Source organism: Pseudomonas sp. TWI923 (assembly GCF_039673365.1).
Classification (GTDB): domain Bacteria; phylum Pseudomonadota; class Gammaproteobacteria; order Pseudomonadales; family Pseudomonadaceae; genus Aquipseudomonas; species Aquipseudomonas sichuanensis.
On sequence record NZ_JBDJLM010000008.1, the window covers coordinates 56,190 to 112,397 of the forward strand.

Sequence of the window (56,208 nt, forward strand, 5' to 3'; positions counted from 1 at the left end):
ATGACCCTGTGGCTGTTCGTGGTCAGCATGGTGCTGGGCCTGCTGCTCTCGCTGCCGCTGGCCCTGGCGCGTACCTCGCGGCATGTCTGGCTGCGCCTGCCGGTGCAGCTGTACACCTTCGTGTTCCGCGGCACGCCGCTCTATATCCAGCTGTTGATCTGCTACACAGGCCTCTACAGCCTGCAGGTGGTGCGCGAGCACATGCTGCTCGACCAGTTTTTCCGTAACGCGCTCAACTGCACGCTGCTGGCCTTCGTGCTCAACACCTGCGCCTACACCGTGGAGATCTTCGCCGGGGCCATCCGCAACCTGCCCGCCGGCGAGCTGGAAGCGGCCCAGGCCTATGGTTTGCGTGGTTGGAAACTCAACCTGTTCCTGGTGCTGCCGGCGGCCCTGCGCCGTTCACTGCCGGCCTACAGCAACGAACTGATCCTGATGCTGCACGCCACCTCCCTGGCCTTCACCGCCACCGTCGCCGACATCCTCAAGGTGGCCCGCGACGCCAACGCCGCGACCTTCCTGACCTTCCAGGCCTTCGGCGTGGCCGCCCTGCTGTACATGCTGCTGTCCTTCGCCCTGGTCGGCCTGTTCCGACTGGCCGAGCGCCGCTGGATGCGCTTCCTTGACCCTGCCCGAGGCTGACCTGATGACCGCTACCGCACTGCCACTCACCCACTTCGCCCAGGCCCCGAGCACCCATGCCCAGGCCGGCGCCATCAAGCTCAGCGTCGACGGCCTGCACAAGCACTACGGCGAGCACCAGGTGCTCAAGGGCGTATCGCTGCAAGCCCGCAAGGGCGACGTGATCAGCCTGATCGGCGCCAGCGGCTCGGGCAAGAGCACCTTCCTGCGCTGCATCAATTTCCTCGAACAGCCCAACGCCGGCAGCATCACCCTCGACGGCCAGACCCTCGACCTGAGCAAGGGCACCCCGCCAGCGGCCCAGCTGCAGAACCTGCGCACACGTCTGGCCATGGTGTTCCAGCACTTCAACCTGTGGAGCCACCTGACGGTGCTGGAGAACATCTGCCTGGCGCCGCGCAAAGTGCTGGGCATCAGCGCCAGCGAAGCCGAGGCACGGGCGCGCAAGTACCTGGACAAGGTCGGCCTGCCGGCACGCGCCGCAGAGCAGTACCCGGCGTTTCTGTCCGGTGGCCAGCAGCAGCGCGTGGCCATCGCCCGCGCCTTGGCCATGGAGCCGGAAATCATCCTGTTCGACGAGCCCACCTCGGCGCTCGATCCCGAGCTGGTCGGCGAAGTGCTCAAGGTGATACAGACGCTCGCCGAGGAAGGACGTACCATGCTCATGGTCACCCACGAAATGGGCTTCGCCCGCCAGGTCTCGAGCCAGGTGCTGTTCCTGCACCAGGGCCTGGTCGAAGAGCACGGCAGCGCCGAAATCCTCGACCAGCCACAGAGCGAGCGCCTGCGGCAGTTCCTCTCCAATCGCCTGAAGTGAAGTCACGCCGTATATGGATACCAAGGCCACCACACCTGCCGCCGCACCGCTGGACCGCATCGATGAAGCCATCATCGACGTGCTGCGCCACCACGGACGGATCACCTACGAGAAACTCTCCACCCTCGTGCACCTGACCCCCAGGCCCTGCCTGGAACGGGTGCGCAAGCTGGAGCGGCGTGGGGTGATCCGCGGCTACGGGGCGATCATCGACCTGCAGCAGGTCTCCCCGGGCCTGTCGCTGCTGGTGCTGGTGGCCTTGTCCAACCAGAGCGGGCGCTCGGCCCAGCGCGCTTTCGAAGCCACCGTGCGGGCCTGCCCGCAGGTGTACGAATGCCAGCTGATCAGCGGCCACTTCGACTACAGCCTGCGCATGCGCTGCCGCGACATGGAGCATTACCGGGTGCTGACCGAGACCTGGATGAACAACGACGAGCTGCACATCGACAAGCTGGTCGCCCACCCGGAACTGGCGGCGGTCAAGAGCACCGCACCGCAGCTGTAACCCGTAGCCGACGGCCAGGTAGCAACTATGTAACCCGGCCGATCGGCTTGCACTCACTACCCTCGCTGCTCCCTCAAGACTGGAGCAGCACCGATGACCCACTCCCCCCTCTCGCCTCACCTCGCCTTCATCCATCACCGCCTGCCGCAGTGGATGGCAGGCGCCACCGCGGCCGAGCGCAAACAGCTCGAACGGCGGGTTCGCGCCAGCCACGCGGCGATGCGCCGTGTGCACCAAGCCCTGTCACCCGTGCAAGGCATCGAGGCATTCTGCCGTCCTTTGCTCGAAGAGGCGCTGTCACGCTGGTTCCCCGGGCGCGACTTGCCGACCGTAGAGCACGGCTGGGTCGGCCTGGGCAACCGTACATCGTCCTGGATGGAAGCGGCCCTGCAGAACTTCGAGGCGAACACCCCCATCGAGCTGTACGCGTCCACCTCTAGCCTCAAGCGCTTCGGCAGGGACAACAACACCGTAACCAGCGACGCCCACACTTTCGTCAGCGGCGTGCGAAATCTCGACCTGGGCCAACGCTACCGCTATCACCTGCAAGACCACATCGACACCGCTGACTTTCGCGAGATACTGCGCCAGCACGACCGTGCTGCCTTCGCCGCCGAGCTGACTCAGGCGTCGCTGCAAGGGCATCTGCAGCCACACGCCGCGCTCATGGGCGAGACTGTCTACGCCGGCCTGGCAGACTCAGCCCGTCTTCAACTTCAGTGTGGGTACCTGAGCGTGTTCGGCATTCCCTTGAACGGGCCGATGCTGATCCGTGACCAACCCAAGGACAAGATCGAAGCCTGCCTGCTGTACCTGCCGGGCCACCCCCACCAGCCCCTGCGCCAATACCCTTCGCTGCAGGCTGCAGGCACCGCGCTCACGCAGTTGCTGCGCCAGCAGGACGAACGCGCCTTCTTCAGCCGCTACGTCAGCCATGTCGAACAGCCCCGTTTCGCTGCCCGCCTGCGCGCCACCCTCTATCCGCGCTACCCGTACGCCGAACTGCATCCGACACCCCCAGTGCTGGAGAAGGGTAAGCATTTCAGCTGGATCAAGCGCGCCTTCCCCGCCCCCACCGATCTATGGCAGGAAACCCTGGACCTCAACGCGCGCCTGGAACTGAACTTCACCCCCTGGACCAAGGATGCGTTCGTCGAACGTGCCCGCACACAGGTCGAACAGCGCCTGGCCGACGCCGCGGCCATTGCCGTACCCGTGGCGCAGCGCGATGCCGCGGCCCAGCTGGCCCGCGTCGAGCAGTGGCTGGGCGTCGGGCTGAACGTGCTCAATGTCGCTGGCTTTTTCGTGCCTGCACTGGGCGAGCTGCTGCTGGTCATCGGCGGCGCCCAGATCGTCGACGAGTTTCTCGAAGGCGTGCACGCCGCCAACGAGGGCGATGCGGACGCCGCCATCGGTCATCTGTTCAGTGTGCTGGAAAACCTCGCGTTGTTCGCCGCCCTGGGCGCCGCCGGCCATTTCGCCGAACCTCACGGCGCACTGCACGACTGGTCCCGGATCGGCACGGGCGAGGCACAGAAGTTATGGCCTGGGGAGCTGACCCCCTTCGCTCGCCCACGCCCCTGGCCGCAGGAGCAGGTAGCGGACAGCCGTGGCCTGTATCACTGGCAAGAGCACCTCTGGCTGGCGCGCGACGACATGGCAATCCCGCTTGAGCAGGCGAAAGACGGCAGCCTGAGGCTGGCGCCAGTCAAGGGGCTGCGTCACCCCCCCGAACTGCTGGGCAACGGCCAGGGCACATGGCTACTTGAACATGATCGGCCGCTGGCGTGGCCAGACGAAACCTTGCTGGGCCGCCTGGGCCCCGCAACGGAAAAACTGGATGCCACCCGGCTCGAACAGGCTTTGCGCTGCAGCGGCTATGACAGCGCGACATTGCGTCGGACGTTGGTGGATCACCGGCCGATACCGGCGCTGCTGCTCGACAGCCTCGAAGCACTGGGCGGGCGCCCAGCCCTCGCCCCGGCCAAGCCATCACCAATGGCCCGCGTGGTGGCACGCGACTTCCCAGGGCTGAGCCACAACGCCCGCACAGAGATCGTCGCCCAGGCCAGCCCCACCGACCTGAAGCTGTTCCAACACACCGAACGGCTGCCGCTGACAGTGGCCGAGACTGCCCGTTTGTATCTGCGCGAAAGCCGAATCGGCAGAGCCCTGGCCCGCTTCCATCAAGACAGCGGCCCAGTCAATGATCGCGATACCCTGGTGTTCGCCATGCTCCCGCGCCTGCCTGGCTGGACCGGCAACCTGCGCATCGAGCTGCGCGCCAGCGTGCCCAAAGGTGAGCTGCTCGCAGCTACGGGCAAGCCTGGCCGCCCCACCAAAGTGCTGGTGCGAACCGAGCGCGGCTACAAACCCTACGACGAGCAGGGCAACGAGCTGGCGGGATACGAAGACCTGCACAGCGCCCTGCTGCACGCGATGCCCGACAGTGAGCGCAATGCGCTCGGCCTGCACACCCACGAAGGGCCTTCACTGCGTGACAGGCTGTTCGAGCTGGCCGCCAGCGACAGACGCCGTGCTGCCCTCGACCTGGGCATGATGCCGGTACGCCCCCAATACCGCCTGCCGAGCCGCCTGCCGGGCGAACCGCGCATCGGCTATCGGCTCAGCGGACGGGGCCAGGGCTGGATGAACGATGATGAGCTGTTCGATCAGCTCTACCCCGCTACGCCGGAGGGTGACCGGGAAATGCTGCGCCAACGCCTGCGTTACCAAGCGGGGCCACTACCAGGCGCATTCGGGCGCCTGCTGGAGCGTCTGCAGGTGGAGTACCGCCGGCTCGATGCCGCACTACAGCGCTGGGTGCACGTTTCCGAAGGCCTGACAGTCGGTGCGTTCGAACAACAGCGGGCGCTGCGCGAAGCTGCTGCCCAGCGCATTCGCAGCGCATGGCGCCGAGAGAGTGCGCAAGGCCCGCATGACAACCTCGACGACATCAACCTGGTGATCGAAGGGGCCGGGCTCACCAGCCTCCCCACCCTCCCGGTGCGCCTGCACCACATCCGCCTGCTGAACCTCAATGGGCTCAACGCCATCGACATGAGCGGCCTGGATACCTTCCTCGGCGCGTTTCCTCGTCTGCAACTACTGGACCTGGCAGAGAACAACCTCGAGCACCTGCCCCAAGCCTTGGCCCAGATGGGCGAACTGCAAGGGCTGGATGTGTCGGAAAACAACATCGACCTGGATGATGAAGCCAACCTGTCGCTGCTCGCCGGCATGGGAAACCTGCAACGCCTCAACCTCACCGACGGCATTCGCGGCCTGTCGGTGGCCACGCTTGAGCGCCTATCGGCGTTGCCATCATTGTCCTGGTTCCAGGCCGACCTCAACGAACTGGTGATGACCGCCGAACACTTTCAGGCCCTGCAGCGTTGGCCAGCCTTGCGCGGGCTGAGCCTGGGGCAGAACGCGATCGTGCTCGACGAGGCCGGACGCACCGCGCTTGCTGGCCTCGATCACCTGCAGATGCTGGTGCTCAATGAAAATCCCCTGGGCCTGGCCCCCGATCTCACTGGCTGGACGCAGCTGCAACAGTTGGACCTGGAATTGACCAATATCAGCCAATGGCCAGTGGGGCTCGAGGCTCTGATGAACCAGGAGCCGCTGGAGCTGCGCCACCTGGACCTGAGCGCCAACGAACTGATCGATGCACCTGACCTGCTGCACACAGCCTACGCTCGCGCGGTACGCGAAAGCCATCCGGGCATCGCCTACGCCTTAAATGGCAACCCCTTCAGCGACGTGGCCCTTGGCAACCTCGTCGACGCAGGCTTCAACGTTACCGCGCCAATCGGCCAGGGCCACCTATGGGCGGCCGACTGGCCCGAAGAACTTCAGTCGCATATCAACAGCACCGCCCAGGACCCGCAGTGGCAGCCACTCTACGAGCTGCTGCAACGGCTGCCCGACACCCTGGACTTCCAGAACGCGCCCGTCACCATGACCCAGCGCATGCAGCGTGTGTTGCAACTGCTGGCGACGGACGAAGCCGGCGCCGTGGAGGGCGGCTGGGGACGGGCGCAGGTCCAGCAGCAGATCATCGACCTGCTCAATGACGCCACCGAGGAGTGCGTGGACCAGGCCATCGTGCTGTTCCAGCAGGTCGAGACCGAGGTGACGGTGTGGCAGACCGTCAGCCATGCCACGGCGACCGATGCCGATGAACAGGTAGCGGTACGCAGCACCCAGGCACTGTTGCGCCAACGCCTGCTGGACGAGCGTATCGGTGCACTCTATCAGGCTCGGCTGGCTCGGCGCCGCGCCATCAGGGCGGACGACTACCAACCAACGCAAAACCCCGCCCCGGCCTTGCACGGCGACGATGACATCGACGATGCCGAACTGACCAGCGACCATCCCGACGAACTGGAAATGGCCCTGATGGCGCGCATCCAGTTACGGCAAAGGCTGCACCTGCCGCCGCAACCGCAGACCATGCGTTTCCCGCAGATGGCCCACCTCAGCGAGGCGACCCTGCAGCGGCTGGCTGATGCCGTGCGGGCCGGCAGCGACTCGACGACGCTGGTCGAGTGGTCGGTCAGCCAGCCGTTCTGGCAGCGATGGGTACGGCGCCTGCGTCCGCAAGCCTTCGAAGCGCTCGCCGAACGCTGGGCGGGGGCTGGCGAATACTTCGACAGCCTCAGCGAGCCCGCCCCCGACGCCGGCGCCTACACCGGGCCAGCGGTGCCCTCGCGCTACATCGATGCACTGGAAAACCAACCGGGCCATGTCCAGGGGCCCACCTGGCGCCGCGATGGCGTGGTGCAGCGCGTCGACCTGGTATCGGGCCATTACCAAAACGAAAGCGCGCTGTACCATCGCGCGGCCGAACTGCTGCTCGACACCCGCAAGGCCGACGAGGCGGCATTGCTGCGCGAGCTGACCGAAGTCATGGTCAACACCTACTCCGACTGACCCTTACCGGCACGGCGGATCGCATTGCGCCTGCTGGCCGTCGTCGGCCGCCCACTGGGGCGGCTGACGATAGCCCGACACCCATCCCGTTACGGCGTCCCCCGGCATGGGCCGGGCGATGCCGTAGCCCTGGGCCAGCTCGCAACCCAGCGCCATCAGCGCACATCCGTGCTCCACACTTTCCACACCCTCGGCCACCACCTCGCGGCCAAAGGCCCGGGCCAGGCCGATCACCGCAGTGGTCAGCGCCAGGTCGTCATGATCATGGAGGATGTCGCGTACGAAGGACCTGTCGATCTTGATGGTCTGCGCCGGCAGGCGCTTGAGGTAGCTCAGCGAGGAGAAGCCGGTACCGAAGTCATCCAGTGAAAAGCTCACCCCGAGCGCGCGGCAGGCGTCAAGGCAGCGGCCCACGCGGGCCAGGTTGTCGATCGCCACCGACTCGACGATTTCCAGGTCCAGCCGCGCAGGCGGTACCCCCGGATGACGCGCCAGCAACTGGGCCAGGCGTTCGGTAAAGTCACCGCGCTGCAACTGCCGGGCGGCGATATTGACGCTGACGGACCAGTCACATCCGCTCAAGCGCCACTGCTGCAATTGACTCAAGGCCTGGTCGATGACCCATTCGCCCAACTCGACGATCAGGTCGGTCTGCTCCACCAGCGGCAGGAAATCCCCGGGGGGCACCGGCCCTTTGGAGGGATGCAGCCAGCGCAGCAGCGCCTCGAAACCCATCACCTGGCCACTGCGCATGTTCACCTTGGGCTGGTAGTACAAGCACAACTCACCTTCACGCAGGGCCCGACGCACCCGCGCCACGGTCTGGTGGGTGGCCTTGAGCTCTTGCTCCTGGGACACGTCGAACAGGTGATAGCGGTTGCGCCCGCGCTGCTTGGCCACATACATGGCCTGGTCGGCATGACGCACCAGGGTGTCGGTGTCTTCATCGTCCTGGGGGTACAGGGTCACGCCGATGCTGGCGCTGAGGCTCAGCGAGTGCTCACGGACCGCATAGGGCGCGGCCAGCGCCTTCAGCACCCGCTGCAAGGCCGCCTGCAACTGCTGAGGCCCCTCGACATAACGCAGGATCAGCACGAATTCGTCACCGGACAGCCGCGCCACCGCATCGCCGCCCCGCAGGATGCCCTGCAGGCGCTTGGCGACCTGCACCAGCAGCAGGTCGCCGACGGCATGGCCGTAACCATCGTTGACCGCCTTGAAACCGTCCAGATCGAGCATGCATACCGCCAGCGGCACATCCTCGCGCCGGGAGAACGCCAACGCCTGGTTGAGCAGGTCGGACAGGTAGGCGCGGTTCGGCAGGCCGGTCAGTACGTCATGCCCGACACGCCACTGCAGGGTGTGCAGCAGCTGGCGCTTCTCGGTGACATCGAAGCGGATCGACACGTACTTGCGGACCTTGCCAGTGTGCGGGTCGATTAGCGGCACCATGGTGCTGTCGACCCAGTACAGCGATCCGTCCTTGGCCCGGTTGCAGATTTCGCCCTTCCACACCCGGCCGGCCGCCAAGGCCCGCCACATGTCGAGGAAGAAGCTCGGCTCATGCAGGCCGGAATTGAGGATGCGGTGGTTGGCCCCCAGCAGTTCCTCGCGGCTGTAGCCGGAAATGCTGCAGAACTGCTGGTTGACGTAAGTGATCCGACCCTGCAGGTCGGTCTCGGAAAAGATCGCAGCCGCATCCACGGCTGCGCGATAGTTGTCGTCCATAACCTTGGCAACCTAGCGGTTGAAGCGCTCCACCAGGGCGCGCAATCCGGCGCACACCTGTTCCAGTTCGGCACCGCGCGAAGCGGCGGCGTTGGCGTGACGAGCACTCTGCTGAACTGTGCCGGCCACCCCGTTGATCTGCCGCGAGACATCCTCGGCCACTGCTGACTGCTCCTGTGAAGCCGCCGCCATCTGCTGGCTCATGTCGCTGATGCGCGACACAGCCTGGCGGATGCCCTGCAAGGCCTGCTGGGCCTGGGCGACCTGAGTCACGCCCTGGCCTGCGCCGTCGATGCCCAGGCTGGCGATGTTCACCGCCTGCTCGGCACCGCTGCGCAGGGTGTCGATGATCGTCTGGATATGCAGGGTGGACTGGCGGGTCTTGTCGGCCAGCGCGCGCACCTCGTCGGCCACCACCGCAAAGCCACGCCCCTGTTCGCCGGCGCGGGCCGCCTCGATGGCGGCATTGAGCGCCAGCAGGTTGGTCTGCTCGGCGATGGCGCGGATCATCCCGGCGGCCTCGGCGATGGCACCGGTCTGACCGGCCAGGTCGTTGACCGCCTGGTTGATCTGCCCGACCGTGTCGGCCAACCCGCGAATGGCCGCGCCCGTGGCATCGGCGACCTGGCTGCCCTGCTCGGCCAACAGGTGCGCGGTGTGCGCCTCTTGCGCCGTCAGTTGCACATGGCCGGCCACTTCGCCAATGGAGGCGGCCATCTCGGTCATGGCCGTGGCAGTGAGGTCGGTTTCGGCGCGCTGTTCGAGCAGCGCCGACTCGGTACCGCGCGACAACCGCCCGGCATCCTGCGCGGCGTCGGCCATCTGCGTGGCAAGGTCGCTGAGGCGGGTAAGCGCGGTTTTCAGGCGCGCCTCTTCGCTGATCAGGATCAGCTCCAGCTGCCCGGCGGCACCGGCCTGGTCGCTGTAGGTCAGCGCCACCAACGGGTCGCTGAAGGTGTTGCCGGCGCCCTCGGCGATCCCCCGCAAATAGCGGCGCATGCGGCTTTGGGCCCAGACGCCGACACCGGCGAACAACGCCAGGGTCAGTGCCTGGGCCGGCAGGCCCGGCCACAGCTGGTTGGCGCCGATGGCCAGCGCGCCGGCAAGCAATGGCACGGCCATGGCACGCTGCAGCAACACCAGGCGCCGTGCGGGCGACAAGGCAGCCTTGCCCGCCCGCAACCGGGCATACAGCGCCTCGGCCCGGGCTACCTGCTCACGGCTGGGGCGCACGCGCACCGATTCGTAGCCGACCACCTGGCCGTTCTCCAGAATCGGCGTGACATAGGCACTGACCCAGTAGAAATTGCCGTTCTTGCAGCGGTTCTTGACGATACCCATCCAGCTCTGGCCGGCCTTGAGGTATTGCCACATCAGCTCGAACACCGCCTCGGGCATGTCGGGGTGGCGCACCAGGTTGTGCGGGCTGCCGATCAGCTCGGCCTGGCTATAGCCGCTGATGGCGGCGAACTCGGCGTTGCAGTAAGTGATCAGGCTGGCCGTGTCGGTGGCCGAAATGAGCCGCTGGTGTTCGGGGAAGCTTTGCTCGACCGGGTTGACCGGGAGGTTCAGACGCACGATGCAACTCCATTCGCGAACGGCCCGACGAGCGACCAGACGGGATGTCGGGGCATCGGAACGGTTCATCCTGGATCAGCTCAAAGTACCCAACAGCAGCGTGTCGCGGTCCGAAAGGGCCCGTTTCCCCCTGGAGGGATACTTGAATGACTGATCAGTCAAAGGTGGCGATTCTACGAATTCCATCACATTTTGCAAATAAAGGTGATGAATCGTGGCGTTGCGCTAAGCGAATAGATATCGTTAAGTGCTTGATTCTAAATGGGAATTGAGCGATGACGAGTTCTGGCCTCGGTCCTGCCCTGCGCCGCTACCGCAAACTGGCGGGCTTCACGCAAGCGCAACTGGGCGAACTGACCGGTTTCGACCCCAAGACCATAAGCCGCTTCGAAACCGGCACTTACACCCCCAGCATCGAGGCCTTGAGCGGCTTTGCGGATGTTCTGGGGGTGAGACTCAAAACCTTCTTCGTCGAGCCGGACGACGAAGAAGAGCAGCGTGCCTACCTCTTCCGTGCCATCCACAGAGCGCCCCCCAAGGACCTGGGCAAGCTGATCGTCGCCATCGATCAGGTCCTCGCAAAGCCCTGAAATTCCCCCGCGCACCACAGCAGAGCAGAGTCGACAGCACTGCACCACAACTGGTCAGACCGGTATGGCCAAAAAATCTTGCAATCAGGCAAATTTAGGCGTTACATGACCCTCGCAGTGAACAAACCGGTAAGACCACAATAATTAAGTCCTGCACTCTTTCGCTCCGTGTGGCTGGGGGGCAAGGACACCGACCCGAGATCCCTCCCATGCTCAAATGGTGTTCGCGTTCGATCTTCCTCCAGGTTGTGCTCGGCCTCGCCCTAGGCGTTGCCTGTGGCCTGAGCTTCCCCGACCTGTCCCTGCAACTCAAACCCCTGGGTGACGGCTTCATCAAGCTGATCAAGATGCTCATCGGCCTGATCGTGTTCTGCGTGGTGGTCAGCGGTATTTCCGGCGCCGGCGACCTGAAGAAGGTCGGGCGCATCGGCCTCAAATCAGTCATCTACTTCGAAGTGCTGACCACCCTGGCCCTGGTGATCGGCCTGGTATTCGCCTTCACCAGCGGTATCGGCAGCGGCGCCAACATCCACCTCGACCAGCTCTCCAGTGCCGATGCCGGCGCCCTGGCCGACCGTGGCGCGCATATCCACAGCACCACCACCTTCCTGATGGACCTGATCCCCACCTCGGTGGTGGGCGCCTTCGCCGACAACAACATCCTTCAGGTGCTGTTGTTCTCGGTGCTGTTCGGCAGCGCGTTGAACCTGGTGGGTGAATCGGCCTCGGGCATCTCGCGGCTGATCAACGAGCTGAGCCATGTGATCTTCCGCATCATGGGCATGATCGTGCGCCTGGCGCCGATCGGTGTGTTCGGTGCCATCGCCTTCACCACCAGCAAATATGGCCTGAGCTCGCTGCAGCACCTGGGCGGCCTGGTGGCGCTGTTCTACCTGACCTGCGCCGGGTTCGTGCTGATTGTCCTGGGTACCGTGATGCGCCTGTCGGGCCTGCGCCTGCTGCCCTTCATCAAATACCTGCGCGAGGAATTGAGCATCGTACTGGGCACTGCCTCCTCCGATGCCGTGCTGCCGCAGGTGATGCGCAAGCTCGAGCACTTAGGGATAGGCAGCTCCACCGTCGGCCTGGTGATCCCCACTGGCTACTCGTTCAACCTCGACGGCTTCTCCATCTACCTGACCCTGGCCATCGTGTTCATCGCCAACGCCACCGGCACGCCGCTGGCCATGAGCGACCTGCTGACCATCCTGTTGGTGTCGCTGGTGACTTCCAAGGGTGCCCACGGCATCCCAGGCTCGGCCTTGGTGATTCTCGCCGCCACCCTGACCGCGGTACCGGCGATCCCGGTGGTGGGCCTGGTGCTGGTGCTGGCGGTGGACTGGTTCATGGGCATCGGCCGGGCGCTGACCAACCTCATCGGCAACTGCGTCGCCACCGTGGCCATCGCCCGCTGGGAGAAGGACATCGATCTGGACCGCGCCCACAACGTGCTGGCCAACAAGCCAGGCTTCGCTCATGCCCCCCGCAAGCAGGGCCAACCCCATCAACAGGAATTCTAAGCCTGAACCGGCCGGCGCTCAGCGCCGGTCGGCCAAACGCAAAAATGCAGCGCCTCTCAAGGAGCGAACCGTGATCAGCTCTTCAACCGTAGTCACATCAGTGGTGGAGAAACTCCGCCAGGCCCTGGCCCGAGGCCAGTGGCGCAGCGGCGACATGCTGCCCGGCCAGCGTGAGCTGGCCGAGCAGCTGGGGATCAGCCGCCCCAGCCTGCGCGAAGCCGTCATCGTCCTGGAAACCCTGGGCCTGGTGCGCTCGATGCCCGGCAAGGGCGTGCTGGTGCTGGACGCCGACGCCGCCCAGGCGCAAAGCCCGGAAGCCGTTGCCGCAGCCAGCCTGGCCGACGTACTGGAACTGCGCTACACCCTCGAACCCTTCATTGCCGGGCTGGTGGCGCAATCGGCCGGCAGCCAGGACATTGGCCAGCTGCGCCTGAACCTCATGGACATGCGCGAAGCACTCGACGCCGGCGACAGCGAAGCGGGCGTCAACGCCTACATCGCCTTCCACGAGGCGCTGTTCGCCCTGACCACCAATCCGATCTTCCAGAGCGTGGTGCAGCAGACCGGCAATGCCCTCAAAGAGAGCGCCGAGATGCTGCGCAAATCGCCCGAACACCTGGCCGCGCGCCTGAGCGAAAACGAAGCGGTGGTGCGTGCCATCCGCGAACGCAACAGCGCCCTGGCCAGCCTGCAGATGCGCCGGCACATCCTCGCCGAGGGCGAGCGCATGGGCATCGCCCTGAACATCCCGGACGACCACCCAGGCACCTGAAACAGGAGAGCGACCATGACCACCTGCGCCCACGCCGCCCCGCACCTGCCTGCCCTGCTGGGTGCCGGCGAAACCCGCCTGTCGGCGGAGCAGATCTACCCCCGGCTGTTCGACGCCATTCTCGAACAGCGCCTGCCACCGGGCAGCGCCTTGCCCGAGCAGGCCCTGGGCAACGCCTTCGGGGTCAGCCGTACGGTGATCCGTCGGGTGCTCGGGCGCCTGTCCGATCAGCAGGTGATTGTGCAACGCCCCAGCCACACCGCGCACCTGGCCGCCCCCGACCCCGAGCAGGCGCGCCAGGTGCTCAGCGCCCGGCGCCTGGCCGAGACCACGCTGATCGGCCTGGCCACCCAGCGCGCGCGCCCGGCGCAAATCCGCCAGCTGCGCCAGCTGGTTGAGCGCGAACGCCAGCACCATGAGCAGGGCGAACGCTGCACGGCGATCCGCCTGGGTGGCGAATTCCACATGAAGCTGGCGCAGATGGCCGCCAATGCACCGCTAGCGCGATTTCTCAACGGGCTGGTGCCGATGACCTCGCTGATCATCGCCCGCTATGAGTCGCCTTGCTGCGAGCACTGCGCCTGGCAGGAGCACGCGGCGATCATCGATGCGGTGGAGAGCGGTGACAGTGGCGCGGCGCTGGCGTTGATGCATGAGCATCTGGACCACCTGGAAGCCAAGCTTGATCTGGGCCGGGGGGATTTGGGGTAAGGGCCGTTAGGTGCTCGCCGGTATTTTTGCAGCGCTCTTGAGATCGAGCGCCGCCCGCGCGGCGCATCGCTGGCAAGCCAGCTCCCACATCTGTTTCGGGCCAGTCACTCCTGTGACTACATCGCTGTACGCCTTGTTGGCCCGACTCGATTTTGAAGTGGGCGCTGAAGGCCCTGCGCTTGACTCGAGACATGCACCAAGGCGGGCAGCGGTACCTCCACAGGCATAACTGGCCCGAAACAAATGTGGGAGCTGGCTTGCCAGCGATGCGCCGCGCGGGCGGCGCTCGATCTCATAGGCGCTGCAAGACTGTCGCCATGCACCTGGCCGCCCCCCCTGCAATCCCAAGACAGCATGTCGCCCCCCACCAAACAGACCGCTTAAGCGCCCTATACTCGAAAAACCACCCCAGCCTCTACCCAAGGAGGCAGCCCGCGTGAAGCCGCTCGCCCTACTTTTGCCTGCCTGCTTCATCCTGGCCCTGGCCGGCTGCGCCGGCAAACGCCCCCCTGCCCCGCCGCCACCGCAAAACCTGCCCCCCGCCGTCTGGCAACGCATCGACCAGGAAATCATCGAAGCCTCTGCCGCCGCCGCAGGCTCGGCCAACGACTACGCCCGACGCTCGATGCGGGTGTGGAAGGAACAGGTGCAGCAACGCACCGAAAACGACTTCATCCCCTGGTTCACCGGCTACTGGACCCAGCAATGGCTCACGCTCAAGGTGGCCTGGTACAAGATCAACAACGGCAATGGCAACGAGCCGCCCGAAAAGCGCCTTGGCCTGTACTTGCAGGAGCAGTACCACCAGCGGGTGATCGACCCGGTGGCCGAACAGATCAACCCCGAAGGCATCCGCGACCGTGCCAGCGAACTGTATCTACAGCTGCTGGGCCAGCAGCTGCCGGCGATCATCCAGCGCTACAACGCTCCGCCCGAGCAGTTCAGCCAGCGCCTGAACCGTATCCCGGCCATCGCCCTCGGCCCGCCCGATGCGCGCAACGCCACGCTCTATCAGTTGCTCAGGGCCAAGTCGCTGGAACAGCAGCCGGCCTGGCAGTCGCTGCGCCAGCAGCTGCATCAACAGGCCTCCAAGGCGCCGGGGCAAACCGATGCGAGGCTGTCATCAGTGGCCACCCAGGCCAGCGAAAAACTCGGCGCCAGCCTCGCCCCGCGCGGGGCGGCCAGCGCCATCGCCGCCGCAGTGGGCAAGGCGGCGGGGGCCATGATTTCGGTGGTGGTGACCGGCTACGGCATGCTCTCCCATGACCGCGAGCAGCCGCAGATGATCGAGCAGTTGCGGGTGATCCTCAACGTGGCGCTGAACGAGGAATGGCAGGAACTGATGGAGAACCGCCAGAGCGGGGCCATGGCGGGTGTTTACTATCTGTCCGGGCAGGTGGAAGACAGCCTGCTCGCCAACCGGGTGCCAGTGCAGGAGCAGCAGCAGGCGCCGCTGCTGATTCGCTTGCCGCCTTGAGTAGGACGGTTGCTACTGCTTTGGTCTGCGCATCCCTCTGTAGGAGCGGCCTTGTGTCGCGAAAGGGTCGCGAAGCGGCCCCAGCTTTCAGCTACGCAACTAAAATCGCCGGGGCTGCTTTGCAGCCCTTTCGCGACACAAGGCCGCTCCTACAGGGGAAGTGCAGACCATGTGGGGCAACGCGGATTTTCAGGCCGGCGCTGGCGCCATGGCCGAAGTCGGCAAGCCGAAGATCCGATCGAACGCCCAGTTGTAGGCGAAGGTGTAGCACGGCACCAGGATGATGAATGCCAGGTCCACCACCAGCGCTTCCAGCAAGCTCATGTCCAGCCACCAGGCGATCAGCGGAATCAGGTACACCACCAGGGTCAGCTGGAAACCGATGGCATGCGCCACCCGCCGCGCCAGGCTGCGCCCGCGTGTCGCCTGGCGGCTCTCCCACCACTCGAACAGGCTGTTATAGATCAGGTTCCAGGCCATGGCGATGGTGGTGATCATCACCGCCAACGGGCCGGTATGCGAGGCCTGGGTGTCGGACAGATAGGCCAGGCCCAGGGTCGACATGCACAGGCCGATCAATTCATAGAAGGTCACGTAGACCAGTTTGCGTTTGAGTCCTTGCACGGGGTTACCTTTACCGCTGGTTTGTCGAAGGTGGGCAAGAATGCTTCAACGGCCTTGACAGAAAAAGTCAGCACCTTTCAGATTTACTGAAAGGAGACTGCCATGAATTTTTCCAGCGATACCATCCTGCTGTTCCTCGCCGTGCTCGATCACGGTTCGTTTTCCGCCGCTGCCCGTGCGCTAGGCCGCGTTCCATCGGCTGTGAGCATGGCCATCGGCAACCTTGAAGCCGAGCTGGGCTACAGCCTGTTCGAGCGTGGCTCGCGCGAGGCGCGCCCCACCGCCCAGGCCCAGGCCCTGGAGCCCCACGCGCGGCTGATCGCCGAGCAACTAGGGCTGCTGAGCGTGCACGCCCTGGAGTTGTCGCGCGGGCTGGAAAGCAGCCTGGCCATCGCAGTGGTCCCGGACATCGACCAGCGCCCGCTGCTCGCGGCCATCGCCCGCCTGGGCGAGCTCTATCCACTGCTCGATATCGAGCTGCTGGCCGCGCCGCAGGAAGACGCCCTGCAACTGCTCGACAGCGCCAGGGTCAGCCTGTGCCTGGCCTTTGCCGGGCTGCAGGTCGACCCACGGCGCAGCTTCCAGCACATCGCCATGGAATCGCTGGTGGCCACCCTGTCACCGCAACACCCTGCCTATGTCGAGGGCCGCATTCGTGACCTCGAAGACCTGGTGCACCTGCGCCAGATCCTGGTGCGCAGCCGCGACCTGCCGCTGGCCGACCCACGCTCGTTGATTGGCACCTCGCACTGGCGCACCGACAGCCTCGACCTGGCCGTGCAGATGGTCGAGGCCGGCCTGGGCTGGGGCGACCTGCCGTTGTCGCGGGTCGCGCCGCTGGTCAGGGCCGGGCGCCTGGTACGCCTGGACTTTCGCAACACCCGCAACGCCCTGGAACTGCCGGTGCACGCGTTCTGGCTCAAGCAGCAGCCCATGGGCCAGGCGGCCAGGGCACTGGTGGCGCTGTTGGCCTCGAAATGATTTGTAAGCACTTGAGGGCATAGCAGCCAACCTCTGCGACATTTAGTCTTTCAACATTTTGCGCAAACGGCCGATACCTCGGAAACAGGCCCCGCCCCTCGTGCCACAAGCATGCGGCGCCCTTCCTTCCCAGAATCAAGGTCTCGAAACATGAACCTGAAATTCCGCCACAAGATCCTGCTCAGTGCCTGCGGCGTCGTCGTCCTGGCATTTGCGTTGTTCACCCTCTACAACGACTACCTGCAGCGCAATACCATCCGCCAGAACATCGAATCATCGGTGCGCCAGGCCGGTCTGCAGACCGCCAGCAGCGTGCAGAACTGGATGAGCGGGCGCATCCTGGTGCTGGAAAACCTGGCCCAGGACATCGCCCAGCAAGGCGCCGGCAGCAACGTACCTGGGCTGGTCGACCAGCCGTCGTACACCAGCAACTTCCAGTTCACCTACTTCGGCCAGAACACCGGGCTGTTCACCCAGCGCCCTGACGCGAAAATGCCCGACGGCTACGACCCGCGCCAGCGCCCGTGGTACACCCAAGCGGTCAGCGCCAACCAGACCCTGCTGACGCCGCCCTACCAGGCGTCGGTCGGCGGCCTGGTGGTGACCATCGCCATCCCGGTCAAGGCAAAATCCAACGGCGAACTGCTGGGCGTGGTCGGCGGCGACTTGAGCCTGAACACCCTGGTCGAGATCATCAACGCCGTGGACTTCGGCGGCATCGGCCATGCGTTCCTGGTCGACCGTGATGGCCAGGTCATCGTCAGCCCGGACAAAGATCGGGTGATGAAGAACCTCAAGGACATCTACCCCGGCAGCCCCCTGCGCGTCGAACCCGGCATGCAGGACGTGAGCCTCGACGGCAAGGACCGCATCATCTCCTTCGCCCCGGTTCAAGGTTTGCCGTCGGCGCAGTGGTACATCGGCCTGTCGATCGACAAGGACAAGGCCTACGCCCCGCTGAGCCAGTTCCGCACCTCGGCGATCATCGCCATGCTCATCGCCGTCGCCGCCATCGCCGGCCTGCTCGGCCTGCTGATCCCGGTGCTGATGCGCCCGCTGACCACCATGGGCCGTGCCATGCAGGACATCGCCGAAGGCGAAGGCGACCTGACCCGCCGCCTGGCCGTGGAAAACAAGGACGAGTTCGGCGAACTGGCTACAGCCTTCAACCGCTTCGTCGAGCGGATCCATGCCTCGATCAGCGAAGTGTCCTCGGCCACCCGCCTGGTGCATGACCTGTCGGAAAAAGTGGTGGGCGCCTCCAACGCCTCGCTGAGCGGCTCCGAAGAGCAGAGCATGCGCACCAACAGCGTCGCCGCAGCGATCAACGAGCTGGGCGCCGCCACCCAGGAGATCGCCCGCAATGCCGCCGACGCTTCGCAACACGCCAGCGGCGCCAGCGAACAGGCCCACGGCGGCCGTGCGGTGGTGGAAGAAGCGATCAGCGCGATGACCGCCCTGTCGCTGCGCATCAGCGAATCCTGCGAGCAGATCGAAACGCTCAATGCCAGCACCGACGAGATCGGCAAGATCCTCGACGTGATCAAGGGCATCTCCCAGCAAACCAACCTGCTGGCGCTCAATGCCGCCATCGAGGCCGCCCGTGCCGGTGAGGCCGGGCGTGGCTTTGCCGTGGTCGCCGACGAAGTGCGCAACCTGGCGCACCGCACCCAGGAATCGGCGGAAGAGATCCACCGCATGATCACCAGCCTGCAGGTGGGCTCGCGCGAAGCGGTGCACACCATGAACACCAGCCAGGTCTCCAGCGAAGAGACCGTGCAGGTGGCCAACCAGGCCGGCGAGCGCCTGGCCAGCGTGACCCAGCGCATCGGCGAGATCGACGGCATGAACCAGTCGGTGGCCACCGCCACCGAAGAGCAGACCGCCGTGGTCGAGAGCCTCAACCTGGACATCACCCAGATCAACGCGCTGAACCAGCAAGGGGTGGAAAACCTCAACGAAACCCTGCGCCACTGCGACGCCCTGAGCCAGCAGGCCGGGCGCCTGAAGCAACTGGTGGGCAGTTTCCGCATTTGATGTGATACCTATCGCGGGGCAAGCCCGCTCCCACGCATTTGTGGGGGCGGGATTGACCCGTGATAGCACCTGACCGGCGCTGATTGCGGATTGCCACAACATTCCTTGACCCAGCCCCAACGCTCGGGCGCCTTACTCCACCACTTGCGTCGGGACGAGCTTGTTCGTGAATTAGCCTAGGCCCATTTTCAGAACCCGCCTGAGACAGGCTATATAAACCAAGCGTGAAACAAAATCATAGCAACACTTATGGTCGTCACTACATTTAGCTCCCACCCAAAGCCATCACCATAGTCAAACGAGTAATTAATCAAGCCCGAACCGCCAATCAGCTTCAAATAAACAACCATCATCACTATGCTGAATAGCGTCATTATTATTGCCAGCACCCTCCTGCGCAGTACAAGCCTAGCAAAACAAATGGTCAACAAGGCATCAAGCCCTACAAACAAAAGCAACCCTGTCATATTCACTTCTTGTACTCTTTGTACAAGTCAATTGCAGTAGGTGTATTGACTGCAGCCTCAGCCCCCAATGCTGCCTTGCTCATCTGTTTAATCGCGACCTCTTTGTCAACACGATAGTATTTGTACAGCCGCCATGCATCGGGCTTAAGCACAGGTCTAAACAACGCACCTATCGACAATGATAAATCGGCGACCAGATAAGCTAGCTTCCCCTCACGCTCTGTAAAACCTAATTTTTTCGAAGCCTCTTGATAACCCTTCTTGACAGGCCCTTGAACATCGTCGCGCCCCTCGTAAAGTCCCCTGAGATTCTCATACACATTATTTGTTCCATGTGCGATTAATGGTCCGCCCGCTACAGCACAGAGCGTCCCCAATGAGCCGTAGCAAAAGCCACCTCCTGCTACTATCTGTCCCACGCCACCGAGAAGACCAACTGACTGCGTGATAATTCTCTCTCGCTGAAGTTTGAGATTATTTTTCTCAGCATTCAGTGCAGCAAGTGCCTGCTCTGGGTCCATTTGACGCTCATACACATCGTTTACCACCCGCCGCGCGTAATAGGCCAACTCCCGATTGAACTGCATCCGCAACCGCCGATCACGCAGGTGTTTAGCGCTGACCCCACAGCCATAGCTGATTAACCGAGACGCCGCCGCATTCACCTCCCAATACGCCTCATCCAACCGCTCACCGTATTCTTCGTCGCGCTGGCTCATAGCTGCTCACCCCAGCTGGCGTACCCGGTGGTACCGGCGGCGTGATGAATCCAACTGATGGTCCGATAGCTGATCAGCAGCCGCTCCTCGGCGTCCTGGTCGATCAAGAGCACCGCATGGGGCACATCCATTTCCTGGATGACGATCACCGCACCCTCCAGCCTCACCGAGAAGTACTTCTCTCGATGACCTGCCGGATGAATGCGGTACAGCTGGATATCGCAGTCGAGCACTTCCCGGCTGTCCACGGCCTGGGCCAGCAAGGGCGTGGACTTGTCGATGAGTTTGGTGACCACAACGGGCTGATGGGTGCCGCGCTGGGTGTTGTCCGGGTTGGAAATGCCGTGGCTGAACGACATCACCGTGATCTCGTCCTGGTGCGCGACCTGGCACCTGTTGCCGATGGACGCCTGGGTATTGCAGCCTGACGAAATCAAACCTTGCCGCTTGCCGGTGATGCTCATGTATCCGTTGAAAGCCATGGCCTGCACTCCTTGTAGAGAAAGGAGCGCAGCCTACGAAAACACTCAGGGCGTGTATGCCGGGCGCTTCTGAATTATTCGGCCTTCGCGGAACGCTCTGTTTATTGAGCCTGATTGCTACGGGTGATTGACCATGGCCGAACAGGTTTGCGCATCTGATGTGATGCTTATCGCGGGTCAAGCCTGCTCCCACGCCTCTGGAGCAACTGTCTTGCTTGCCATTCAAACAGCACGCTATCCCTGTGGGAGCGGGCTTGCCCCGCGATGGCCCTTCACGCCACCGCCACGTTCCTGCTCTTGCCGCGTTTCACCCACCCCACCAGTACCGCCGCCATCAGCACCAACCCCAGGTAGCCGAACAGCGGATACACCTGCCCCACCAGGCTGATGAAGCCCACCAGGCTGCAGACGAACCCCACCACACCCGCCACCACCGCCCCACCGCGGAACTTCGCCGTGCCCGCCGGCAGCAGCCGCGAGAGGAACGAGAACAGGGTGCCCACCGCCGTGTTGACGATCATCCCGAAGATGATCAGGCACATCACCAGCCCCAGCAGCGGTGACAGCTCGTTGGCGATCGACAGCATCGGCATGGGCAGTTCGGCGACGCTGTCCAGGCGCGACAGCATGCCGGCGCTCATCACCAGCATCAGCCCGCCCAGGGCTGCGCCGCCGAGCAGGCCGCCGACCACCGCGCTGCGGCGGCTACTCGCCGAACCACCGAGGATCGCCAGGATGGGCGCACCGGCAACGATGTTGTAGGACACATACAGGAACGCCCCCAGCAGCCAATGGCTGGCACCGGCCTGCTGCTGGCTGGCCAGTTGGTCGAGGGCGGCGAAGCTCTGGTTGCGGGTAAACACCGCGTACAGGGCAATGGCCGATGCCACGAGGATCAGCAAGGGGGTGATCGCGCCAATGGCGACCATCACCTTCTGCACATCCAGGCAGACGATGGCCACCACCAGCACCGTGACCAGCACGCTACCCGCCAGGGCTGGCACGCCGAACTGCTGCTCCAGCAACGCCCCGCCCCCGGCGAGCATGACCACCGTTACGCCGAACATGAAGAAGGTGATCATCCAGTCGACCAGCAGGCCCAGGTGTCGGCCGCAAATGGCCTGGATCACCTGCTTGTGCGACGTCGCCCGCAGGCGGTTGCCCAGCCCTGCCAGGGCCATGCCGAGGAAGGTGAACAGGGCGGCGCTGACCAGCGCCCCGACCATGCCCCAGATGCCGAAATCGACGAAGAACAACAGCAGTTCCCGCCCGGACGCAAAGCCCGCCCCCACGATCACGCCGACGAAAGCGCCAGCGATTTTCAGCTGCTCTTGCATGTGCACCTCTGGTTTTTATTGTTGTGTGTTCGTGAGGCCGCGGATCAGCGTGGCCCTACCCGACGTATGCCTGCACCTCGATTTCCACGTCCACCGCCAGCGCCAACGCCGAAGCCACGGTGGAACGCACCGGCAGCGCCGCGCCGAAGAACTCCTTGTACACCTCGTTGAAACCGGCGAAATGGCCCATGTCCGACAGCCATACGGTGGCCTTCACCACTTGGTCGAGCCGTGCGCCGCAGGCCGCCAGGCTTTCCTGGATACGCTCACAGGCGGCGCGGGTCTGGGCCTGGATATCGCCCTTCACCACCTCGCCGGCAGGGCTCATCGGGATCTGCCCGGAAAGGAACAGGAAACCACCCGCCTTTACCGCGCGGGAAAACGGAAACGGCAGGCTGCTGGGAAAACGCTGAATGTCATTGCTCATGGCAATCTCCTTTGATGGTTGAGTTGAAACGTGCCGGGGACAGGCGCGCAGGCTCGACCCCTTGCTGGGTGAGGCTTGAGCACAAGGGCAGGCCTTGCAGCAGGTCCGCCGCCAGCCGCGAGGCCCCGGCGGCGGACTGGATACCGTAGCCACCCTGGGCGGCCAGCCAGAAGAACGCCGGTTGCTGCGGATCGAAGCCGATCACCAGGTCGCCGTCGGCGACGAACGAGCGCAAGCCTGCCCAGCTGTGGCTGGGCCGACGTATCTCGAGGGTGGTGATGGCTTCGATGTTGAAGATGCCCAGGGCCAGGTCGAGTTCCTCGGGCGCGGCGTCCTGAGGCTCGACCGGGTCGACGTTGGCCGGTGACCCCAATAATTGGCCGGCATCGGGCTTGAAATAGAAGCTTTCATCGACACCGATCACTGCAGGCCAGCGGGCGAAATCGTGCTGCGCCGGGCCCGGGAAGGTGAACGCGCTGCGCCGGCAGGGTTGCAGGCCGATGGTATCGACCCCGCAAAGCCCGGCCACGCGGTCGGCCCAGGCGCCGGCGGCATTGACCAGTTGCCGTGCCTGCAACTGGCTGCCGTCTCCCAGTTCGACCTGCCAGAGGCCGCTCACATACTGGGCCCGAACCAGTTCGGCGTTGCAGCGCAACTCACCACCGGCCTGGCGGAACCCGCGCAGAAAACCTTGGTGCAGGGCGTGCACGTCGAGGTCCATGGCACCGGTTTCATGCACCGCCCCGGCCAGCAGCTCGCCACGCAAGCTGGGCACCAGGGCCACCGCCGCGTCGGCATCGAGCAGGCTGACGGCGGTGCCGTTGGCCTGGTTCTGGGCGTAGGTGGCGTCCAGAAGGTCGCGCTGTTCGTGGCTGGCGACGTAAAGGCAGCCGCGCGGTTCCAGCAATCCATGCTCGCAGAAGCCAGTCGGCGGCCGCTCGTAGAACGCCCGGCTGGCGCGGGTCAGGGCCTGGATCTGCGGGGTGCCGTAGGCCTCCATGAACATGGCCGCCGAACGCCCGGTGGCGTGGTAGCCCGGCTGCGCCTCGCGCTCGAGCATCAGTACCCGCTGCTGCCCGGCCAGGCGGTAACCCAGTGAGGCACCGGCAATGCCGGCACCGATGATCAGGGTGTCATGGATCTGTGTCATCAACGCTCCCGTCGCATGAATTATCATTTGTGAGAATTCTAATATATGAGAATTTCGGATTGCGCAAGCGTCCAAGGTAAGATGCACGGCCCACCGCCTGTTCGAGAGCCCTGATGCCTGACGCCACCGCTGCCCGCCCCCTGCTTGACCGCGACGAAGTCGGCGCGCGCCTGCGCCAGGTGCGCAAGGCACGGCAGATGACGCTCAAGCAGCTGTCCGAACTCAGCGGGGTGCCAGTGTCGACACTGTCGAAGATGGAGTTGGCGCAGGTGTCGGTGAGCTACGAGAAACTGGCCGCCGCCGCACGCGCCCTGAACCTCGACATCGCCCAGCTGTTTCGCGCCAGCGGCCCAGCGAGCGCACCACAGCCCGCCACCGTCGTGGTCGATTCACTGGCCGAGGTGGCCGGTTATTCCACCGGCACCTACGACTATTACCCGATTGCCGGTGCCTTCCCGGAACGGCGCATGACCCCGGCTTATGCCCGCATCATTGCCCGAGAACGCGGGCAGTTCGACGATTTTATCCGCCACCCGGGGCAAGAGTTCGCCATGGTGCTCAGCGGGCGCGTGCGTATCGAGTTCGAGACCGGCGAGGCAGTGAGCATCGGCCCGCAGCAAACCGCCTACTTCGACAGCCAGGTGGGGCATATCTACCTGTCGGAAAGCGAGGATGGCGGGGATGCGCAGGTGATGGTGGTGATGACGGATCGTTGACCGGTACTCAGGCGAAGACCCTGTGGGAGCGGGTTCACCCGCGAAGCAGCCAACCCATTGCATGGCACCGGCTGCGCCGGTGTTCGCGGGTCAAGCCCGCTCCCACAGGGATCGCGCATGACGCAAGGTCGATGCAGGAGCTTGAGGGTGGTGATAACGGATCGCCAGGCTGTGGGAGCGGGTTCACCCGCGAAGCAGCCAACGCGTTGCATGGCACCGGCTGCGCCGGTGTTCGCGGGTCAAGCCCGCTCCCACAGGGATCGCGCATGGCTTGAGGTCGATGCGGTCGAGGTGGGGCAAGTGCAGGCAACACAGGGCAGCTGCCTCGCAAACGCGGTTATAACCTAATAACGAACAAGTCTATTTGGCTATAAAAAAATCTATATGCTGGCTTCCATCCGATCACGGGCAAGCTGGGCGTCGAGTAGCGTATGGATGTAGGTTCTTTCGGTTTCACCATTGCGGGACTGGTTGTGGGCTTCATCGTCGGCATGACCGGCGTTGGCGGCGGCTCGTTGATGACCCCGATCCTGCTGTGGTTCGGCATCAACCCGGCCACCGCCGTGGGTACCGACCTGCTGTATGCCGCCATCACCAAGGCCAGCGGCGTCTGGGTGCACGGGCGCAACAAGAACATCGACTGGAAGATCACCGGCTGGCTGAGCCTGGGCAGCGTACCCGCCGCAGCGCTTACCCTGTGGTTCCTCAGCACCCTGCACACCGACACCTCGGCGCTCAACGCCATCATCAAGCAAGGCCTGGCCGTGGTGCTGATCCTCACGGCCCTGGCGATCCTGTTCAAGTCGCGCCTGCAGGCCTTTGCCAGCAAGCATGCCGGTGACCACTACCACCTCAGCGACCGCACCCTCAACATCCTCACCGTCGTGACCGGCGTGATCCTGGGCATTATGGTCACCCTGACCTCGATCGGCGCCGGCGCGCTGGGCACCGTGGCCCTGTTCCTGCTGTATCCGTTCCTGGTCACCCGTCGCCTGGTGGGCACCGAGATCGCCCACGCCGTGCCGCTGACCCTGGTCGCCGGCCTCGGCCATGCCAGCATGGGCAACATGGACTGGTCGCTGCTGGGCTACCTGCTGCTGGGTTCGCTGCCGGGCATCTACCTGGGCAGCCACCTCACCGGGCGCATCTCGGACCGCGTGCTGCGCCCTTGCCTGGCGGCCATGCTGCTGCTGATCGGCTACAAACTGGCGTTCTGAGCCCGCTCGCGGGCCGGTCCTAGTCCTGGATGCGCCATAGCACTGGCCAATGATCGGCATACACATCGACACAGCGGTCCATTCTCGCCAGGCTGGTCAGACGCATGCGCTGACCGTCGTACCGCCAGTGTTCCTGCACACCGCAGGCACCGGGGTAGTCATCCTTGGCGTAGCTGTACAGATCGCCTTTCTGCGCCCAGAAGCTGATGTGGTCGCGCATCTGCGTGTTGAGCACCGGGCTTGCCGGGGTCTCGAAGGGCAACGGGCCCAGTGTGTAAGGCGCGCTGCGCGACACGCGGTACAACGCATACAGGCAATGGAAGTCGTTGCAGTTGTAGCTCAGCAGTGCCAGCGCATGCTGGTCGTCCAGGGCATGAAGTTCGAGTTGCGGCGCAACATCGAACTCATTCTTCAGCTGATCTTCGGCAGCGGCCCTGGCCATCACCACCGCGGACATACCGGCCCGTTCGGGTTCGGTCAATGGCGACGGCGCTACGAAAGCCGGCGCCCTCTGCTGGACCGGCACCGGCAACTGGTCATCGGCCACGGTATTGCCCGGCCGAACCAGTGCACTGGGGTGGCCGACTCGCCCCTGCACCGAATCGATCAACAGCAAGGCGGCGCTCAGGCCATTCAGCGAGCTTTTGCGTTCCTGGTGCGGGGTGTCGTCCACCAGCGTCTGGCCGTTGCGCATTTGCCGCAGCACCGCGTACGCATCGCTGCCATCGACCTGCAGCATCGTCTCGACCTCGCGCGTGATGCGCCACGGCGCCATCAGCACCTGGCCATCGAGCAAGGGTTCGCCAGCCCAGTCGGTGCTGCCGATCAGGGTCAGGTGCAACGCCCCCTCGGCCCCCGCCTCGCGCTGCACCAGGATCGAGATACGCATGCCTTGAACAGGGTCGGCCAGTGTCGCCGTGCAGTAGCGGGTATTGTCGCAGCCCACCACCCAATCCTTGATTTCGCGGTACAGCGGTACCGCTTCGGGGGCTGCGGCCGCAAGGCCTGGGGTTGCCATTAAAAGGCCCAGGGCCCAGCCGTTCCGTGTTGTCGCGCGCATCATGCCGCCTTCCTGTCATGCCGTTGAAAGCCCCGCTCCGGGGGGGCGCCATGATTGCAGATACAGCGCACAGTTCAAGCGCCCTGAACGTGGATCCAATAGTGGTTTTCCCGTGGACGGGCTGGCACTATCGTCCGCTGTCGATTGCCAGAGCTCCCCCATGTCCGATCCTGCAAGCCCTTTGCTGCACGCCCTGCGCGAGGGCACCCGAGCCTGCCACAAGGGGCTTGAACAGCGTCTTCCGTTTTTCAGCGACGGCTTCGACTTGCCGGCCTATCAGCGCCTGATCGAGGCCTACTACGGCTTCCACGCCCCGCTGGAAGCTGCACTCGCCGGCTACCAGGGCGTCGAGCGCAACAAAGCCCAGGCTCTCGTCCGTGACCTGTTCGCACTTGGCCTCGACGCAGCCCAGATCGATGCCCTGCCCCAGTGTGACGCCCTGCCGCTGATCGACAGCGAGGCCAGTGCCTTGGGGGTGATGTACGTGCTTGAAGGTTCGACGCTTGGCGGGCAGGTGCTCAAGCGCGCCATGGCCGAGCGCCTGGGCGTCGGAGCCGGAAGCGGCGCTGCCTTTTTCGACGTGTACGGGCCGTTGACCGGGACGCACTGGCGCAGCTTCCTCGCCCGCCTGGCAGAAGCCTCGCTGCCACCGGCCGCGCTGACCTGTTCGGTAAACGCTGCGGTTGCCACGTTCGAGCGTTTCGAACAATGGCTCGAGGAGCGACGGGTATTGCTCCGCCCGTCGAACTGAGGCTCCAGGAAAAAGCCGCTTGCAATTGCATTGCCGATGGCCATGCTCGATCATGGCCACTTGCCTTCAATGCCGACTGAAAGGAGTCTCCTGGCAATGCTGCTCATGCTCATCCTTGTCTCTGTGCTCAACCTTGCCATCAGCTGGTGGAACTGCCGCACCGTCGGCCTGATCTGGGATGAGGCCCGCTATGTCGGCGGCACCATGCGCATGCTCGCCTGGGCCGGGGCCATCGAAGCCACGCTCGGCTTCAGCTCGGTGTTGTTGCTGCTGGTGACCCTGTACTTCTATTCCACCGGCCAGCTGCCCCAGGAATACCTCGATGCCGTCGAGAGCCTGTGGTACCTGCTGATCATCATCCCGGCCATCGGCAGCGCCGTGGTCATCAGCGTGCACTCGCTGGAAAACGCCTGGCGCCAGCGCAACTTCAGCGACATCGCCGTTGCCGCATGGAACGTGTATGCCACCGCCCAGCGCCTGGAGCGCGCCACCCATGCGATGCCTGCGGCGTTCGAACGGGTCAGCAAGCTGTTCCAGGGCAAGGATGACCGCAAGGCCGCGCTGGTGGTGATGATCGTGCTGATTGCCGTGACCGGCGGCGCGCTGATTACCTGGAAGCTGATCCGCCACTACGCCCAACAGGCCAGCGGGCCACAGCTGCCTGAGCAGGCAGCGCCGCAAGTGCTCACACAGGCCGCGACCGAGCCGATGCCTGAACCGTTGCCGGCCACGGGTGCCGCACGCAGTTCGGTCTGAGCCGCCAGCGCACTTTCGCGAAGGCCGCACGCGCGGCCTTCCCGACACAGCATCAGCCGCGTTCTATCCCCTCCAGCACCGCCGAAGACAGCGCCAATCCTTTTTCCAATGAGTTCTCCGTTGCCACCAGCAGGCTGCGCAACGGTTCGTCGGCTTTTTCCAGCGCCAGGGCGTTGGTTTCATAGGCCGCCTGCAATGCCGCCACAGCGCAGACCAGCGCATCCTCGCCATCGATGCCAGCGCGCACCGAGAACATCGGAGGATGGGCTTCGTGGCAGGTGCCGAAATGGGCGTGGGCCGTGGTTGGGCGCGGGGGAATGGGCCGGGAGGTTCCGGCTGGGGCGTGGTTCATCGGTGAACCTCCCGGAGCCAGGTGTGGGGTGGGTCGGGCACGATTTTCAACATGGTTCAGCACTCCTGTACCGTCATGGGAAAACTGCCCTCATCCGCCTGCACTCGAATGGGTGGCAGCTATACGCAGGTGTGCAAGACCGAGGATACAGGAACCCGGCGGGCCCGAAGGCCCCCCACGCATAGCCGCCATAGGGGCACCTCAACGGCGGTTCTCCGTCAAAGTTCCAAGGCGCTTTCGCGCTGTATCCTCGGGCTTGCACACCCGGTCGTTGAAGTGACAACGACCCGGCGAGACTAAGCAGCTCGGCTGACGAGAACAACCGCCAAAAGGCCGCAAAATCATGCTTGGGAAATACCCTACGTGAAATAAGGAAAGTCCTAAGAATTTTCCGTAAAACCAATCACTTGCGTAATCACCGCGATTTCATTCGATGGAACATGCACTTACAGCTTGCCGCTTGCTCCTGCCTGGATATCGCCCTAGCGTGCAGTCTCTTCCCCTCACAGCGCTGCGTGCTCCCATGTGCCAGAATCCACCTCTACAGCCCGTCTGCCTCCCACTCTTGGCCCCGAGGCATCCAACAAGAGCAGCCACCATGATTGAGTTCGATCACGCCATCGGCATTGCCGCCGAAAACCTGCACAAGCTGGTCGCCAGCGCCAGCCATGTGCAACTCGAAGAAGCGTTGCTCTCCCCCGACGAGAGCACTTACCACATCACCTACAGCTACCAACTCGACCCGGCCCCCCTCAACGTCGACGCCGACAGCACTTCACCCCTGCGCCAGCTGGCGAAGATCATGGGTACTCGCCGCGAGCACAAGGTGTTTCTCATCGATGCGGCCAGCGGCAAGTTCAAGGGTTTCAGGAACAAGGAGTGATGAATAGCCAGGAAGCTGATCATCGACACCAACCTGCTCCTGCTGCTGGTAATCGGCAGCCTGGAAGGTGGCAGGTTCATCCGGGTGTCAAAACGCCTGAAGAAGTTCGCTGACGCGGACTACCAGAAGGTCCTGGCGATCATCGCCGAGCACGACGAAGTTCACATCACCCCTTACATCGCCACCGAAATCTCCAACCTGATCGACCTCACTGGCCCCGCCTACCATTCGGCCCTCGCCGTCGCCGGCCAGCTGTTCTCGATGTTCCGCCAGGTCGAGTCGGACATCCATACCGACAGCTGTGGCGAGCACTTCCTGCGCTTCGGTATCACCGACAACTCTCTCATCCAACTGGCATCCGACTATTTCATCCTGACCGATGATCACCGGATGCTCGGCCCGCTGTTCGCCAGCCAACCCGCCAACATCATCCCCTACACCCTCGCCTGACCCCCGCCTGACTCAAAGATCAAAACAATTACTTGATTTTTTGTACACGAATATTTCCTCAAAGGTTTATATTCCGACCCACCTGAACGGCAAAGATAGCAAGTGGCCACCATTCAGATACAACGGCCATGTGCACCTTCACTCTCACGGATGGGCGTCACGCATGAAGATAAAGAACAAGCTGGTCCTGGCCTTCGTACTGGTGGCTTTTATCCCGGTGGCGCTGGTCGGCGGCATTTCGGTGCTGAACATCCGCACTGAAGCGGTGGAGCAGTTCCTCGATGGCAGTACCCGGGAAATCCGCCAGATCGACGGCAACATGCGGCAATTTTTCGACGGCACTCTGCAGAATGTCGATCAAATGGCCAAGGATCCTGTATACACCTCGGTCGCCTCACTCAAGAACTACACTGCCGCCGATGCGGCCAGCCAGCCCCTGCCGCCGGCCGCGCAGCAGGTCATCGACGCCTTCGCCCGCTATGGCACCACCCACCCGGCGGCGGCGATCCTGTCCATCGGCCTGGAAGACGGCAGCTACGCCAAGTGGCCGGACGACCCGCAACTGGCCAAGTACGACCCGCGCACCCGCCCCTGGTACAAGGCCGCCATGGCCAGCCCGGACAAGACCGTGCGCACCGCCGCCTACTACTACGACAAGGACGATGTGGCCCTGGTCGGCACCGCCCGGGCGCTGCTCGACGAAACCGGCAAGGCCAAGGGCGTATTCGTGGTCAGCGTCTCACTGAAAAACCTCACCGAGCTGGTCAAGAGCATCAAGCTCGGCGACAGCGGCTACGTGATGCTGATCGAAGACGGCACGGTGCTGGTCGACCCGCGCGATGCCTCGCACAGCTTCAAACAGCTCAAGGACCTCGGCGCGCCCTACGCACAGCTGGCCGCCACCGCACAGGGCTCCACCGAGGTGGTGATCGATGGCGTGCGCTACATGGCCAACGTATGGACCTCCCCGGGCCTTGGCTGGCGCTTCATCGGCTTGATCGAATACGACGAAGTCATGGCCGCGGCCACGCGCATGACCTACGTCACCACCGTCATCGTGATGCTGCTGGCGCTGGTGTTCGCCCTGGTGGCCGCGGCCTTCTCGCGGGTGATCGTCAAGCCCATCGGCCAGGTCAGCCTGGGCCTGCAGTCGATCGCCGAAGGCGAAGGCGACCTGCGCCGCGACTTGCAGATCCAGGGCAAGGACGAAACCGCCGAACTGGCCGGTTGGTTCAACAAGTTCCTGGCCGCCATCCGCCAGCTGATCCAGCGCATCGGCGCCGCGTCGAACAACCTGCAGCAGGCCTCGAAGGCCAACAGCACCATGGCCGACGACATGAACGAAGCCGCCGGGCGCCAGCGCGAGGCGGTGGAGCTGGTGTCCACTGCGTTCAACGAAATGGTCGCCACCGCCAACGAAGTGGCGCGCTCATGCAGCAGCGCCGCCGATGCCGCCGAACAGGGCCATCGGCGAGTGGCCGAGGGCAAGCAGCAGATCGAGCAGACCACCGACAATGTCAACCGCCTGGGCCGCCGCCTGAGCGAATCGTCCCAGGCCATGGTCGAGCTGGAGGCCGGCAGCCGCAGCATCAACCAGATCCTCGGCACCATCCGCGCCATCGCCGAGCAGACCAACCTGCTGGCCCTCAACGCTGCCATCGAAGCCGCACGGGCCGGTGACCAGGGCCGCGGTTTCGCCGTGGTCGCCGATGAAGTGCGGGCACTGGCCAAGCGCACCGCCGACTCCACCGGCGAGATCGACCAGTTGCTCAATACCCTCGGCGACAAGACCCAGGAGGTCTCGCAGAAGATGGAAAGCTGCCTGGACCTGTCGCGCGCCAGCGTGTCGTCGATCGAGCATGCGCGGGACAGCTTCGAAGGCATCCAGCTGTCGGTGAACGAGATCCGCGACCAGAACCTGCAGATTTCCGCCGCCGCCGAGGAGCAGCACAGCGTGGCCGAAGAGATCAACCGGCACATCCAGCAGATCTACGACGAAGCACGGCTGGTGGAAGGGCTGGCCAGCTCGGCGCAGTCGGACTCCGGGCGGCTGGCGCTGCTGTCGGATGAGCTGAACGGTCTGGTAGGGCGGTTCAAGTCGTAAGGCGTCATGGGGGCGGCGGTGCGCCGATGCGACTTGCCCCGCGAAAGGGCCGGCATTGTCTACAGTGATCTCGAAGCCCTGCGCGAGATCACCATGCCCCACCTACCCCTCCCCCGCAGCGTCTGGGCCTTGGGCTTCGTCTCGCTGTTCATGGACATCTCTTCGGAGATGATCCACGCCCTGCTGCCGCTGTACATGGTTGGCGTACTCGGCACGTCGGTGCTGGCGGTTGGACTGATCGAAGGCATCGCCGAAGCCACGGCATCGATCACCAAGGTGTTCTCCGGCGCCCTCAGCGACCGCTTGGGCAAGCGCAAGCTGCTCACCGTGCTCGGCTATGGCCTGGCGGCCATGACCAAGCCCGTGTTCCCCCTGGCTTCGGGGCTTGAGTGGTTGACTGCAGCCCGCTTCGTCGACCGCATCGGCAAAGGCATACGTGGCGCCCCGCGTGATGCATTGATTGCCGACGTTACCCCACCCGCGTTGCGCGGGGCGGCATTCGGCCTGCGCCAGGCACTGGATACGGTCGGCGCGTTCATCGGGCCGCTGCTGGCCATCCTGTTGATGTGGCTGACGGCGAGCCATTTCCAGACGGTGTTCTGGGTCGCCGTGATACCGGCCGTGCTGGCCGTCTGTGTACTGCTGGCCTTCGTCCACGAACCTGAAGGCCCTGGCGCGCCCAAGCCCGTACGCTCGCCCTTGGCATTGCCCGAACTGGCACGCCTGGGGCGCGGCTACTGGCGGCTGATCCTCCTGGCCACGTGCTTTGCCCTGGCCCGTTTCAGTGAGGCTTTCCTGCTGCTACGCGGCCAGGCGCTGGGGCTGCCGGCATTGTGGGCGCCAGCGGTGCTGGTGGCCATGGCGCTGGCATTCTCACTGTCGGCCTACCCCGCCGGGGTGCTGTCGGATCGGCTCGGACGACGCGGCGTGCTGATGGTCGGGCTGGGCTTGCTGGTGTTGGCCGACCTCTCGCTGGCGCTACTGCCGAATTGGCTCGGCTTGGCATTGGGCGTGAGTTTGTGGGGGCTGCACATGGGTTTCAGCCAAGGGGTGTTCAGCGCGTTGATCGCCGACAGCGCGCCAGCCGACCTGCGCGGCACGGCGTTCGGGCTGTTCAACCTGCTGACCGGGGTGGCGCTGCTGGTAGCCAGTGTGTTGGCCGGCGGGTTGTGGGATTGGCTGGGGTATCAGGCGACGTTTCTGGTGGGTGGGGCTTTTGCGCTGGCCACTTTGGCGGGTGTATGGAAATGCCAGATCCAGCCCTGAAAGGGCCGCTCGGGGCCGTCGCCGAAGAGCCGGCCTCCACAATGAACTTGCACGTCCGCTGTAGGAGCGGCCTTGTGTCGCGAACGGGCTGCGGAGCGGCCCCGGATTTTCAGCTAGGCAACAAAAATCGCCGGGGCTGCTCTTCAGCCCGTTAGCGACACCAGGCCGCTCCAAAAATGATAGTGCGGCCTGCAGGCTTTTAGGAACGCGGATCTAAACCGGCTCCTCGACCACCGGCTGCTGCTCGAACAACGACCACCCACCCTGCCCGTCCACTTCCAGCCGGTGGGTATGGAACGCCGCCAGGGTACTGCGGTGCCCGACGCTGACTAGCAACGTCTCTGGCATCTCGCTGCGCAGCAAGGCATACAGCCCATGCTCCAGCCCCTCGTCCATCGCCGAGGTCGACTCATCGAGGAACACCACCTGGGGCTGGTTGAACAGCACCCGGGCGAACGCCAGGCGTTGCTGCTCGCCCACCGAAAGAATTCGTGACCAGTCACACTGCACGTCGAGGCGTTCGGCCAGGTGGGCCAGGTTGACCTGGCGCAGCGCCTGCTGCATGCGCGCATCGTCCTCGGGCCTGCCGTCTGCCGGATAGGCGATGGCCGTGCGCAGATCGCCCAAGGGCAAGTACGGGCGCTGGGAAAGGAATAGCGCCTGGTGCCCCAGTGGGCGCCTGACCTCGCCTTCGGCATAGGGCCACAGCCCGGCCAGGGCGCGCAGCAAGGTGGTCTTGCCACTGCCCGAAGGCCCTTTGATCAGCAGCGCCTGGCCGGCCTGCAGGTGCAGGTCGAGGTTGGCGATCAGGGCATGGCCGTCCGGGCGCAACACCTGCAGCCCGGTGATGGCCAGCGCTTTGGGCAAGCCGTCGGTGTCGACCCTGGGCAAGGCACTGGCCTGCTGGTTGGCATCGAGGAAGCCGGTCAGACGGTCGAGGGTGGCGCGGTAGCTGGCGAAGGTGTCGTAGGACTCGCGGAAGAACGACAGCGAATCCTGCACCTGGCCGAATGCCTGGGCAGTCTGCATCACGTCGCCCAACTTGATCGCACCGCTGAAGAAGCGCGGCGCCTGGAGGATGAACGGGAAGACCACCGCGACCTGGCTGACGCCCAGGTTGAAACCGCTGAATTTCAGGTTCCGGAACACCAGCGCCCAAGCGTTGCCGATCAAGGCGAAGAAGCGGCCGAGCAGCGTGCCGCGCTCAACCTGCGCGCCCTGGTAGAAGGCGATGTTCTCGGCGTTTTCGCGCAGGCGCATCAGCGCGTAACGGAAGTTGGCGGTGAGCTTTTCGTTGAGGAAGTTCAGGCGGATCAGCGGCTGCCCGAGGCGGAAGGCGATCCAGGTAGCGATCAGCACATACACATACACGGCGAACACCATCGCCCGTGGCACTTCGACCCCCGCCACCGCCAGCGGCGCCGACAGCCCCCAGAGAATCCCGGTGAAGGCCACCAGTGAGACCACTGCGCTGACCGCGCCCAGCGCCAACGACACGGAGCCGGTGACGAAGGCGTTCACATCCAGCTCGATACGCTGGTCGGGGTTGTCCACCGGTTCGGCGAGGAATTGCCCGCGGTAATAGGCATCGCCGTGCATCCAGTCGGCGCTCAGGCGCTCGGTGAGCCAGACCCGCCAATGGATGTTGAAGGCCTGAGTCACGTAGAAGGCGAACAGCGAACGCAGCACATGGATGGCGGCAAGCACCGCGAACACCCCCAGCATGTACCAGAACGCTGCCTGGTCCAGGGCCTGCAGCGCGCTGTAGAAGCCGTTGTACCAGAACGAGAACAGCACGTTCAGGCGTACCGAGAACAGGGTCAGCACCAGCAGCAGGGCAAATGCCAGCAACGGCCGCCAGCTGCGTTGAATGCTGAAGTAGGGCCCGGCGAGCTGCCAGAACTGGCGGCCCCAGCGGGTGTAGCGCACGGCCAGCGTGGCGGCGGCGGTGAAGCAGACGAGGGTGATGCCAGTGGCAATTGCCAGCCAGCTCAGGCTGTCTTGCAGGGCCTGGTGCCAGTTCATGTCCATGGTGGGTTTCCGTGACAGTGTTTTCGCGAGCGTAGCATTCGCTTGCGAATAGCCTCACGTATATGACGGACATTTCATTTTTTGCCTGTCACGGCCTCATCGCGGGGCAAGCCCGCTCCCACGCTGTTGCTCGTGGGAGCGGGCTTGTCCCGCAATGAGGCCGCACCATCAATCGCTAGGCCAACGCCTCGCGCACTTTCGGATCAAGCCCTTCCCCCGCATGGGCCTCGATCCACTCCCCCAACTGCCTGCGCATCGCCGGGGTCCAGAAGCTTTGCAGGTGCTGGCGCACGCCCTGCACCGCCTTGTCCCGGTCCGGCTCGCTGTCGAAGTAGTGGGCGATCTGGTTGGCCATCTTCACCAGGTTTTCGCTGCTCATCGGCGTACCTCCGCCTTTTCCTTGCCTTGCGCCTGACGTCGCTCGTCGAGCAGGCGCCGCTGTTCGTCACTGAAGCTCTGGTAGCGCTTCTGCCATTCCGACGGCTGGAACACCTTCACCACCTCCACTGCGGTGACTTTGTACTCGGGGCAGTTGGTGGCCCAGTCGGAGTTGTCGGTGGTGATCACGTTGGCGCCGGACTCGGGGAAGTGGAAGGTGGTGTACACCACCCCCGCCGCCACCCGAGCGCTGACCCTGGCACGCAGCACGCTCTGCCCCGCACGGCTGCCCACGCCGACCCAGTCGCCGTCGCTGATGCCGCGGCTCTCGGCGTCGCTGGGGTGGATCTCCAGGCGGTCCTCGGCGTGCCAGGCAACGTTGTCGGTACGCCGGGTCTGCGCACCGACGTTGTACTGGCTGAGGATGCGCCCGGTGGTCAGCAGCAGCGGGTAGCGGTTGTTGACCTTCTCGTCGGTGGGCACATAACCGGTGAGCATGAAGCGGCCCTTGCCGCGCACGAACTGGTCGATGTGCATGGTTGGGGTGCCTTCGGGGGCGGCGTCGTTGCACGGCCACTGCAGGCTGCCGTGGCGGTCGATCTCGCTGTAGCTGACGCGGTGGAAGGTCGGCGTCAGGCGGGCGATTTCGTCCATGATCTCGGACGGGTGGCGGTACTGCATCGGGTAACCCAGGGCGTTGGCCAGGGCCATGGTGGCTTCCCAGTCAGCCTTGCCGGCCAGCGGCTCCATCACTTTGCGTACCCGCGAGATGCGCCGTTCAGCGTTGGTGAAGGTCCCGTCCTTTTCCAGGAACGAACTGCCCGGCAGGAACACATGGGCAAACTTGGCCGTTTCGTTGAGGAAGATGTCCTGCACCACCACGCACTCCATCGCCAGCAAGGCCGCGGTGACGTGCTGGGTGTTGGGGTCGCTCTGGGCGATGTCCTCACCCTGGCAGTACAACGCCTTGAAGCTGCCATCGAGCGCGGCCTCGAACATGTTGGGGATGCGCAGCCCGGGGTCGGGTTGCAGGGTCACGCCCCAGGCCTGTTCGAACTCGCTGCGCACACTGGCGTTGGAGATATGCCGGTAGCCGGGCAGCTCGTGGGGGAACGAGCCCATGTCGCAGGAACCCTGCACATTGTTCTGCCCGCGCAGCGGGTTCACCCCTACCCCTTCACGGCCGATGTTGCCGGTGGCCATGGCCAGGTTGGCGATGCCCATCACCGCGGTGCTGCCCTGGCTGTGCTCGGTCACGCCCAGGCCGTAGTAGATCGCCGCGTTGCCGCCGGTGGCGTACAGCCGGGCGGCGGCGCGGATCTGCTCGGCGGGCACGCCGCACACCGGGCCAAGCAGCTCCGGGGCGTTGTCGGGCAGGGCAACGAAATCGCGCCAGCGGGCAAAGTCCTCGGTCTCGCAGCGGGCATCGATGAAGCGCTGGTCGAGCAGGCCTTCGCTGACGATTACATGGGCCAGGGCGTTGAGCATGGCCACGTTGGTGCCCGGGCGCAGTTGCAGGTGCAGCTCGGCACGGGCATGGGGCGAGTCGACCAGGTCGATGCGCCGTGGGTCGATGACGATCAGCCGCGCGCCCTGACGCAAGCGGCGCTTGAGCTGCGAGCCGAACACCGGGTGGGCGTCGGTGGGGTTGGCACCGATCACCAGCACCACTTCGGCCTGCATCACCGAGTCGAAACTCTGGGTGCCGGCGGACTCGCCGAGGGTCTGCTTGAGGCCATAGCCGGTCGGTGAGTGGCAGACCCGCGCGCAGGTATCGACGTTGTTGTTGCCGAACGCGGTGCGCACCAGTTTCTGCACCAGGTACGCCTCTTCGTTGGTGCAGCGGCTGGAGGTGATGCCGCCGATGGAATCGCGCCCGTACTTGAGCTGGATTCGGCGCAGCTCGCTGGCGGCATAGGTCACCGCCTCGTCCCAGCTGACCTCCTGCCACGGGTCTTGCAGGCGCTTGCGGATCATCGGCTTGGTGATGCGGTCGGGGTGAGTGGCGTAGCCCCAGGCGAAGCGGCCCTTGACGCAGGCGTGGCCGTGGTTGGCGCCACCCTGCTTGTCCGGGACCATGCGCACCAACTGGTCGCCCTTCATCTCGGCGCGGAACGAGCAGCCCACACCGCAATAGGCACAGGTGGTGATCACCGCGCGTTCGGGCTGGCCGAGCTGGACCAGGCTTTTTTCGCTGAGGGTCGCGGTCGGGCAGGCCTGCACGCAGGCGCCGCAGGAGACGCATTCGGAGCTGAGAAAATCGGCGCCACCGGCGGCCGCCACCCGCGAGTCAAAACCGCGCCCGGTGATGGTCAGGGCGAAGGTGCCCTGGATGTCTTCGCAGGCGCGCACGCAGCGGCTGCAGACGATGCACTTGCTGGGTTCGTAGTCGAAGTACGGGTTGGACACGTCCTTCTGTTCATTCAGGTGGTTGTCGCCGTCATAGCCGTAGCGCACCTCGCGCAGGCCGACCTGGCCGGCGACGGTCTGCAGCTCGCAATTGCCGTTGGCCGAGCAGGTCAGGCAGTCCAGTGGGTGGTCGGAAATGTACAGCTCCATCACATTGCGCCGCAGGTCGGCCAGGCGCGGGGTTTGCGTGCGCACCACCATGCCCTCGTTGACCGGCGTGGTGCACGACGCCGGGTAGCCGCGCATGCCGTCGATCTCGACCATGCACATGCGGCACGAGCCGAAGGCTTCGAGGCTGTCGGTGGCACACAGCTTGGGGATGGTGGTGCCGAGCAGCGCGGCGGCGCGCATCACCGAGGTGCCGGCCGGCACACTGATCGAACGGCCATCGATGACCAGGCTGACCTGCACGTCGCTGACACGTTCGGGGGTACCCAGGTCGATATCGCTGCTGGGGTCGAAGTAGTTGATCATTGCGCGGCCTCCAGGCCGAAATCGGCGGGGAAGTGCTTGAGGGCGCTGGCCACCGGATACGAGGTCATCCCGCCCATGGCGCACAGCGAACCGTATTGCATCGTGTCGCAAAGGTCGCGCAGCAGTCCGGCCTGGCTTTCGCGCATGGCTGGGTCGGTGCTGGCGATCAGCCGGTCGACCACCTCGACGCCGCGGCTCGAACCGATCCGGCACGGCGTGCACTTGCCGCACGACTCTTCGGCGCAGAACTGCAGGGCGAAGCGCGCCATGCTGGCCATGTTCAGGGTGTCGTCGGCCAGCACCACACCGCCGTGGCCAAGCATCGCGCCCATGGCGGCAAAGGCCTCGTAGTCCAGCGGCGTGTCGAACTGGGCCGGCGGCACCCAGGCGCCCAGCGGGCCACCCACCTGCGCGGCCTTGATCGGCCGGCCGCTGGCGGTACCGCCGCCGTAGCCTTCCACCAGCTCGCGTAGGGTGAGGCCGAACGCCCGCTCCACCAGGCCGCCGTGGCGAATATTGCCGGCCAGCTGGAACGGCAAGGTGCCCAGCGAGCGGCCCATGCCGAAGTCGCGATAGTACGCAGCACCCTTGGCCAGGATGATCGGGATCGAGGCCAGGGTGAGCACGTTGTGCACCAGCGTCGGCAAGCCGAACAGCCCCTCCAGCGCTGGCAGCGGGGGCTTGGCGCGGACGATGCCGCGCTTGCCTTCGAGGGATTCGAGCAGTGCGGTTTCCTCGCCGCAGATATAGGCGCCCGCCCCGACCCGCACCTCCAGGTCGAAGGCCACAGCTTTGCCGGCGACGTCCAGGTAACCGGCTTCGCGGGCCAGCAGGATCGCCTCGTTCAGGGCGCGGATGGCATCCGGGTACTCCGAGCGCACATAGATGTAGCCTTTGCTCGCCCCGACGGCGAGCCCGGCGATGATCATGCCCTCGATCAGCAGGAAGGGGTCGCCCTCCATCAGCATGCGGTCGGCGAAAGTGCCGGAGTCACCCTCGTCGGCATTGCACACCACGTATTTCTGCACGGCCTGGGCCTGGCGCACGGTGCGCCACTTGATGCCCGCCGGGAAGGCCGCGCCGCCCCGGCCACGCAGGCCGGACTCAAGCACGGCGTCGACCACCTCGTCGCCTTCCATCAGCGTTGCCCGGCGCAGGCCCTCGAAGCCACCGTTGGCGTGGTAGTCGTCCAGCGACAACGGCCGGGTGATGCCCGCGCGGGCAAACAGCAGGCGTTGCTGGGTTTTCAGGTAAGGGATCTGCTCGACCAGGCCCAGTGCCAGGGCATGGCCTGGCTCGCCTGTGGCCAGGGCGTCGAGCAAGCCCGGCACGTCTTCGACCGAGACCGGCCCGAAACCCAGGCGGCCGGCGTCGCTTTCCAGCTCGACCAACGGCTCCAGCCAGTACAGGCCACGCGAACTGGTGCGCTGGATGCGCAGCGGCAGTTGGCGACGCTCGGCCTCGCGGGCCAGCGCCTCGGCCACCTGATCGGCGCCGACGGCGCGGGCCACCGAATCACAGGGAATGCACAGGCTCAACATGCCTTCACCTCCTCACGACAACCTTCCACCAGCGCCCGCAAGCGCTCGGGGGTGAGCCGGGCATGCAACTGGCCATCGAGCTCAAGCGCCGGCGAACAGGCACAAGCGCCCAGGCAGTAGACCGGGCGCAGGCTCAACGCGCCGTCGGCGCTGGTGCCGTGGTCGTCCAGGCCAAGCTGTTCACGCAACTGTGCGGCCAGCGCCTCGGCGCCGCGGCTCTGGCAGGACTCGGCGCGGCACAGGCGCAACGTGTGCCGGGCAGGCGGAGTGGTGCGAAAGTCGTGGTAGAAGCTGATGACCCCGCGCACCTCGGCCAGGCTGAGGTTGAGGGCATGGGCGATTTCATTGATGGCGATGTCGGGGATATAGCCGACGCCGGCCTGGATGGCGTGGAGGATCGGCAACAAGGCGCCGGGGGTGTCCTTTTCACGGGCCAGGACGCGCTGGATCAGGGGCAGGTGGTTCAACTCATCAGGCATACAGCAAACCTCGGCAACCCGGGCCACCCCGAAACGCGAGCAGTACCCGGCGGTGTTCAGCTGCGGTGCGCGGCCACGTCACGGTGGCGATGTGCCGGGCACCCTCCTTGCCTGCGGCCGGGCGTCTAGGTGCGCGCGGTCCGAAGGCATCCTCTGAGCATGGCAGGTCTGGGGCGAGGGGATTGTGCGCGGGCGACCCGGCGCGTCCTGAAACCGACCATTGGAGGGGCCATCATCGGCGGGGCAATCGTAACGTTGTGATCAGCCGGCTCCCACGTTGACGAGGCTTGCTACGTAGTTCTCTATGCGACAGCGCAGTCAGTCCAAGACCACATGCGGCAGGAACCGCGAGCTGTCCTTGGTGATCAGGGTGTCGTCTTCACGAATGCCGATCCCCGAGGCCAGATCACCGACCACCCACGAACCGATCAAGGTGTAGCTGTCGCCGAACTTCGGCAAGGGCGCGAAACCTTGCAGGATATAGGGTGCATCGTCGTAGGGCCCATCCTCGAACACCCGCTGGTCATCGGTGGTGCGAATGTCCACATTGGCCCCCTCGCGGGAGAAATACGGCTTGCGCACCCAGCCCTTGGGCACCGGCCGCCGGGGGTCTTCGTCGAGGAAGGCTGGCAACAGGTTCGGATGGCCCTCGTGCCATTCCCACAACAACGGCAGGATGCCCTTGTTGGAAATCAGCGACTTCCACGCTGGCTCGACGAACTGGGTATCACAACCGGCGATGGCCTGGCCAAAGTCCTCGTGGAAGATATGCTCCCAGGCGTGCAGCTTGAACAGGCGCGGGATAGGTCGGCCTTCGAGGTCGACGAAACGCCCCTCGTCGTTCAGACCTATATCCTCCAGGTCGATATGTCGGGTGCTGATACCCACGTGCCCGGCCATCTTGCGCAGGAAATCCGTGGTGCCGCGGTCCTCGATCGAGCCGCCGATGGCCGAGAAGTAGAACGGGCTTTCACATTCGAAGGCCGCAAATGCCCGCACCAGGTCTTCAGCCAGGGTGTTGAACTGGCTGGCATGGGCCGGTAGCACGCCGCGCTCAATCTGCTGCTCAAGCCAGATCAGCTGGAACGCCGCCGCCTCGTACAGCGAGGTCGGCGTGTCGTAGTTGGCCTCAATCAGCTTGGCCGGGCCGGTGCCGTCGTAGCTGAAGTCGAAACGCCCGTAGAGGTGGGGATGCCCCTCCTTCCACGAACGACGCACCAGGTCGAAAAACGCCGGCGCAATCGCCAGGCGGGTCATCAGCGCTTCGCTGTCGACAATGCGCGCCACCGCGTCCAGGCACATCGCGTGCAGCTCCTGGGTGGGCGCCTCCAGGTCACGGCTGACCTGGGCCTCACTGAACTGGTAGTAACCGCGCTCATCCCAGTAGCGCTCGCCGTCGATGGTGTGAAAGGCGAAGCCTTCGCGCTCGGCGGTGGTGCGCCAGTCCGGGCGTTCGTCGCAGTGGACCTTGCGCATGTTCAACCGCCGAAACTGAAGCCGCCGCTGCTCTTGCCGCCCCAGCCGCTGCGCGCAGTGGCCTGGCTGCCGAAGCCGCCACGGGAGATCGACGAGGACACGCTGGAGCGGGTCGAGTTTCTGGACTTGTAGCTGCTACCGCTGGAGCTGCCGGAGTAGTAGCTGCTGTAGCTGCCGCCGCTCTGCTGGGCCTGGTCGGAGCGCTCGAAGCGTTTGCCTTGGTCGATCTGCTGGCCGAGGGTGGTGGTGCGGTAGTCGCCGCGGCTGTCGCGATACTGGTAGACCGGCTGCGAGTAGTACTGGCGATTACCGCCGCTAAGCACCTGGCCGAGCAGCAGGCCGGCGAGCAGGCCATTGAAGTTGCTGCCACCGCTGACAGCCTGGCCACTGCTCTCGACCTGGGTGCGGGCCGCGTCGACCTGCGACTGGCTCACCTCGCCCGACACCGCCAGCTCGAAACCGCCAAGGCGCGGCATGTAGCGGTTGTCGCTGGTGACCTGGCAGTAGTCCGGCACGAAATCGGCCTCGCACGCCGCCTTGTCGCCATAGGTCGGCGCGACCCGACGGTGATCGGCCAACGCCTCCATATAAGCATCGGAACACACGTCCACCGGCACCTTGTCATCGACACAGGCCTGGACGGTGGAGTAGTTGCTGCGCTTGCTGACCGTGTAGGTCTCCTCGGGCGCGCTGCACGCGGTAAGCGCCAGCGGCAGGGAACTGGCCAGCACCAGCTTGACGGAACTGCGTCTCATGTATGGCTCCTTGCGCGCAAACGGCTCAGACCGACGGGGTCATGCAGGCCGAATTGAGAAAGCCCACGCTGATCGCCACGGCGGCGGCGTAGATCGCAGCGGCCATCTCGCCCTTGGCGATGCGGCTGGCCAACCCCTTGAGCACCAGGCTGGTGATGGCGAAGGCCAACAGTTGCACCACGGCAGCGATCACCACCCAGACCACGAAGTCGAGCAGGCCGACGCTGTAGGCGATGATGTTGCTGGCCGGCAGCGAGAAGCCGATCAGCGCGCCGCCCAGGGCGATAGCGGCGGCGCTGTTATTGTCGCGGATCAGGGCGAATTCGCGGTGCGGGGTGAGGTGCGTGTAGATGAACTGGAACAGCCAGAACAGCACCAGCGCCACGCTGATGTAGAGAATGAAGCCGATCACTGCCTGGGCGTTGAGCGACATGCGAAGTGCGTCGAGCATGGTGAATCCTTGTCAGATGACGTTGAAGTCCGTTGATTGCAGGGTGACACCCACCGAAGTGGTCAGACTGACATTGCCGTCCTCGTCTTCCTCCACCGACAGCAGGAGGAATTCGCGGCGATCGGTCAGGCCGGTTTCGCGGGCATACAGCATCGACAGGTGCTGGATGCGGTAGCTGGTCTCGGGGCTGGTGACCCACTCGCTGATCGGCGTGAGCTCGGTCTGCCCCTCTTCGCTGCCCCACTGGCGAACGAACTCGTAGCCTTCGTGCTCGTAGTACGGCAGGCCGATGTTCGACTCGGGGCCGACCAGGCGCTTGAGCTCCGCGTCGCTGGTGACCGGCACCACGCTGTAGTAACCGAACAGGATGATGTCACGGACATCGTCAGCGGACGCGCCGTTCATCACCACCTGCAGCCAGTAGTCCTCGTTTTCCATATAGAAGCGCGCCAGGCGCACAGACTGGCCGAGGTCAACCTCACCAATCGCCCAGACCACTTCCTGCTCGGGAACCTCCAGTTCGCAATGCCCGTCGAGCAGTAGTTTGAGCGAGCGATCGAGCTTGAGCATGCGCCCACTGCCCAGGCCGAAGGGCAGGTTGCCTTGGGCCTGACTGCTGGCGGCAGGTTTTGGGGCTTCGAAGCCCATGAAGCGTTTCAACCAACCCACGGGGCATCTCCTGGGTGAGAGGGTGACGGATCAGGAGCCAGTACTGGAGCTGTAGCAAACAGGCTGGGCCTGTCGGCAGAAGTCGACATTGAAAATCCCTTGGGTCGCGGCAGTCCTTTGGCGGGGGCGACACGATACTGCTTTTCGTGTGCCCCGCCAACGGGTCTGCAACAGGGTTTTCGCGCCTGCCCCGCGATGAGGCCGGCCCACTCAACGAATCACTCCGCCGGCTTGGCCGCCTTGGCCTTCAAGCGTGCCAGCACATCGTCGGCACCACTGTTGCTGGCACCGATCCCAGCCGACTTCAGGCGTGCTTCCAGATCGCTGCCGTCAGCCTTGCCCGCCAGCTCCGCCGCCGCTTCCAGCTCGGCGGCACGCTCGGCCTGGCGCTTCTTGATGCGATCCAGCGACCCGACCGCCGTTTCCAGGCTGCCATTGGCGCCGCCGGTGGCCGACGCCGCACTGACCTGGGCACGCTGCACGCTTTCGCGAGCCTTGACCAGATCCACCTGTTGCTTGAGGCCCTTGATCTGCGCCTCGGTCTTGTTCACGGTGGCGGTCAGGGTCGTCACCGACGCACCGAACTGGTCGGCCAGCGCCTGCTCGCTGTCACGCTGGTTGGTCAGGTCGGCGATGCGCGCCGCGCATTCGTGGGCCAGGCCCTCCTCGCCCTTGTCCAGCGCGGCAATGGCCTTCTGCTCCCAGTCGCCGATGGTCTTGTCGAACTCGGTGATGCGCTGCTGCGCGGTCTTGTGCTTGGCCATGATCTTGACCAACTGGTTGCGCGCATCGATCAGGTTGTTGTCCGCGTCGCGGATCTCCTGGTCGAGGATACGCAGGGCCTGGGAGTCGACGATCGCCTCACCGACTTCCGAAGCGCCGCCACGCAGGGCGGTGACGATCTTTCTCAACAAACTCATGATGCAATCTCCGGAATCAGTGGGTGAAGTAGTCTTCGAAATCTTCGGCGGCGGTGATGACGTTGTCGGCCAGGGTGTGGATCTCCTGGACGATGTTGTCCAACGACGAGGCCGCGCTCAGGGCGCCGAACATGGTGTACACCGACTCGCCCGAGGGCAGCGTGTGCAGGCCGATGGACGACAGCGGGAACACGTCGCGGGTACGCAGCACCGCATCGTTGAATGCAGCGCGGTCTTTCACCTGGCCGGCTTCCACCAGCAGCGTGTCGACCAGGATCTGCTCACCGGCCACGGCGATGTACAGCGGCAGGCCGTCCAGTTCGTTCATCACCAGCTTGAGGCTGGGCTCGGCGCCCTGTTGCAGGGACAGGCCGATCGACCCGCCGCGCACCTCGTCCAGGCCTTGCAAGGCGCCGTGCAGCGTTTCGATCGTCCAGTGGGAGTGCTCGGTCATGAAATCCTCCGTTCTGACCTGTTTGCCCGCGTGGGGCTGACGTAAAGCCTTCTCGATACCGCGCAGGGCGGCGGCGTGCTCGGGCAGGATCCACAGCTCACGCTTGACCAGGCCCGCGGCCTTGAGCCGGGCGCGCATGTCACGCATGTAATCGGTGGAGCTTTTCTTGCCTGTCATCGAAGGGGGGTGTCCTTGTCTCACATGTGATGCACGTTACGCCTGGATCATGAGCTCCGCAAGCCTCACATGTGATGAATCAGGCTCACCCGACCTAACCCGCCAGCCGCGTCAGTCGCTGCAGCGCCTCGATCACCTGCGGATCACGCGCCTCGAGCACATCCACCTGGATTCTTGCGATCACCGCCTTTAGCAACTCGGCCTGACTCATCCGGGTTTGCCCCAGCAGCGTCAGGAAGTCCTCGGCCATGTGCACGTTGACCTTCATCGACAACCGCCGCGTGGCTCCGGACGCCGGCAACCCCCTCTGACGCCGCTGCGCGCCGAGTGCCTGGACGAAGGCCTCGTGGCCGGGTTGCAGACCCGCCCCCTGGCGGGCCTGCACCAGCCATTGGAAATAATGGGCGAGGAACAGCTTGCGCAAGTGTGCCCCCGCCTCGCTGCTGACCGCTTGCATTGCCGCGTCGAGCACATCGAGATACACCGCAGGCAGCCGCGCCTCGATGGACTTGAGCTGCTGCTTGCGCGCCTCGCGGATTGCCGGGGTGGACTGCGGCGGGATGGCGACCACCGTATCGCAGCCATCGCACACGCCCACCAGAATGTCCCTTGCCACGCCTTGCCCATCACTGAACGGCACGTCACGGCGCAGGTAACGCGTGGTTACCACGGCCTGGCAATGCTCGCAGAGCGCCTTGCCGGTATCGCCTTCGAAAAGAATTGTCATCGCCTGGATACTCACTGATGAACGCTGATGAACCAGGTGTCTGGCTCGAGAAAATAGAACTTGATGTACCAACCGTGCCACCTGATCAGGTGAACTTCGACCGATGCCACGGTGTGATGAGGGCTGCTGCGGTAATGGGTGCCGTTGCAGGCGAGGATGACGTCGATGACTTGCGCCGCCGTAACCGCTCCAGTCGCCAACAGGTTCTTCACCTCGATATCGCCGCGTGACGCATGCAGGTAATCACCTGCTTCGAGGGCTGCGATCACTGCGCGCCTCACTGCTTTGAAGCCTTTTTGCATAGGACATCCCTGTTAATACGAAAATCATCGTACACGCCTGAGGCGAATGCCAGCTTTCCATTGCCTCAGGCGACCAGTGGCGCTCCGATAGCTTCTGCCAGAGCACACACGCGGGATTGACTATGGCTCTGCGGAGCAGCCGCTGACGCGCGGCTGTGTAACCAGCACTTTCACAATGTTTCCCGATGTACCAAGGCAGGTTTTCGATAGGGCACTGGAGGCTGCCCGGGGCGTCGTCACGGCACCTGTGGCCGCCCTCGCCCATTCGCCAAGCAATTGAAATGGAATGCAATGACTAAAGGCCTGTACGATACGCGCCGGCAGCCAGGGCCCTGCCCTGGGAGACGCCTGCGCTGTTCACCATGGAAGCTGTTGTGCCCTGCGGGCCCACTCGCAGGCACGTTGCGTGCTGCCTGGATTCTGAAGGCGATTGGAAGGGAATTAAGGACTACCACTGTGTCAAACGACAAAAGCTATCCGCTCACGCCACACGATGTTTCAAACGTTCTTCCGCCCAGCGGTGCAACGACTACCCAGCCGGCCCAAGGCACCGCAAGAACAGTTGATTATCGAGCGGACATCGACGGGCTGCGCGCGATTGCCGTTCTGCTGGTGCTGGTCTTCCATGGCGGGCTCACGCTGTTCCCGTCGGGGTTCATCGGCGTCGATATCTTCTTCGTCATTTCCGGCTACCTGACCTCGTCGATCATCCTCAGGTCCATGGAAAAGGGCACGTTCACGTTCTCCGGGTTCTACGCGCGACGGATCTGGCGGCTTCAGCCAGCAGTGCTGGCCCTGCTGGTCGGTACCCTGGCCGTGGCCACCGTCCTGTACCTGCCCTATGACTATGTCAATTTCCTGAAGAGCGAAAAGTACACAAGCCTGCTGCTGTCAAACCAGTACTTCGGCAAGGCAACGGGCGGCTATGCGACGGCGGACGCCGCGACCCTGCTGCTCATGCACACCTGGTCGCTGGCCATCGAGTGGCAATGGTACATCGTGCTGCCGCTGGGGCTGTGGCTGCTGAACCGCTCGCTGAGCAAACGCCAGCTGGGCTATGCCTGTGTACTGTTGACGCTGCTGTCGTTCGGCGCCGCACTGTACATTTCCAAGGCTTTCTATGGGCATGGCTACTACTTCTTCACAGCGCGCATCTTCGAACTGATGATCGGTTCCTGCGTCGCCGTGCTGGGCAACGGCAGAAAACAGCCTGGCAAGGTCATGGCCTCGGCCATCGCACTGGTTGCGATGCTGGTCATCGTCCTGACCGCCCTGCAGGTCATCCCAGTGGCGAGCTACCCGGACCACCACGCGCTGCTGGTCTGCCTGGCCACCGCCGCACTGCTGTTCGTCGGCCCCTCCAGCATCACCTCCAGGTTGCTGTCGTCCAGGCCTGTGGTATTGATCGGGTTGATCTCGTACTCGCTGTACCTGTGGCACTGGCCGATCATCGCCACCGTCAACTACCTGGGCATGGAAAAGACCCCAACGGTCATCGCCAGCTACTTCGCCCTCACCTTCGCCCTGGCCACGCTGTCCTACCTGCTGGTGGAAAAACCACTGCGCCACTCGCGCCTGGGCTTCACCAAGACCCTGGTGCTGATGCTGATCGTACCGGCCATCGGCCTGTCGGCACTGCATGCCGCCGGGAAGAAGGCCGACGGCTGGCCCGCCCGCTTCGACTACGGTACCAACGGCGTCCTGACCCGCCTCAAGGCCGCCGAAGTGCCTCACCGTGAAAAATGCCTGGAAGGTGCCCGTGATGGCTCGGACGAGCGTTGCGCCATGGGTGACGTGCAGTCGCCAACCAAGGCGCTGCTGATCGGCGACTCGTTCTCCAACCAGGAGTGGGGTTTCATCGATACCCTGGCCAAGGACGCGAACATCTCGGTCATGGCGCAATCCTTCTCCGCTTGCCTGACCTTGCCTGGCGTCTACCTCTACGACTGGTACAAGTTCAAGGAGCTGTACGTTACCTGCCACGCGGCCAGCGCCGACTATTACCAACTGATCAAGCAGAATCAGTACAAGTACGTGATGCTCGGCCAGATCTGGGAGAACTACGTGAACACCGACAGGGTGGTCAACTCCCTGGAGGACGAGCGTACCGAGGCGCTCTCCAACCAACGCCTCAAGGCCGCACTGCTTGAAGGGCTGCAGGTCATCCGTGAGGCCGGTGCCATTCCGGTAATCGTCAAGGCCAACATGCTCATGCCGGCCGACGTCAACAACTGCGTGTACCGCAACATCAAAATGCGTGGGATGTTCGGCGTCGCGACCGAAAGCGCGCATTGCAACCAGCAACCTTGGGATGGCGTTGAAGAGCCCAAGCTCACCGCACTGTTCAAGGCCGCGCAGGAGGCGTATCCAGAGTTGATCATCATTGATCCGAAGGATGCCCAGTGCCGGGACGGCGCCTGCCTGATGGCCATCGACGGGGTGCCGGTGTACCGCGATATCGGTCATATCACCGATTACGCCTCGTACTGGTTTGGCCAGCAGTACCTGCAGCACAAGGGCAACCCCTTCCTGCAACCTGCCCGGCAATAACCGGCCAGCAGGGCCAGCGCAAGGCTGGCCCTGCAACCTCGTGATGGGCGCAACGGGTCACCAGCGCAACAGTCGCGGGCCGATAGCCGCCCCAAAAAGTGTCGGCAACAGCATCCCCAACACATACCAGAGCCCCCAGAACGGCACGCCCATCTCCGGGCAATGCAGGCAGTAGGCCAGGGTTGCCGTCGAACCAGCCAGCAATCCGCCAGCCGCTCCCGCCTGGCGCAGGCGGGTTGGCGCCAGGCCGCGCAAGGCCCAGAACACAGCGATCAGGCAAGGTAGCGATAGCAAGGCAATGTTCAAGGCACAGGTGCGCCAGGTGCGGCCCAGGACAAGGTCGGCGCGGGCTTCGACAGGGGTACCGAGCAGACTGATCGCCGCGCCCAGCCAGACCAGCACCAAGGGCAGGCCAAGCAGCCCCCACAAGGCACCGCCCTTCACACCCGGCCGGGCCAGCCGCTGGGTCAACCACAACCCGAGCAGCGCCAGGCTGGCGGGCAGTGCAACCTTGGCCCAGAACAGTGGCGTGCGGATGACCTCGCCCAGGTCGCTGCGTACACCGTAGATGGCCGCTGTCATCAGCACCGCGCCGAGCAAGCCACCAAGCAGTGCAACACCCAGGCGCTTGGCCGACACGTGCCGGTCCACCGGGCCCTCGTGGCGGGCCAGCAGGTCAATCCAGTCATTGGTGTTCATGGTTACTCCTGCCTCCAATCAACCTGGCCAAGGCTTTCAGCCCTCGATGTATGCCCACCTTGACCGCCGAACTGGAGAGACCGGTGAGGCGTGCTGCTTCCTCCACCGACAACCCCTGCAACTTGACGTGCACGATGGGCAGGCGCTGACGTGCCGGCAATTGCTCGAGCAAGCGCTCAAGGTCCAGGCTGGCCTCGGCCGGCTCCGCACCGGTGCCGGCGAACAGGTCGGTGTCATCGTCCAGCGGCTCGTTGCGTGCCTCGTGGCGGGCGAAGCTGCGCAGATGATCGGCCAGCTTGTAGCGGGCTATCGCCTGCACCCAGGCGGTCAAAGGCTGCTGCGCCTGGTAGGTATGACGCGCGTTGTGCACCGCCAGCAGCACTTCCTGCACCAGGTCCTCGACCTCACTGGGGCGCCTGGCCAGGCGCCGCTGCAAAAAGCCACGCACATGCAACGCCAGAGCCGCCAGAAAATCGCGGTATGCCACTGCATCGCCCGAGAGCCCGCGCAGCAGCAAAGCCTGCAACTGCAACTCGCGCGCATTGAGCACTGCCTGAGGATTAGTTCGTTGCATTGGCCGCCTGGGTTACACCCTCGCCGCGTTTCTTTTTATCGGCCCCCTGTCGCACACCCCTGCCGTGCGAACGTCGGCCTGCCTCAATAAGGTAGGTGGCCTGCGCACATTGCGAGAAATATTTTGTAGTGGCTGTAACCCGAAGGACGAGTGCGGCGAACTAGTCCATGAGCCGCCGGTATTTCGCCACGGCCCCATCCTTTGGAGACTCGCCATGAAAGCTTTCGCCCTCACCACTGCCGCCCTTGCCCTCGCCTCGCTGGCAAGTGTCGCCATGGCCGCGGAAACCGCCCAACCCGCCGGCACCGGTGCCGCCATGGAAAAATGCTACGGCGTTGCAATGGCCGGCAAGAACGACTGCAAGGCTGGCGCCGGCACCACCTGCGCCGGCAGTGCCAAAAAAGACTATGACGGCATGCACTGGAAGAACGTCCCGGCCGGCTCCTGCACCTCGATCAAGACGCCCAACGGCATGGGCTCGCTGACCCCGATCAAGTCCTGAGTACAGGAGGCCGACCATGAACGGCAACACGCGGCTGGGCGCCGGGCTCGGGCTCAAGGCCGAGCACTACGCTCAGGCCTTGGCCCACCGCGCCGATGGGCTGTGGTTCGAAGTCCACCCGGAAAACTACATGGTCGGCGGCCCACGGCTCGCCTGGCTTACGCGCATCGCCGAGCAGCATCCGCTGTCGCTGCACGGCGTTGCGCTGTCACTGGCAGCCGATGCTGAACCGGATGCCGCGCACCTAGGGCGTTTGCGCGCCTTGATCGACCAGGTGCGCCCGGCGCTGGTGTCCGAACACCTGGCCTGGTCGACCTGGCGCGGCCAGTACCACCCCGACCTGCTGCCCTTCCCCCGCAGCAGCGAGGCACTGGGGCGAATCGCCGACAACATCCAGCGCAGCCAGGAGGCCCTGGGGCGGCGCCTTTCCATCGAGAACCCCAGCCACTACCTGCAGTTGCAGGGGCATGACTGGGACGAGATCGATTTCCTCGCCGAGCTGGTCCGGCGTACCGGCTGCGGCTTGCTGCTGGACGTCAACAATGTGCACGTCAGCGCACACAACCTGGGTTTCGACGCCACCGACTACCTCCATCGGTTCCCGGCCCACGCCGTGACCGAGGTGCACCTGGCGGGGTACAGCCACGACGACCAGGGCGCGCTGCTGATCGATTCCCATGACGACAGCATCGCCGAACCGGTCTGGGCGCTTTACCAAGGGTTGATCGAGCGCATCGGACCACGCCCGACCTTGATCGAACGTGACGGCAAGCTTCCCCCCTTCAACGAGCTGCTCGCCGAGCGCGACCGGGCCCAGGCAACGCTGGAACAAACTGGAGGCTTGTCATGAATCCCTCTTTGCGCCAGTTCCAGGACGCGTTCGTCGACGCGCTGCAAGGGCGGCCGGCGCCACAACTGGCGGTGCTGACCGAGCAGCCGGCGTTTGCGGTGTACCGCAACACCGTGCTGGCTGGCTGCGTCGATGCCCTGCGCGCCAACTTCCCCAGTGTCGAGCAACTGGTCGGCCCAGCCTGGATGGGTGATGCGGCGGCAGCCTATGCGCGGCAGTCACCGCCCAGCGATACCCGGCTGATTCACTACGGCGCAACCTTTGCGGCCTTTCTCGAAGCGACGCAGGCGCAGCACGGCCTGCCTTACCTGGCCGATGTGGCGCGCCTGGACCGCTTGTGGAACGAGGCCTTCAGCGAGCCCTGCGATCCCTGCCTGGACCTCGCCGAACTGGCCGGCATGACCGCCGGCGACCTGGCATACAGCCATCTGCGCCCGCGCGCCAGCGTACGTTGGTACTGGTTCGCGCACCATCCGGCGTACAGCCTGTGGCGCTGCAGCCGCGAACAGTTGGCCTGGCCGCAGGAGCAGCCCTGGGTCGCCGAAGGTGTGCTGCTGAGCGGCGATGCCGACGGCGTGCGCCATCACCCCCTGGAACACGGTGGCTGCGCCTTTCTCCAGGCCTGTGCCGGCGGGCTGACGCTGGACCAGGCGTCGCAGCTCGCGCTGCAAGCCCAACCCGACCTGGACTTCACCGACCTGCTCGGCCGGCTGTTGCAAGTCCGGGCTTTTCGTCCACTCACATTCGCCTGAAGGAGCTGCCATGGACATCACCCACACCAGCGGGCCGGCCAACAGCCTGCGCCATCACTGGAACCGACTTGCCGAGCGCCTGCAACAGCTGCTGAGCGACAACCTGTTGTGCCTGGTGGCCCGGTTCGGCATCGCCTCGGTGTTTTTCCTGTCCGGGCGCACCAAGGTCGAAGGTCTGCTGACCATCACCCCCGGCACCTACGAGCTGTTCCGCAGCGAATACGCCCTGCCACTGCTCTCACCCTGGCTGGCGGCGCACCTGGCCGCCTATGCCGAGCACCTGTTCCCGCTGCTGCTGGTACTCGGCCTGCTGACCCGGTTGTCGGCCATGGCCTTGCTCGGCATGACCACGGTCATCGAAGTGTTCGTCTACCCCGATGCGTGGCCCACTCACCTGACCTGGGCCGGACTGCTGTTGTTGCTGATCGCCCGAGGGGCCGGGGCCTTTTCGCTGGACCGCTTGCTCAAGCTGCGTTGATGCCTCGCAGAAGCCTGTAGGAGCGGCCTTGCCGGGGCGCCGGACCGGACGGAAAGGGCTGCGCAGCAGCCCCGGCAATCTTGAGCCAGACTCAAGATCCGGGGGCCGCGCTGCGGCCCTTTCCGGCCGGTCCGGCGCCCCGGCAAGGCCGCTCCTACAGGGGATCGCACTCAACCCACCTGCCCTTGTGGCCGTGCACCTGCAGCGCGGCGCCGAGGAACACCAGCGCACGCTGGAACAGCGGGTGACATTCGTTCAGAGGGAGCTGGTCGAGCTCGGCCCAGAAAAACTCGAACACATGACCATGGTCATCGAGCGTCTGATGGGCCCATTGCTCAGGTAGCGGCTCCTTCACTTCACACAGCTGGAACGACCAGACCTGCCCCTGGTGGCCGGCATCCCAACACCCCAGGTCAGCCTTGATCAGCGCACCGCTGATCCCGGATTCCTCGCACAACTCACGCACGGCTGCCGCACCCGGCGCTTCGCCCTTTTCGATGCTGCCCTTGACCAACTGCACACCCGCCAGAGGATGGCGGAACAGCAGCAGCCGGGGATACGGCGAGGATGACAGCACCACTGCACAGGCTTTGTTGGGGAGCATGACGGTTTCCTTGTCGGCGCTTGCGGCCGGCGATCATACGCCGTGGGCCGGCCCCTTCCGAGCAGCAAAGGCTCAAAGACCACCAATACGCTGCAACTCGCGCTTGAGCGCCTCGGGTTCCAGCGCGGCGAACGGCAACGCGAAGAACGCCATGCATCGCCGCTCGATATGAGCCAGGGTGGCCTGGAAGGCGGCATCGATCGCCGCCTCGTCACCCACCACCTCGGAGGGATCCTCCAGCCCCCAGTGGGCCTTCAGCGCCGGGCCGAAGTACACCGGGCAGGCCTCACCCGCCGCCTTGTCGCAGACGGTGATGACGATGTCCGGCGGGTTGTCGGCAAAGGCATCGTTACCCTTGCTGCTCAGGCCGGCGATGGCGATGCCGGCCTGCTGCAGGGTCGCCAGGCTGCGCGGCAGCACCTGGCCCTTGGGAAAACTGCCGGCGCTCACCGCCTGGAAGCCTTGCGGCGCCAGGTGGTTGAACACCGCTTCACTGAGGATGCTGCGGCAACTGTTGGCCGTGCACATGAACAGGACTCGCATGAAAGCTCCTTCGCAGGGTGGTGGGTGTCACAGGCTCAGGCGCAGCGCCAGGGCCGACAGGGTGATCAGCAGTACCGGCAAAGTCAGCACAAGGCCGACCTTGAAGTAGTAACCCCAGCTGATGCGCATGCCTTTGCGCGCCAGCACGTGCAGCCACAGCAGCGTGGCCAGGCTGCCGATGGGGGTGATCTTCGGCCCGAGGTCGCAGCCGATGACGTTGGCGTAGATCATCGCCTCGCGCACCAGGCCCTCGGCACCGCTGGCCTGGATCGACAGCGCCCCGATCAGCACGCTGGGCAGGTTGTTCATCACCGACGACAGCAGCGCCGCGAGCAGGCCGGTGCCCAGGGTGGCGCTCCACAGGCCGTGGGCGGCGAGCTGATCGAGCAGCCGGGCCAGCAGGTCGGTAAGGCCGGCGTTCTTCAGCCCGTACACCACCAAGTACATGCCCAGGGAGAAGATCACCACCTGCCAGGGCGCCTCGCGCAGTACCCGGCGGGTGGAGATGCGGTGGCCACGGGCGGCGACCGCGAACAGCAGCGCCGCGCACACGCTCGCCACCACGCTGACCGGGATGCCCAGCGGCTCCAGGGCGAACAGGCCGACCAGCAGCAACAGCAGCGTCGCCCCACCGACGGCGAAGGTGGCCGGGTCACGTATCGCCGAGCTCGGCGCCGGCAAGGTGTCGGCCGGGTAGTGCTGTGGCAGGTCACGGCGGAAGAACAGCCACAACACCAGCAAGGTGGCGCCAATGCTGGCCAGGTTCACCGGCACCATCACCGCGGCGTAGTCGGCGAAACCCAGGCCGAAGTAGTCGGCCGAGACAATGTTCACCAGGTTCGACACAACCAGCGGCAGGCTGGCCGTATCGGCAATGAAACCGGCGGCCATGACGAACGCCAGGGTAGTTGCAGGGGAAAACCGCAGCGCGATCAGCATCGACATGACGATGGGGGTGAGGATCAGCGCCGCACCATCGTTGGCGAACAGCGCCGAAACGGCGGCGCCAAGCAGGATGCAAAAGGCGAACAGGCGATGAACACTGCCCCTCGCCCAACGCGCCACATGCAGGGCTGCCCACTCGAAGAAGCCCGCCTCGTCCAGCAGCAGGCTGATGATGATGATCGCGATGAAGGTGGCGGTGGCATTCCAGACGATGGCCCACACCACAGGGATGTCCTGCAGCGAGACCGCGCCCACGGCCAGGGCGATGATCGCGCCCAGCGTGGCGCTCCAGCCAACGCCAAGGCCCCTGGGCTGCCAGATGACCAGGGTGAGGGTGAAAACGAAGACGGCAACGGCGACCAGCATGGGGGCCTCGCTTGGCAGGTGTTCAGCAGCAGGCGGCAGTGCGCACCGGGCGCTCTTGCATGTTCTGCAGGCGTGTGGCGTTGGCCTGCAGCCACGTGGCATTGGCCTGCAGCGTCAGCTGCAGCACCTCGTGCACCCAGGCAGGCAATTGCGGATTGAGACGGTAGTACACCCATTGGCCCTGGCGGCGATCCAGCAGCAGGCCGCTGCTGCGCAACTGGGCGAGGTGGCGGCTGATCTTGGGCTGGCTGTCGTCCAGGGCGCACATCAGTTCGCAGACGCACAGCTCGCCCAGTTGGGCGATCAGCAAGGTGGCGCGAGCGCGGGTCTCGTCCGCCAGGCTCTTGAAGAGCTCGGGTGGGGTGATCATGGCAAAACCTTTGAGCAGTGTGCGATCGAAGAGCTGGGGCTGACGGCGGATGCCGGGGTGGCTGCTTGATTCTTTTTTGACGCTGCCGGCCCTTTCGCGGGTAAACCCGCTCCCACAGGCTCACCACAATGTTGGAAGGTTGTGGTGAACCTGTGGGAGCGGGTTTACCCGCGAAGGGGCAATACATATGGAGATGCGAATATACGGATTTCCATATACAAAACACAGCCCTGTGACCGTAATTTTTCGAATTCGGCCAGCCACCAGGTGCTGCGTGCTGCAGCCATTGCGACTGCGGCGCGCAGCACAGCCGTGCCATCACTCCAGGGTGGCGGTCAGCTCCGGGTTGCCAAAGCCTTGCAAGGTTGCGTTGGACTTGTCGAAGTAGGCGCGCCAGAAGGTTTCCAGGTTCTGGATCATCTTGCCGCTGCGGTAGCCGTTCTTGGCCGTGGTCGGCACGAACGCCGCGCCGTGCACATAGATGCGCGCACCGCCGAAATCGGCCAGCAGGTTCTGCTTCTGCACTTTGGCCAGCTCGACGTTGGGGTCGATCTGGCGGATGCCGTTGGCCTGGTAGAAGCTGCCGAAGTCGCTGTATTCGAGCATGTCCGACATCACCAGGATGACGTGCTCGTTGACGTTTTCGGCCTTCTGCAGGTCTTCGCCGACCGCCTT

At 64.6% G+C, this 56,208-nt stretch carries 54 protein-coding genes (2 of these 54 running past the window's edge); 24 read left to right on the plus strand and 30 right to left on the minus strand.

Features of this window, described 5'->3' with window-relative positions:
• The 4 genes from hisM to ABE459_RS05890 all read left to right on the plus strand — a co-directional run.
• Positions 1 to 642, plus strand: partial view of a histidine ABC transporter permease HisM gene (gene hisM, locus ABE459_RS05875; RefSeq protein ID WP_125463453.1) — the 3' portion only. 72 nt of this gene lie to the left of the window's left edge; 642 of the gene's 714 nt are visible here — the last part of the coding sequence; the start codon falls outside the window, past its left edge; the stop codon is at positions 640 to 642.
• Between the two features lie 4 nt (positions 643 to 646).
• Positions 647 to 1,459: an ATP-binding cassette domain-containing protein gene (locus ABE459_RS05880; RefSeq protein WP_223277214.1), complete on the plus strand. Its 813-nt coding sequence runs from the start codon at positions 647 to 649 to the stop codon at positions 1,457 to 1,459.
• A gap of 13 nt (positions 1,460 to 1,472) precedes the next feature.
• Entirely contained in the window at positions 1,473 to 1,964 is a 492-nt protein-coding gene (locus ABE459_RS05885; protein ID WP_110994370.1) for an Lrp/AsnC family transcriptional regulator, read from the plus strand.
• A gap of 93 nt (positions 1,965 to 2,057) precedes the next feature.
• Positions 2,058 to 6,902 carry a DUF6543 domain-containing protein gene (locus ABE459_RS05890; protein ID WP_323830565.1) on the plus strand — a complete coding sequence of 1,615 codons (4,845 nt, stop codon included), beginning with the start codon at positions 2,058 to 2,060 and terminating at the stop codon, positions 6,900 to 6,902.
• Between the two features lie 3 nt (positions 6,903 to 6,905).
• Here the strand turns inward: ABE459_RS05890 and ABE459_RS05895 are convergent, their stop codons facing one another.
• Both ABE459_RS05895 and ABE459_RS05900 read right to left on the minus strand, forming a co-directional pair.
• On the minus strand, positions 6,906 to 8,630 hold the full coding sequence (locus tag ABE459_RS05895) for a GGDEF and EAL domain-containing protein (protein ID WP_125463451.1): 1,725 nt from the start codon (positions 8,628 to 8,630) through the stop codon (positions 6,906 to 6,908).
• Between the two features lie 12 nt (positions 8,631 to 8,642).
• Entirely contained in the window at positions 8,643 to 10,208 is a 1,566-nt protein-coding gene (locus ABE459_RS05900) for a PAS domain-containing methyl-accepting chemotaxis protein (RefSeq protein WP_323830564.1), read from the minus strand.
• 275 nt (positions 10,209 to 10,483) lie between these two features.
• Here ABE459_RS05900 and ABE459_RS05905 point away from each other — a divergent pair, with 275 nt between their 5' ends.
• The 5 genes from ABE459_RS05905 (at position 10,484) to ABE459_RS05925 (ending at position 15,278) form a co-directional block, all read left to right on the plus strand.
• A complete protein-coding gene (locus ABE459_RS05905; RefSeq protein WP_125463449.1) occupies positions 10,484 to 10,798 on the plus strand; it encodes a helix-turn-helix transcriptional regulator in 315 nt (104 codons plus the stop codon).
• Positions 10,799 to 11,007: 209 nt separating this feature from the next.
• Positions 11,008 to 12,318: a C4-dicarboxylate transporter DctA gene (locus ABE459_RS05910; protein WP_110994375.1), complete on the plus strand. Its 1,311-nt coding sequence runs from the start codon at positions 11,008 to 11,010 to the stop codon at positions 12,316 to 12,318.
• Between the two features lie 70 nt (positions 12,319 to 12,388).
• Positions 12,389 to 13,090 carry an FCD domain-containing protein gene (locus ABE459_RS05915; protein WP_125463448.1) on the plus strand — a complete coding sequence of 234 codons (702 nt, stop codon included), beginning with the start codon at positions 12,389 to 12,391 and terminating at the stop codon, positions 13,088 to 13,090.
• A 15-nt stretch (positions 13,091 to 13,105) separates the two neighbouring features.
• Positions 13,106 to 13,801, plus strand: coding sequence for a GntR family transcriptional regulator (locus tag ABE459_RS05920; protein ID WP_258706128.1), 696 nt, complete (start codon positions 13,106 to 13,108; stop codon positions 13,799 to 13,801).
• A gap of 436 nt (positions 13,802 to 14,237) precedes the next feature.
• Positions 14,238 to 15,278 carry a hypothetical protein gene (locus ABE459_RS05925; protein WP_323830563.1) on the plus strand — a complete coding sequence of 347 codons (1,041 nt, stop codon included), beginning with the start codon at positions 14,238 to 14,240 and terminating at the stop codon, positions 15,276 to 15,278.
• Between the two features lie 189 nt (positions 15,279 to 15,467).
• Here the strand turns inward: ABE459_RS05925 and ABE459_RS05930 are convergent, their stop codons facing one another.
• Entirely contained in the window at positions 15,468 to 15,902 is a 435-nt protein-coding gene (locus ABE459_RS05930) for a PACE efflux transporter (RefSeq protein ID WP_125463445.1), read from the minus strand.
• Positions 15,903 to 16,004: 102 nt separating this feature from the next.
• Between ABE459_RS05930 and ABE459_RS05935 the strand changes: the two genes are divergently transcribed.
• Entirely contained in the window at positions 16,005 to 16,883 is an 879-nt protein-coding gene (locus ABE459_RS05935) for a LysR family transcriptional regulator (protein ID WP_323830562.1), read from the plus strand.
• Positions 16,884 to 17,033: 150 nt separating this feature from the next.
• Positions 17,034 to 18,920, plus strand: coding sequence for a methyl-accepting chemotaxis protein McpA (mcpA, locus tag ABE459_RS05940; protein WP_110994381.1), 1,887 nt, complete (start codon positions 17,034 to 17,036; stop codon positions 18,918 to 18,920).
• A gap of 469 nt (positions 18,921 to 19,389) precedes the next feature.
• Here mcpA and ABE459_RS05945 read toward each other — a convergent pair whose 3' ends face one another.
• The 5 genes from ABE459_RS05945 to ABE459_RS05965 form a co-directional block, all read right to left on the minus strand.
• Positions 19,390 to 20,106 carry a DUF4225 domain-containing protein gene (locus tag ABE459_RS05945; RefSeq protein ID WP_323830561.1) on the minus strand — a complete coding sequence of 239 codons (717 nt, stop codon included), beginning with the start codon at positions 20,104 to 20,106 and terminating at the stop codon, positions 19,390 to 19,392.
• On the minus strand, positions 20,103 to 20,588 hold the full coding sequence (locus tag ABE459_RS05950; protein ID WP_323830560.1) for an Hcp family type VI secretion system effector: 486 nt from the start codon (positions 20,586 to 20,588) through the stop codon (positions 20,103 to 20,105). Before ABE459_RS05950 ends, ABE459_RS05945 begins: the two co-directional genes overlap by 4 nt.
• A gap of 272 nt (positions 20,589 to 20,860) precedes the next feature.
• Entirely contained in the window at positions 20,861 to 21,925 is a 1,065-nt protein-coding gene (locus ABE459_RS05955; RefSeq protein ID WP_125463441.1) for a hypothetical protein, read from the minus strand.
• Between the two features lie 55 nt (positions 21,926 to 21,980).
• Entirely contained in the window at positions 21,981 to 22,352 is a 372-nt protein-coding gene (locus tag ABE459_RS05960) for a RidA family protein (RefSeq protein WP_323830559.1), read from the minus strand.
• Complete coding sequence (locus tag ABE459_RS05965) at positions 22,342 to 23,502, minus strand: FAD-dependent oxidoreductase (RefSeq protein ID WP_323830558.1); 1,161 nt, start codon at positions 23,500 to 23,502, stop codon at positions 22,342 to 22,344. The genes ABE459_RS05960 and ABE459_RS05965 overlap by 11 nt, the downstream gene beginning before the upstream one ends.
• A 113-nt stretch (positions 23,503 to 23,615) precedes the next feature.
• Between ABE459_RS05965 and ABE459_RS05970 the strand changes: the two genes are divergently transcribed.
• Both ABE459_RS05970 and ABE459_RS05975 read left to right on the plus strand, forming a co-directional pair.
• Positions 23,616 to 24,218 (plus strand): XRE family transcriptional regulator, encoded by a 603-nt coding sequence (locus ABE459_RS05970; RefSeq protein ID WP_125463439.1) that lies wholly within the window; start codon positions 23,616 to 23,618, stop codon positions 24,216 to 24,218.
• A gap of 431 nt (positions 24,219 to 24,649) precedes the next feature.
• Positions 24,650 to 25,435 carry a sulfite exporter TauE/SafE family protein gene (locus ABE459_RS05975; protein WP_125463438.1) on the plus strand — a complete coding sequence of 262 codons (786 nt, stop codon included), beginning with the start codon at positions 24,650 to 24,652 and terminating at the stop codon, positions 25,433 to 25,435.
• A gap of 19 nt (positions 25,436 to 25,454) precedes the next feature.
• On the opposite strand, the gene ABE459_RS05980 is transcribed toward ABE459_RS05975, so the two are convergent.
• A complete protein-coding gene (locus ABE459_RS05980; protein ID WP_323830557.1) occupies positions 25,455 to 26,453 on the minus strand; it encodes a DUF1176 domain-containing protein in 999 nt (332 codons plus the stop codon).
• A 202-nt stretch (positions 26,454 to 26,655) separates the two neighbouring features.
• Between ABE459_RS05980 and ABE459_RS05985 the strand changes: the two genes are divergently transcribed.
• Both ABE459_RS05985 and ABE459_RS05990 read left to right on the plus strand, forming a co-directional pair.
• The gene (locus ABE459_RS05985) at positions 26,656 to 27,246 is read left to right on the plus strand and encodes a biliverdin-producing heme oxygenase (RefSeq protein ID WP_323830556.1); all 591 of its coding nucleotides are present in this window, start codon (positions 26,656 to 26,658) and stop codon (positions 27,244 to 27,246) included.
• A gap of 96 nt (positions 27,247 to 27,342) precedes the next feature.
• Positions 27,343 to 28,002, plus strand: a complete 660-nt coding sequence (locus tag ABE459_RS05990; protein ID WP_125463435.1) for a hypothetical protein — start codon at positions 27,343 to 27,345, stop codon at positions 28,000 to 28,002.
• Between the two features lie 52 nt (positions 28,003 to 28,054).
• Here the strand turns inward: ABE459_RS05990 and ABE459_RS05995 are convergent, their stop codons facing one another.
• Positions 28,055 to 28,354, minus strand: a complete 300-nt coding sequence (locus ABE459_RS05995; RefSeq protein ID WP_125463434.1) for a hypothetical protein — start codon at positions 28,352 to 28,354, stop codon at positions 28,055 to 28,057.
• Positions 28,355 to 28,952: 598 nt separating this feature from the next.
• Here ABE459_RS05995 and ABE459_RS06000 point away from each other — a divergent pair.
• The 4 genes from ABE459_RS06000 to ABE459_RS06015 all read left to right on the plus strand — a co-directional run bounded on the left by ABE459_RS06000 (position 28,953) and on the right by ABE459_RS06015 (position 33,057).
• Positions 28,953 to 29,237 carry a hypothetical protein gene (locus ABE459_RS06000; protein WP_323830555.1) on the plus strand — a complete coding sequence of 95 codons (285 nt, stop codon included), beginning with the start codon at positions 28,953 to 28,955 and terminating at the stop codon, positions 29,235 to 29,237.
• 84 nt (positions 29,238 to 29,321) lie between these two features.
• On the plus strand, positions 29,322 to 29,687 hold the full coding sequence (locus ABE459_RS06005) for a hypothetical protein (protein WP_323830554.1): 366 nt from the start codon (positions 29,322 to 29,324) through the stop codon (positions 29,685 to 29,687).
• Positions 29,688 to 29,850: 163 nt separating this feature from the next.
• Complete coding sequence (locus ABE459_RS06010; RefSeq protein ID WP_323830553.1) at positions 29,851 to 31,791, plus strand: methyl-accepting chemotaxis protein; 1,941 nt, start codon at positions 29,851 to 29,853, stop codon at positions 31,789 to 31,791.
• Positions 31,792 to 31,884: 93 nt separating this feature from the next.
• A complete protein-coding gene (locus ABE459_RS06015) occupies positions 31,885 to 33,057 on the plus strand; it encodes an MFS transporter (protein WP_323830552.1) in 1,173 nt (390 codons plus the stop codon).
• A 213-nt stretch (positions 33,058 to 33,270) separates the two neighbouring features.
• Here ABE459_RS06015 and ABE459_RS06020 read toward each other — a convergent pair whose 3' ends face one another.
• The 13 genes from ABE459_RS06020 to ABE459_RS06080 all read right to left on the minus strand — a co-directional run bounded on the left by ABE459_RS06020 (position 33,271) and on the right by ABE459_RS06080 (position 46,267).
• Complete coding sequence (locus ABE459_RS06020) at positions 33,271 to 35,088, minus strand: ABC transporter ATP-binding protein/permease (protein WP_346647995.1); 1,818 nt, start codon at positions 35,086 to 35,088, stop codon at positions 33,271 to 33,273.
• 175 nt (positions 35,089 to 35,263) lie between these two features.
• Positions 35,264 to 35,467, minus strand: a complete 204-nt coding sequence (locus tag ABE459_RS06025; RefSeq protein WP_323830551.1) for a formate dehydrogenase subunit delta — start codon at positions 35,465 to 35,467, stop codon at positions 35,264 to 35,266.
• Positions 35,464 to 38,349 (minus strand): formate dehydrogenase subunit alpha, encoded by a 2,886-nt coding sequence (gene fdhF / locus ABE459_RS06030; protein ID WP_323830550.1) that lies wholly within the window; start codon positions 38,347 to 38,349, stop codon positions 35,464 to 35,466. Before fdhF ends, ABE459_RS06025 begins: the two co-directional genes overlap by 4 nt.
• Positions 38,346 to 39,890 carry an NADH-ubiquinone oxidoreductase-F iron-sulfur binding region domain-containing protein gene (locus ABE459_RS06035; protein ID WP_323830549.1) on the minus strand — a complete coding sequence of 515 codons (1,545 nt, stop codon included), beginning with the start codon at positions 39,888 to 39,890 and terminating at the stop codon, positions 38,346 to 38,348. Before ABE459_RS06035 ends, fdhF begins: the two co-directional genes overlap by 4 nt.
• Positions 39,884 to 40,369 carry a formate dehydrogenase subunit gamma gene (locus ABE459_RS06040; RefSeq protein ID WP_323830548.1) on the minus strand — a complete coding sequence of 162 codons (486 nt, stop codon included), beginning with the start codon at positions 40,367 to 40,369 and terminating at the stop codon, positions 39,884 to 39,886. Before ABE459_RS06040 ends, ABE459_RS06035 begins: the two co-directional genes overlap by 7 nt.
• 318 nt (positions 40,370 to 40,687) lie before the next feature.
• On the minus strand, positions 40,688 to 41,845 hold the full coding sequence (locus tag ABE459_RS06045; RefSeq protein ID WP_323830547.1) for a glutathionylspermidine synthase family protein: 1,158 nt from the start codon (positions 41,843 to 41,845) through the stop codon (positions 40,688 to 40,690).
• Between the two features lie 2 nt (positions 41,846 to 41,847).
• On the minus strand, positions 41,848 to 42,600 hold the full coding sequence (locus tag ABE459_RS06050; RefSeq protein WP_125463423.1) for a DUF1190 domain-containing protein: 753 nt from the start codon (positions 42,598 to 42,600) through the stop codon (positions 41,848 to 41,850).
• Between the two features lie 25 nt (positions 42,601 to 42,625).
• Positions 42,626 to 43,051 carry a DUF350 domain-containing protein gene (locus ABE459_RS06055; protein ID WP_125463422.1) on the minus strand — a complete coding sequence of 142 codons (426 nt, stop codon included), beginning with the start codon at positions 43,049 to 43,051 and terminating at the stop codon, positions 42,626 to 42,628.
• Positions 43,052 to 43,063: 12 nt separating this feature from the next.
• On the minus strand, positions 43,064 to 43,720 hold the full coding sequence (locus tag ABE459_RS06060) for a DUF2491 family protein (protein ID WP_178125818.1): 657 nt from the start codon (positions 43,718 to 43,720) through the stop codon (positions 43,064 to 43,066).
• 218 nt (positions 43,721 to 43,938) lie between these two features.
• Positions 43,939 to 44,640, minus strand: coding sequence for a PspA/IM30 family protein (locus ABE459_RS06065; protein ID WP_125463421.1), 702 nt, complete (start codon positions 44,638 to 44,640; stop codon positions 43,939 to 43,941).
• Positions 44,641 to 44,656: 16 nt separating this feature from the next.
• Positions 44,657 to 45,271 (minus strand): YjfI family protein, encoded by a 615-nt coding sequence (locus tag ABE459_RS06070; protein WP_323830546.1) that lies wholly within the window; start codon positions 45,269 to 45,271, stop codon positions 44,657 to 44,659.
• A gap of 94 nt (positions 45,272 to 45,365) precedes the next feature.
• The gene (locus ABE459_RS06075; RefSeq protein WP_323830545.1) at positions 45,366 to 45,998 is read right to left on the minus strand and encodes a hypothetical protein; all 633 of its coding nucleotides are present in this window, start codon (positions 45,996 to 45,998) and stop codon (positions 45,366 to 45,368) included.
• Between the two features lie 11 nt (positions 45,999 to 46,009).
• A complete protein-coding gene (locus ABE459_RS06080; RefSeq protein WP_346647996.1) occupies positions 46,010 to 46,267 on the minus strand; it encodes a hypothetical protein in 258 nt (85 codons plus the stop codon).
• 489 nt (positions 46,268 to 46,756) lie between these two features.
• Between ABE459_RS06080 and ABE459_RS06085 the strand changes: the two genes are divergently transcribed.
• The gene (locus tag ABE459_RS06085; protein ID WP_323830543.1) at positions 46,757 to 48,850 is read left to right on the plus strand and encodes an acyltransferase family protein; all 2,094 of its coding nucleotides are present in this window, start codon (positions 46,757 to 46,759) and stop codon (positions 48,848 to 48,850) included.
• Positions 48,851 to 48,907: 57 nt separating this feature from the next.
• On the opposite strand, the gene ABE459_RS06090 is transcribed toward ABE459_RS06085, so the two are convergent.
• Both ABE459_RS06090 and ABE459_RS06095 read right to left on the minus strand, forming a co-directional pair.
• Positions 48,908 to 49,549, minus strand: coding sequence for a DUF1109 domain-containing protein (locus ABE459_RS06090; protein WP_323830542.1), 642 nt, complete (start codon positions 49,547 to 49,549; stop codon positions 48,908 to 48,910).
• On the minus strand, positions 49,536 to 50,123 hold the full coding sequence (locus ABE459_RS06095) for a sigma-70 family RNA polymerase sigma factor (protein WP_323830541.1): 588 nt from the start codon (positions 50,121 to 50,123) through the stop codon (positions 49,536 to 49,538). Before ABE459_RS06095 ends, ABE459_RS06090 begins: the two co-directional genes overlap by 14 nt.
• Before the next feature lie 214 nt (positions 50,124 to 50,337).
• Here ABE459_RS06095 and ABE459_RS06100 point away from each other — a divergent pair, with 214 nt between their 5' ends.
• From ABE459_RS06100 to ABE459_RS06115, 4 genes are read left to right on the plus strand one after another with little or no spacing between them, the layout of a single operon-like run.
• Positions 50,338 to 50,625, plus strand: a complete 288-nt coding sequence (locus tag ABE459_RS06100) for a DUF2282 domain-containing protein (protein WP_125463414.1) — start codon at positions 50,338 to 50,340, stop codon at positions 50,623 to 50,625.
• 16 nt (positions 50,626 to 50,641) lie between these two features.
• Positions 50,642 to 51,475 carry a DUF692 domain-containing protein gene (locus ABE459_RS06105; protein ID WP_323830540.1) on the plus strand — a complete coding sequence of 278 codons (834 nt, stop codon included), beginning with the start codon at positions 50,642 to 50,644 and terminating at the stop codon, positions 51,473 to 51,475.
• Entirely contained in the window at positions 51,472 to 52,227 is a 756-nt protein-coding gene (locus ABE459_RS06110) for a DNA-binding domain-containing protein (RefSeq protein ID WP_323830539.1), read from the plus strand. Before ABE459_RS06105 ends, ABE459_RS06110 begins: the two co-directional genes overlap by 4 nt.
• Before the next feature lie 10 nt (positions 52,228 to 52,237).
• On the plus strand, positions 52,238 to 52,705 hold the full coding sequence (locus tag ABE459_RS06115) for a DoxX family protein (RefSeq protein ID WP_323830538.1): 468 nt from the start codon (positions 52,238 to 52,240) through the stop codon (positions 52,703 to 52,705).
• Between the two features lie 154 nt (positions 52,706 to 52,859).
• Here the strand turns inward: ABE459_RS06115 and ABE459_RS06120 are convergent, their stop codons facing one another.
• From ABE459_RS06120 to ABE459_RS06140, 5 genes are all read right to left on the minus strand, one after another.
• Positions 52,860 to 53,309 carry an NUDIX domain-containing protein gene (locus ABE459_RS06120; protein WP_323830537.1) on the minus strand — a complete coding sequence of 150 codons (450 nt, stop codon included), beginning with the start codon at positions 53,307 to 53,309 and terminating at the stop codon, positions 52,860 to 52,862.
• Positions 53,310 to 53,381: 72 nt separating this feature from the next.
• Complete coding sequence (locus ABE459_RS06125; RefSeq protein ID WP_258706104.1) at positions 53,382 to 53,852, minus strand: arsenate reductase ArsC; 471 nt, start codon at positions 53,850 to 53,852, stop codon at positions 53,382 to 53,384.
• 27 nt (positions 53,853 to 53,879) lie between these two features.
• Positions 53,880 to 55,163, minus strand: coding sequence for an arsenic transporter (locus ABE459_RS06130; protein WP_125858073.1), 1,284 nt, complete (start codon positions 55,161 to 55,163; stop codon positions 53,880 to 53,882).
• Positions 55,164 to 55,185: 22 nt separating this feature from the next.
• On the minus strand, positions 55,186 to 55,533 hold the full coding sequence (locus ABE459_RS06135; protein ID WP_125463407.1) for a metalloregulator ArsR/SmtB family transcription factor: 348 nt from the start codon (positions 55,531 to 55,533) through the stop codon (positions 55,186 to 55,188).
• Positions 55,534 to 55,851: 318 nt separating this feature from the next.
• A protein-coding gene (locus tag ABE459_RS06140) for a hypothetical protein (RefSeq protein ID WP_223811896.1) crosses the window boundary here: on the minus strand, positions 55,852 to 56,208 show its final stretch. The gene runs 477 nt beyond the window's last position; the window shows 357 of its 834 coding nt (coding positions 478-834); its start codon lies beyond the right edge, outside the window; the stop codon is at positions 55,852 to 55,854.

Bases quoted from the DNA above. Each gene is read 5' to 3' on its own strand.
- ABE459_RS05880 (WP_223277214.1), top strand. From the start codon at position 647: ATGACCGCTACCGCACTGCCACTCACCCACTTCGCCCAGGCCCCGAGC.
- ABE459_RS05885 (WP_110994370.1), top strand. From the start codon at position 1,473: ATGGATACCAAGGCCACCACACCTGCCGCCGCACCGCTGGACCGCATC.
- ABE459_RS05890 (WP_323830565.1), top strand. From the start codon at position 2,058: ATGACCCACTCCCCCCTCTCGCCTCACCTCGCCTTCATCCATCACCGC.
- ABE459_RS05895 (WP_125463451.1), bottom strand. From the start codon at position 8,630: ATGGACGACAACTATCGCGCAGCCGTGGATGCGGCTGCGATCTTTTCC.
- ABE459_RS05905 (WP_125463449.1), top strand. From the start codon at position 10,484: ATGACGAGTTCTGGCCTCGGTCCTGCCCTGCGCCGCTACCGCAAACTG.
- ABE459_RS05910 (WP_110994375.1), top strand. From the start codon at position 11,008: ATGCTCAAATGGTGTTCGCGTTCGATCTTCCTCCAGGTTGTGCTCGGC.
- ABE459_RS05920 (WP_258706128.1), top strand. From the start codon at position 13,106: ATGACCACCTGCGCCCACGCCGCCCCGCACCTGCCTGCCCTGCTGGGT.
- ABE459_RS05935 (WP_323830562.1), top strand. From the start codon at position 16,005: ATGAATTTTTCCAGCGATACCATCCTGCTGTTCCTCGCCGTGCTCGAT.
- mcpA (WP_110994381.1), top strand. From the start codon at position 17,034: ATGAACCTGAAATTCCGCCACAAGATCCTGCTCAGTGCCTGCGGCGTC.
- ABE459_RS05945 (WP_323830561.1), bottom strand. From the start codon at position 20,106: ATGAGCCAGCGCGACGAAGAATACGGTGAGCGGTTGGATGAGGCGTAT.
- ABE459_RS05950 (WP_323830560.1), bottom strand. From the start codon at position 20,588: ATGGCTTTCAACGGATACATGAGCATCACCGGCAAGCGGCAAGGTTTG.
- ABE459_RS05955 (WP_125463441.1), bottom strand. From the start codon at position 21,925: ATGCAAGAGCAGCTGAAAATCGCTGGCGCTTTCGTCGGCGTGATCGTG.
- ABE459_RS05960 (WP_323830559.1), bottom strand. From the start codon at position 22,352: ATGAGCAATGACATTCAGCGTTTTCCCAGCAGCCTGCCGTTTCCGTTT.
- ABE459_RS05965 (WP_323830558.1), bottom strand. From the start codon at position 23,502: ATGACACAGATCCATGACACCCTGATCATCGGTGCCGGCATTGCCGGT.
- ABE459_RS05970 (WP_125463439.1), top strand. From the start codon at position 23,616: ATGCCTGACGCCACCGCTGCCCGCCCCCTGCTTGACCGCGACGAAGTC.
- ABE459_RS05975 (WP_125463438.1), top strand. From the start codon at position 24,650: ATGGATGTAGGTTCTTTCGGTTTCACCATTGCGGGACTGGTTGTGGGC.
- ABE459_RS05980 (WP_323830557.1), bottom strand. From the start codon at position 26,453: ATGGCAACCCCAGGCCTTGCGGCCGCAGCCCCCGAAGCGGTACCGCTG.
- ABE459_RS05985 (WP_323830556.1), top strand. From the start codon at position 26,656: ATGTCCGATCCTGCAAGCCCTTTGCTGCACGCCCTGCGCGAGGGCACC.
- ABE459_RS05990 (WP_125463435.1), top strand. From the start codon at position 27,343: ATGCTGCTCATGCTCATCCTTGTCTCTGTGCTCAACCTTGCCATCAGC.
- ABE459_RS05995 (WP_125463434.1), bottom strand. From the start codon at position 28,354: ATGAACCACGCCCCAGCCGGAACCTCCCGGCCCATTCCCCCGCGCCCA.
- ABE459_RS06000 (WP_323830555.1), top strand. From the start codon at position 28,953: ATGATTGAGTTCGATCACGCCATCGGCATTGCCGCCGAAAACCTGCAC.
- ABE459_RS06010 (WP_323830553.1), top strand. From the start codon at position 29,851: ATGAAGATAAAGAACAAGCTGGTCCTGGCCTTCGTACTGGTGGCTTTT.
- ABE459_RS06015 (WP_323830552.1), top strand. From the start codon at position 31,885: ATGCCCCACCTACCCCTCCCCCGCAGCGTCTGGGCCTTGGGCTTCGTC.
- ABE459_RS06020 (WP_346647995.1), bottom strand. From the start codon at position 35,088: ATGGACATGAACTGGCACCAGGCCCTGCAAGACAGCCTGAGCTGGCTG.
- ABE459_RS06025 (WP_323830551.1), bottom strand. From the start codon at position 35,467: ATGAGCAGCGAAAACCTGGTGAAGATGGCCAACCAGATCGCCCACTAC.
- fdhF (WP_323830550.1), bottom strand. From the start codon at position 38,349: ATGATCAACTACTTCGACCCCAGCAGCGATATCGACCTGGGTACCCCC.
- ABE459_RS06035 (WP_323830549.1), bottom strand. From the start codon at position 39,890: ATGTTGAGCCTGTGCATTCCCTGTGATTCGGTGGCCCGCGCCGTCGGC.
- ABE459_RS06040 (WP_323830548.1), bottom strand. From the start codon at position 40,369: ATGCCTGATGAGTTGAACCACCTGCCCCTGATCCAGCGCGTCCTGGCC.
- ABE459_RS06045 (WP_323830547.1), bottom strand. From the start codon at position 41,845: ATGCGCAAGGTCCACTGCGACGAACGCCCGGACTGGCGCACCACCGCC.
- ABE459_RS06050 (WP_125463423.1), bottom strand. From the start codon at position 42,600: ATGAGACGCAGTTCCGTCAAGCTGGTGCTGGCCAGTTCCCTGCCGCTG.
- ABE459_RS06055 (WP_125463422.1), bottom strand. From the start codon at position 43,051: ATGCTCGACGCACTTCGCATGTCGCTCAACGCCCAGGCAGTGATCGGC.
- ABE459_RS06065 (WP_125463421.1), bottom strand. From the start codon at position 44,640: ATGAGTTTGTTGAGAAAGATCGTCACCGCCCTGCGTGGCGGCGCTTCG.
- ABE459_RS06070 (WP_323830546.1), bottom strand. From the start codon at position 45,271: ATGACAGGCAAGAAAAGCTCCACCGATTACATGCGTGACATGCGCGCC.
- ABE459_RS06075 (WP_323830545.1), bottom strand. From the start codon at position 45,998: ATGACAATTCTTTTCGAAGGCGATACCGGCAAGGCGCTCTGCGAGCAT.
- ABE459_RS06090 (WP_323830542.1), bottom strand. From the start codon at position 49,549: ATGAACACCAATGACTGGATTGACCTGCTGGCCCGCCACGAGGGCCCG.
- ABE459_RS06095 (WP_323830541.1), bottom strand. From the start codon at position 50,123: ATGCAACGAACTAATCCTCAGGCAGTGCTCAATGCGCGCGAGTTGCAG.
- ABE459_RS06100 (WP_125463414.1), top strand. From the start codon at position 50,338: ATGAAAGCTTTCGCCCTCACCACTGCCGCCCTTGCCCTCGCCTCGCTG.
- ABE459_RS06105 (WP_323830540.1), top strand. From the start codon at position 50,642: ATGAACGGCAACACGCGGCTGGGCGCCGGGCTCGGGCTCAAGGCCGAG.
- ABE459_RS06110 (WP_323830539.1), top strand. From the start codon at position 51,472: ATGAATCCCTCTTTGCGCCAGTTCCAGGACGCGTTCGTCGACGCGCTG.
- ABE459_RS06115 (WP_323830538.1), top strand. From the start codon at position 52,238: ATGGACATCACCCACACCAGCGGGCCGGCCAACAGCCTGCGCCATCAC.
- ABE459_RS06120 (WP_323830537.1), bottom strand. From the start codon at position 53,309: ATGCTCCCCAACAAAGCCTGTGCAGTGGTGCTGTCATCCTCGCCGTAT.
- ABE459_RS06125 (WP_258706104.1), bottom strand. From the start codon at position 53,852: ATGCGAGTCCTGTTCATGTGCACGGCCAACAGTTGCCGCAGCATCCTC.
- ABE459_RS06130 (WP_125858073.1), bottom strand. From the start codon at position 55,163: ATGCTGGTCGCCGTTGCCGTCTTCGTTTTCACCCTCACCCTGGTCATC.
- ABE459_RS06135 (WP_125463407.1), bottom strand. From the start codon at position 55,533: ATGATCACCCCACCCGAGCTCTTCAAGAGCCTGGCGGACGAGACCCGC.